The sequence below is a fragment of the Plantibacter sp. CFBP 13570 genome (assembly GCF_014841395.1).
Lineage (GTDB): Bacteria > Actinomycetota > Actinomycetes > Actinomycetales > Microbacteriaceae > Plantibacter > Plantibacter auratus.
The window spans coordinates 1-57671 of sequence record NZ_JACYTW010000012.1; the positions used below are offsets into that span (position 1 = coordinate 1).

Below are 57671 nucleotides of genomic sequence, written 5' to 3' on the forward strand. Positions count from 1 at the left end.
GGCGGGCGCGGGACTCAGTGCGAGGGGTCGGCCGGCTTGCTGCGCGTCCGGCGGACCCGCGACGGACGCTCGACGCGCGCCCGGATGTCCGGTGGAACGAGGTCGAGCAGCTGATCGCGACGCAACGGGAGGTCGAGCAGGCTGAGTTTCATCCGGCCCTTGCGCGAGTGCCGGCTCGGGTCGAGTCGCACGACGTTGGCTGCGTCGCGCACGAGCCGGACGGTCACGACCGCGCCGCTCGCGACATCGGCGAGGACCTGGCCGTCGATCTCGACGGCGGCCTGCTTGGTCGCCGTCCCGATCGAGAACTGCAGACGCTCCGCCGGCCCGAGGATGAACGAGCGGTCGATGCCCGACATCGGGGCGACCGGCGTCACGACGGTGGCGGCGACGGCGGGGGAGAGCACCGGCCCGCCTGCCGCGTAGTTGTAGGCCGTCGATCCGGTCGGGGTGGCGATCACGATCGCATCGGCTTTGAAGTACCCGTAGGCGGTGCCGTCCACGGCGAGGTCGGCCATGACCACGCCGGTTCCCGGGCGCCGGGCGATGGAGACGTCGTTGAAGGCGAGGAGATGGGCGACCTGCTCGCCGGTGGTGATCGTCACCTCGAGGCCGTGGTGCGGTTCGAGGGAGAACTCGTTGTCGCTGACCCGTTGGAGCGCCTCCGCGAGTGCGGCCGGCTCGACCTCGACGAGGAAGCCGACGTTGCCGTAGTTGACGCCGAGCACCGGTGCGGATCGGCCGGCGAGCAGCCGCATCGCCCCGAGCATCGTGCCGTCGCCGCCCATGGCCACGGCGACGTCGACCGACGACGCGAAGGCGTCCTCGTCGAGGAGTTCGACATCGTCGCCGAGCCGGTTGGCCTCCGCGCGGAGTCCGACGAGGCGCGCTCCGTGTTCGAGCTGCCATGAACGGAGGATGCGGACGGAGTCGTCGATGTTCTTCGTGGGATGCGTGATGAGGCCGATCGTCATCGACGGCCCGGTGGGGTGCTTCGTGCGAGTGGTGGTCACCCGTCGAGCATAGGCCGATCGCCTGACAGCGCGACTGGGACCCGTACGCCCACCAGGCAGCAGCGTGCCTCGCGGCCGACGCGCGCCGGGCCGCGTTTGGGATACTGGAGGGAGCCGGTCCGCCGTGATCCTCGCGGGGCGCTGAGCGTGGAGGAACGACATGAGCGATGTGACCGAGCACCCTGGCCCACCACGGCGGGCGGGGCGGCTGAAGCCGATCCTCATCGGAATCCTCTGCGCGGTGCTCGTCGTGGTCCTCGGGTTCGTCGTCTGGACCCAGATCGTCATGCAGGGCACTCGTCCCGCCGCACTCGCGGTGTGGGAGGACCCGGCGGTCTCCGTCACCGACGTCGGCGACGCCGTGGTCCTCGCCCCGACCGCGGATGCCGAGCGTCCGGCCTCCGGTACCGGTCTCGTCTTCATCCCCGGGGCGAAGGTCGACCCGTACGCCTACCTGTACAAGCTGTCCGGCGTCGTCGAGGAGGCCGGCGTGACCGTGGTCATCACGAAGCCGACGCTGAACCTGGCGTTCTTCGACCAACGGCCGCTGGAGGCGTTCACCGCAGCCGCCCCGGACGTCGACACCTGGTTCGTCGGCGGCCATTCACTCGGTGGGGTGCGCGCCTGCCAGCTCGCGGAGGATCGCGCGGTGACGGGCCTCGTCCTGTTCGGGAGTTACTGCGCGAACGACCTCTCGGGCTCGGCCCTCGAGGTGCTGAGCCTTGCGGGGAGCGACGACGGACTGAGTACCCCGGAGAAGGTCGCCGACGCGCGCGTCCGGCTGCCCGCCGACGCGACGATGATCGAGATCGACGGGGCGAACCACGCGAGCTTCGGTGACTACGGGGTGCAGCCCGGTGATGGGTCGGCGACGATCTCCACCGATGAGGCCCGCTCCGAGATCACGCGGGATCTGGTCGAGCTGCTCGGCTGAGGGTAGGCGTGGGCTTCAGCGGTCCGCAGGGACCCTGACGATCAGCCCTTCGGGACCGGCGGCCCGACGACGAGCAGGGCCGTGAAGACGGCGACGACCACGAGGCCGCCGACGACCACGAGCAGGATCGGGTGTCGGACGAGCCAGCGCGTCAGGCGGTCGAGCACGCGCTGGTCGCGCGGGTCGGCGCCCGCCTCGCGGCGCCACGCCCCGTCGAGTCGGCCGGTGCGGTCCGCCCAGAGGTCGAAGGGGATGGTCGCGTACGGGACGACGGCGCTCACGAGGCCCACGAGGATCGTGCCGATGGGCCAGCGCTGGTTGATCCCGATGAGCAGGACCGTCGCGCCGTACACGAGGAACACGAAGCCGTGCAGCGCGCCACCGATGCTCACGCCGAGGTCGGTCGTCTTCGTGACGTACTTGAGGATCATCCCGATGATGAGCAGGGTCCAGGTGATCGCCTCGGCGATCGCGATCAGGCGGAAGAGGCGGCGCGGCGACACAGGGGCTCCAAGGCTCGGGGTGCAGGTCTTCCAGCTTGCCAGGGACGGCTGAGAAGGCGCTCCCAGCCGGCGTCCGGTTCTGCCACCCTGGGTGGATCGGGAATACCCGTCGGAGTGACGGGGTTCACCGATATGTATGCAAACACATACAATCGCCGTGACAGCTCGCGGCGAGCCACACGACGTTGGAGAACCCCATGACCACACCCCTCGAGTTCGGCATCGACACCTTCGGTGACGTCACGGTCGACGCCGACGGCGCGCCACTGTCCCAGGCGCAGGTCCTGCGCAACGTCATGGAGCAGGGCGTCTACGCCGAGGCGGTCGGCCTCGACTTCATCGGCGTGGGGGAGCACCACCGTGAGGACTTCGCGGTCTCGTCACCCGAGGTCGTGCTGGCGGCGATCGCGGCCCGCACCGAGCGCATCCATCTCGGATCCGCGGTCACGGTGCTGAGCTCCGACGACCCGGTGCGGGTCTACCAGCGCTTCGCGACGCTCGACGGCATCTCCGGAGGGCGGGCCGAGGCCATCCTGGGCCGCGGATCCTTCACCGAGTCCTTCCCGCTCTTCGGGTACGAGCTGTCGCAGTACGAGGAGCTCTTCGAGGAGAAGCTCGAGCTGTTCGTCGCCCTCCTCGAGCAGGAACCGGTCACCTGGTCGGGCAAGACGCGCGCGCCGCTCCGGGAGCAGTCGGTCTACCCCCGGGTGGAGCACGGGAAGCTGAAGACGTGGGTCGGTGTCGGCGGAAGCCCCGAGTCGGTCGTGCGGACCGCTCGGTACGGCCTGCCGATGATGCTGGCCGTGATCGGCGGTGGGCCGCTGCGGTTCGCCCCCTTCGTCGACCTCTACCACCGCGCACTCGCGCAGTTCCAGCTGCCGACCCAGCCCGTCGGCATGCACTCGCCTGCCCACATCGCCGAGACCGATGAGCTCGCGCAGGAGCAGCTCTGGCCGCACTACCGGGCGATGATGGACCGGATCGGCCGCGAGCGGGGCTGGAGCCCGATGACGCGTGGGCACTTCGAGCAGGAGGCCGGCCCGGAGGGTGCCCTGTTCGTCGGTTCGCCCGAGACGGTCGCGCGGAAGGTCGCGACCGCGGTCGACGGCTTGGGGCTGTCCCGCGTGGATCTCAAGATCAGCAACGGTTCGCTGTCGCACGAGCACCTCATGGACAGCATCGGACTGTACGGCTCCGCGGTCGTCCCGCGCGTCCGCGAACTGCTGACCGAGACCTCGACCGCCTGATCCGGTTCAGCGGATCGCCGGCGAGCGGTAGGGCATCGTCAGCGTCAGGACGGTGCCGCCGGTCTCGTCGTCGGCTGCCGGGCCGACCCTGAGGGACCCGCCGAAGGCGCCGGCCCGTCGATCCAGCTGCAGCAGGCCGCCGGACGGTTCGGCGTCCTCGCGGAGACCGGAGCCGTTGTCGACGACGCGCAGCTCGACGGCGCCCGCAATCGTCCCTCGCCGCTCGGTGGCGGGCGACGAGACCCGGAGGTCCACGACGAGTCGATCGGCCGCCCCATGGGTCAGCGCGTTCGTCACGCCCTCCTCGAGCGTGCGGACGACGACCGCGCGCTCCGCGGTCGTGAAGACGTTGTCGATCGGGTCGTCGAGGAGCCGGAAGTCCGGCGAGACGTCGAGACTGGTGGTGATCGACGGGGGGAGCCGTTGCAGGATCGCCCGGATGCTCGGGGCGATCCCGACCTCGAGCAGCGGCGGCGACAGGAGCCGGCTGAGTTCCCGCACGTCGCGCTCGCGCACGGTGCGGAGTTCCTCGCCGAGCGATCGCAGGGCCCTGGCCGCCTCCGATGCGACGTCCTGGCCGCCCTGCTCGAGTGCCGTGGTGACGGAGGCGAGCTGGGCGCTGATGAGGACGAGGTGCTGCTGCAGGGTGCCGTGCAGGCCTTCCGCGACCTCCCGCTTCACCCGCAGCTCCTCGCCCTGCAGGGACTGGAGGGCGAGGTCGGCCCGGTGCCGCTGATCGGCGTGTGCGCGCTCCTCCTCGCGGGCGCGTCGCCGGGCGGCACTGAGGCTGAACCCGAACGTCGCGCAGACCGCCAGGGCGAGCGTCGTCGTCCCGGCTTCGACGAGGACCGTCTGCAGGCTCGGATCGCGGTACACGCCCAGCAGGAGCTGGAGTCCGCTTCGCAGCAGCCCCGTCAGCATCGCCACGAGGAGGACACCCGCGAGCACCTTGGGGCGCCACCATTCGTGGAGCGACGGCCCCCACCTCGACCACAGCAGGAGTGCGAGCACGAGGATCGCCGCGCTCAACGAGACGAGGTTCGCGGTGACCCGTTCGGCGAGCATGCCACGCGTCCCGCCCGGGGCGACCCAAGTGTAGATGTAGACGCTCTGGAAGGACACCGCGAGCCCGAAGACCGCGGCCATGGCGCCACTTGCCGTGATGAACGCCCGGCTGTCGCTCCAGCGCTCAGCGCGAGCGGTCCGGGCCTCCTGGGTCATGGCTCCATTCTGACCTGCCGTGCCCGCCACCGCCGACATCGACGTGCGGTCGCTCGGGAGCTTCCCCCTCGGTCGTTCCCCGGTCGATCCGGGATACTCGGAACATGCACCACCAGTCGCACTCCGATATCTCGCCCGCCGCGCTGTCCACGGTCGGTGACGCGACGACGGACGCCGCGACCACCAGGCCGCTGCGTGTCGGCGTGATCGAGGATCAACCGCTGCTCGGCGGCATGCTCGCCGAGCTGCTCGACGGGGCGCCAGGCGTGGAGTTCGTCGGGCGTGCCGGTACGGTCGCCGAGGCCCGCAGGCTGTTCCTCCCGGGAACGGTGGACGTGCTGACCATGGACATCGAGCTCCCCGACGGCAACGGGGTGAGCCTCGGCGTCTCCCTCCGCCGGGCGCAACCCGGCCTCGGTGTCGTCCTGCTGTCCGCCTACGACCTCATGGACATGCTGCTCGAGATGCCGGCCGACGTCCGCGACGGGTGGAGCTACCTGTCGAAGACCTCGTCACTCACGCGCGAGATCCTGCTCGAGGCCATCCGGGTCTCCGCTCGTGGCGAGACGATGCTCGATCCCGAACTCATCGACCGGACCCGGCCCAGAGCTGGGTCGAGTCTCGAGTCGCTCACCGATCGGCAGTACGCCGTGCTGCAGCTGCTCGCGACCGGTCGTTCGAACACGGGGATCGCGACCAGGCTCGGGATCGCGGAGAAGTCCGTCCAGAACCACCTCACGGCGATCTACGCGGCGCTCGGGATCGAGCACGACACCTCGAGCAACCCGCGGGTCTCGGCCGTCCTCGCCCTCCTCGCCGAATCCGGCCGCTTGTCCTGACAGGACGTCCGCGGTCGATGCGCGGGCTCAGCGTCCGCGGTCCGGCGCTTCGAGGTCGTCCACCGTCCGATCGGGGCGCCATCCGCGCCAGACCGGATGCCTGAACCGCCCGTCCGGTGTCCACTCGCTGAAGCGGACCTCCCCGATGAGGACCGGTTCCACCCAGTTGGCGTCGGCCGCATCGGCCGGTGGGACACCCACGAGTGTCGTCGACGCCCGACCCAGCCGTTCGAAGCGGAGCGCGGTCGCCGCCAACTCCCGGTCGCTGAAACCGCTTCCGACCCGACCCGCGTAGTGCAGCAGTCCGTCCGAGCCCGGCACCCCGAGCAGGAGTGACCCGATCCCACCCGAGCGCCCGCCCCGACCGGGACGCCAGCCGGCCACGACGACCTCCTCCATGCGTTCGTGCTTGAACTTGACCCAGGTGCTGCTGCGTCGACCCGGCCGGTAGCGGCCGTCGAGCTCCTTCGCCATCACTCCCTCCAACCGCAACCCGCGACTCACCTCGAGCGCATCGTCGAGCGAGCCGTCGATCGTCGGTGGCACCTGGACGACGGTCCCGGATTCGATCGTCCGCTCGAGCAGCTCGCGACGCTCCCGGTACGGCAGCTCCGTCCGATCCGTGTCGTCCAGCGCGAGCAGGTCGAACAGCAGCAGCCGGACCGGCGTCCGACGGCGCTCCCGTTCGACGTCCCGCTCCGCGGTGAGCTGCATCCGACGCTGCAGCAGCGAGAAGTCGGGACGGCCGTCAGGTCCCGACGCCACGATCTCGCCGTCGAGGACGACCGCACGGCCGGCGAGCGACGCCGCGAGCTCCTCGACCACCTCCGGGTACGCCGCCGTGAGGTCCTTGCCGTTCCGGCTCGACAACCGCACCCGCCCCGTCGAGCCGTCGACGCTCGCGATCGCACGGATGCCGTCCCACTTCATCTCGAACGCCCAGGAACCGTCGTCGACCAGCTCGCCGGGTACCGCGACACTCGCGAGCATGGGGGTGGGGATCCCACGAGGCCGTGCGACCGGTGGAGCCGGCGGGTCACCCGGGGCCCGCATCCGGTGGATGAGCCACGACGGCGCCTCCCGTCCCGTCCCGCCCGCGGTCCGGATGAGTGCGAACCGCATCGGCCCGCCGAGCGCGCCTCCCGCCCGGCCGTGCAGGGTCCCGATGACCTCGTCGTCGCGCCACTTCTCCAGCTCGTAGGTGCCCGCGTCCCAGATGGTCACCTCACCGGCCCCGTACTGCCCGGCGGGGATCGTGCCCTCGAAACTGCCGTACTCGATGGGGTGGTCCTCCGTGCGCACCGCCAGGTGGTTGCTGCTCGGATCCGTCGGCACCCCCTTCGGCAGGGCCCACGACACCAGCACGCCGTCGTGCTCGAGTCGGAAGTCATGGTGGAGTTTCCGGGCCTCGTGTCGCTGGATCACGAACGAGGGCGGTGCCCCGGCAGCGGCAGGCGCCGGCGGTCCGTCCGGGACGGGCTCGGGCGTCCGCTCCGCATCCCGCTTCCGCCGGTACTCCACCAGCCGGTCCTCGTGCTCCGACGGGCGGATCGTGATCGACGGACGCGGGTCGCCGAGCACCCGCAACGGGTCCTCACCGTCCGCCAGACGCTCGAGCACCGCAGGGAACTCCAGCTGCGCCAGCCCCGGATCGTCGAGCTCCTCCCACCGGCGGGGAGCCGCCACCGTCGGCCGCGACCGACCCCGCAACGAGAACGGCGCGATCGTCGTCTTCGACCCGTTGTTCTGACTCCAGTCGACGAAGACCTTCCCCGTCCGTCGCTGCTTCGACATCTCGCTCACCACGAGGCCCGGCTCGTCCGCGGCCAGCGCCCGCGCGAGCTCATGCGCCACGAGCGACACCTCCTCGGAACTCTGCCGACCGTCCAACGCCGCGTACAGGTGGATCCCCTTGCTCCCACTCGTGAGCGGAACCGGATCCAACCCCATGTCCACCAACACCGCCCGCGCCAGGCCCGCGACCCCCGCGCACTCGGAGAGGGACACCCCCTCACCCGGATCGAGGTCGAGGACGAGACGGTCGGGCGGACGGCGCTCGCCGGATCGGTCGAACCGCCACTGCGGCACGTGCAGCTCGAGCGCACCCAGCTGCGCCAGCCACGTGAGTGTCGCGAGATCGTCGACGATCGGGTACTCGTTCGTGTGATCGCTGTGCTCGATAGGGAGCCGCTGGACCCAGTCGGGAGCCGAGGAGCCCAGGTCCTTCTGGAAGAACCCCGACTCCGGCGACGCAGCCGTCCCGACGCCGTGCACCCAGCGTTTCCTGGTCACCGGCCGATCGGCCAGGTGCGGGAGGAGGTGTTCGGCGACCGCGGCGTAGTAGGCGAGGACCTCGGCCTTCGTCGTGCCGGTCTCGGGGTACAGCACCTTGTCGAGATGGGTGAGCTGGATCCGGCGTCCGTCGACGTCGACCCACTGCGTCTGCGCGCCGCCACCGCTCGTCCTCGCCATGGCGATCAGCCTGCCGCCCACGGGCGTCAAGGGCTAGCCCTTGACGATGTTCCGGGTGTCTACTGGTCACCACGACAGCGCGGGCGGATCCGCCGGCGGACGGGAGCGGTCATGCGCGCGATCTGGAAGGGTGCGGTCACCTTCGGCCTGGTGAACGTCCCGGTGAAGGTGTACAGCGCCACGGAGGACCACGACCTCTCGTTGCACCAGGTCCACGACGCCGACGGCGGGCGCATCCGGTATCAGCGCAAGTGTGAGGTCTGCGGCAAGGTCGTCACCTACGACCACATCGACAAGGCGTACCAGGACGGCGAGCAGACGGTGGTCCTCACCGCCGACGACCTGGCATCGCTCCCCGAGGAACGCAGCCGCGAGATCGAGGTCGTCGAGTTCGTGCCGAGCGACGACCTCGACCCGATCATGTTCGACCGCAGCTACTTCCTCGAACCGGACTCCTCCTCGTCCAAGGCCTACGTCCTCCTCCGGCGGACGCTCGAGGAGACCGACCGCACGGCCATCGTGCGGTTCGCCCTCCGCCAGAAGACGCGTCTCGGCGCCCTCCGGGTGCGCGAGGACGTCATCCTCCTGCAGACACTGCTCTGGGAGGACGAGGTCCGCGAGGTGCGGTTCCCGGCCCTCGAGGAACGCGTCCGCATCTCCGCCAAGGAACTCGAGATGTCGGAGGCGCTCGTCGAGTCCTTCTCGTCCCGCTTCCGCCCGGACGCGTTCGTCGACGAATACCAGGCACAGCTCCGGAAGCTCATCGACGCGAAACTCGAGCAGGGCGACGCACTCGACACCGCCGCCACCTTCGGCGAGCAGCCCGAACCCGACGACGACACGGGCGCCGAGCCGATCGACCTCATGGAGGTGCTGCAACGCAGCATCGAACGGCAGCGCGGCACGACCGGCGCGAAGACGGCGAGTGGAGCGAAACGGTCCGGCACCGCCAAGCCCGCCGCGACGAGCAGCTCGGCGAAGACCGGTACCGCGAAGACGGGCACCGCCAAGACGAGTAGCGCGAAGACCGCTACCGCCAAGACCGCGGCGTCGAAGCCGTCGACCGCGACGAAACGCAAGAAGAGCGCCTGAGCGACGACGCCCGGGCTGAGAGGGAGCACGACATGATGGAGCACCGCATCACCCCGTTCCTCTGGTACGACTCGCAAGCCGAGGAGGCGGCGACCTTCTACGTGTCACTGTTCCCCGACTCCCGGATCACCTCGGTGAGCCGCTACCCGGAGGGCGGACCCATGCCGGCGGGCCAGGCGATGGTCGTCGAGTTCGAGCTCGAAGGACTGCCCGTCAGCGCGATGAACGCCGGGCCCATCTTCTCGTTCACCGAGGCGTTCTCCTTCTCCGTCAGAGCCGACACCCAGGACGAGATCGACCGGCTCTGGGACGCCCTGATCGCCGACGGCGGTGCCCCGAGCCAATGCGGCTGGCTCAAGGACCGCTGGGGACTGTCCTGGCAGATCGTGCCCGGCATCCTCGCCGAACTGCAGAACGACCCCGACCGGGAACGCGCGGCGCGAGCCATGCAATGCATGATGGGGCAGACCAAGTTCGTCATCGCCGAACTCGTCGCCGCTGCGGACGGTCGGTAGCGGCTCCTCCACAACCGACCAACCGACGGCACACCGCCCCTCCGAGACGCCGGCGCAGTCCACCGTCAGCAGCTCCTGACAGACTTGCCGCATGTCCCACCCCAGCGCGCCCACCCCCGCCCACCCCGAACCGACCCCCACCGGATCGGTCGCCGAGGCGACGGCGGCGCTCGCCGCACTCACGGGCGTTCCGGGGGCCACGTTCCACGACGGTCAACTCGAGGCGATCCTCGCGCTCGTCGACGAACATCGTCGTGCGCTCGTCGTCCAGCGCACCGGTTGGGGCAAGTCCGCCGTCTACTTCATCGCGACCGCCCTTCTGCGCCGACGGGGCGCCGGGCCGACGCTGTTGGTCTCGCCGTTGCTCGCGCTCATGCGCGACCAGGTGGCGGCCGCCGAGCGCGCCGGCGTGCGCGCGGTGGCGATCAACTCGGCGAACGCGCACGAATGGGACGACGTCCGGGCGCGCCTGGAGGCCGACGAGGTCGACGTCCTACTCGTGTCACCCGAGCGGCTCAACAATCCACGCTTCCGCGATGAACAGCTCCCGACCCTCGTGGCCCGGACGGGCATGCTGGTGGTGGACGAGGCGCACTGCATCTCCGACTGGGGACACGACTTCCGACCCGACTACCGGCGGCTCGCCGAACTGATCGGACGCCTCCCGGCCGAGGTCCCGGTCCTGGCGACCACCGCGACGGCCAACGCACGCGTCGTCCGCGACATCGCCGAGCAGCTCACCGCACCCGGCGCCGCAGGCTCCCACGGAGCCGAGGTGCTCACCATCCGTGGCTCGCTCGCGAGGGCGTCCCTCCGGCTCGGCGTGCTCCGGCTGCCGGAGTCACGGGACCGCCTCACCTGGCTGCTCAGCCACCTCGGCGGGCTCACCGGGTCCGGCATCATCTACACGCTCACGGTGTCCGCCGCAGAGGACACCGCGCGGCTGCTGCGCGAGGCCGGTCACGAGGTCCGGGCCTATACGGGCCGGACCGATCCCGACGAACGCGAAGAGTCCGAGCGGCTCCTCAAGGAGAACCGCCTGAAGGCGCTGGTCGCGACGAGCGCGCTCGGCATGGGGTTCGACAAACCGGACCTCGGGTTCGTCGTACATCTCGGCGCTCCGTCCTCGCCGGTCGCGTACTACCAGCAGGTCGGTCGCGCCGGCCGCGCCACCGAGCACGCAGACGTCCTGCTCCTGCCCGGAGCGGAGGACGAGGAGATCTGGCAGTACTTCGCGACCGCGTCGATGCCGGACGAAGCGCGGGCCACCGCGGTCCTCGACGCACTCGACAGCCAGCCGCGGTCCACGCCCGCGCTCGAGGCGCTCGTCAACCTGCGCCGCACACCCCTCGAACTGCTCCTCAAGGTGCTCGACGTCGACGGCGCGGTCCAGCGGGTGGCCGGGGGATGGGTGTCGACCGGCCAGCCGTGGGTCTACGACCGGGAGCGGTACCGGCGGATCGCCGAGGCCAGGGTGGCGGAGCAACAGGCGATGCTGGCCTACGAGCGCGGCGACGAGTGCCGGATGCTCGTGCTGCAACGTGAGCTCGACGACGCGAGCGCGGTGCCCTGTGGCCGATGCGACCGGTGCGCCGGGCCGTGGTTCCCCACCGAACTCGACAGCGCCGCGGCCGTCTCCGCTTCGGAGGCACTCGGTCGGGTCGGCGTCGAGCTCGAACCGCGGGCGCAGTGGCCCACGGGAGCCGACCGCCTCGGCGTCACCGCGGACGGCGCAGCGGTGAAGGGGCGCATCGCGCTCGACGACCGCCTCGAACCCGGGCGCGCGCTCGCTCGGCTCACCGACCTCGGCTGGGGCGGTGTCCTCCGTGAACTCTTCGCCGCGGGCGCACCCGATGCTCCCGCCTCCCGTGCCGTCATCGACGCGAGCGTCCGCGTCCTGGCGGATTGGCCGTGGGCGCAACGACCGGCCGCCGTGGTCAGTGTGCCGTCACGGTCGCGTCCGCAGCTCGTCGACTCCGTGGCGAGGGGCATCGCGTCGCTCGGGCGACTGCCCTACCTCGCGGAGCTCGACCTCGTCGGCGACGGCCCGCGCGGTGGTCCGGGCGGCAACAGCGCCTACCGCCTGGCCGGCGTCTGGGACGCCTTCACCGTCGGATCCGAACTCCGGGCGCAGCTCGCAGCGTTGGAGGGCGCACCGGTCCTGCTCGTCGACGACCGCGCCGACAGTCGGTGGACGCTCACCGTCGCCGGTCGCGCGCTCCGCCGCGCCGGTTCCGGCCCGGTCCTCCCGTTCGCGCTCGGGATCGTCGGCTGATCGCCCGTCAGCCCTCGTGGAGGCTGGAGCGGGTGTCCTTGGCGAGGTGCCGCGGCAGCAGGATCGTGCAGACGAGTCCGACGACGGCTGCTGCAGCGCAGATCGCGAAGCTCAGGCGGAAGGCGTCCGCACTGGGTGTCGTGACAGCGCCGTCGGTGACGACCTGTGAGGCCAGGATGGCGCCGATCACCGCACTCGCGATCGTGGAACCGAGCGTCCGCATGACGGAGTTGAGTCCGTTGGAGGCCGCCGTCTCGCTGGGTGGGACGGCACCCATGATGAGCGTCGGCATGGCGGCGTAGGCGAACCCCACCCCGAAGCCGACCGCGGTGGCTGTGAGCACGGTGTGCCAGACCTCGGTCATGAGTCCGATCGCGATCGCGTAGCCGACCGCGATGATCGCGATGCCGATGAGCAGGCTCAACCGGGCGCCCTTGGCCGCGGTCAGTCGAGCGGCGACCGGCGACATCGCCCACATGATGAGACCGCTGGGCATGAGGCAGAGGCTCGCGATGAGCATGTTCTGCCCGAGACCGACTCCGGTGCCGACCGGCGCCTCGAGGATGCCCGGGAGGACGACCGTGCTGCCGAAGAAGGCGAAGCCGACCGTGATGGACGCGAGGTTCGTGAAGAGCACCGTCCGTCTGGCGGCGATCCGCAGGTCGACGAGCGGACTGGCGGACCGTATCTCGAACCATCCCCAGAGCAGGAGCACGACGACGCCGCCGATCAAGCAGCTGAGGGTCCCGACGCTCGTCCAACCCCACTCGTTGCCCTTCGAGACGGCGAGGAGGATGGGGACGAGGCCGGCGGCGAGACCGATCGCGCCGATCCAGTCGAAACCGCCTTCGCTCCGGAGGGTGCTCACCGGGACGAAACGCGCGACGAGGACGAAGCCGATGAGGCCGAGGGCACCCGCGACCCAGAACAGCACATGCCAGTCCAAGTACTGCGAGATCACCGCGGAGATCGGCAGACCGACGGCACCACCGATGCCGAGCGTGGCACTCACGAGCGCGACCGCGGGCCCGAGGCGCTTCGCGTGGAGCACGTCGCGCAGGATGCTGATGCCGAGCGGGATCACGCCCATCGCCATCCCCTGGAGGGCCCTGGCGACGATGAGCGGGACGATCGTGGACGAGAAGGCGGCGAGCACCGAACCGGCCATCATGATCCCGAGCAGGACGAGCACCATCCGTCGTTTGCCGTAGAGGTCGCCGAGCCGACCGGCGATCGGGGTCGCGACCGCGGCCGACAGGAGCGTCGCCGTCACGACCCACATGCTGTCGGAGGCGTGTACGCCGAGGATCGTCGGGAGCGACGGCACGAGTGGGGTGACGAGCGTCATCATGAACGCCGCGACGAGACCGGTGAAGGCGAGGCTCGTGACGACCGCGCGCTCCGGAAGCGGCTTGCGGAGAGCCGCCCGCTCCTCGTCGCTGAGCCAGGGACGCTCGGCCCCAGGCTGGTCCTCGTCGTGGTCGTCGGGCTGCGCTGAATCCTGCGTCACGGGTCCTGTTCCTGTGGAGAGTCGATGCGGCCGAGGCCACTCGGAGTCGAACACCGTCCGTCGGTGCGGTATTCCCGGCTCGGCCGGGCCGATGTCGTCGGCCTCGTCGTCGACTCAGCGCGGGAGGCGGGGGATCGCCGCGATGAGCTGCTTCGTGTAGGCCTCGGCGGGATCATGGAGGACCTGCGCGGTGGCGCCGGCCTCGACGACCTGCCCGTGTCGGAGCACCATCGTGCGTTCACACAGCGCTGCCACCGTGCCGAGGTCGTGCGAGACCATGACGAGCGCCAGACCGTTCGAGGCCCGCAGCTCGGCGAGGAGCTCGATGATCTGGATCCGGGTGCTCATGTCGAGGGCACTGACGGGCTCGTCGGCGAGGAGGAGCCGGGGGTTCGGGACGATCGCGCGGGCGATGGCGATCCGCTGCCGCTGGCCGCCCGAGAACTCGTGCGGGAACCGCGACGCCGCGTCGGCGGGCAGTCCCACCGCCTCGAGCGCCTCGGACGCGCGGACGGTCGCCTGCTCGGTGGTCGCCAAACGGAGGGATCGCAACGGTTCGGCCACGATGCGCCCGATGCGCTGCCGCGGATCCAGCGAGGAGTACGGATCCTGGAAGACGGCCTGCACCGATGCGCGGAACCGACGGACCAGCGTCCGGTCGCGGGGGTCCAGAGCGCCACCGTCGAACCGGACCGAGCCCGTGGTCGGCCGGTCGAGGCCGAGCAGCAGCCGGAGGAGAGTGCTCTTGCCGGCGCCGGACTGACCGACGATCCCGACGGCCTCTCCTGCGCCGACGGCCAGCGACACGTCGTCCAGGGCCTCCTGACCGCCGCGGTATCGGAAACCGACCGCGTCCAGCTCGAGGATCGGCGTCGCCGTGATCGGTGCATCGGTCATCGTGGGTCCTCCAGCGCGTCGTCGAGCGCGCGTGCGCTGGCGACCAGACGACGGGTGTCCTCGTGCTTCGGTGCCGTCAGCACCTGCGCCACCGGGCCGCGCTCGACGGCGCGACCCTCGCTCAGCACGACCACCTCGTCGACCATGGCCGACACGACGGCGAGGTCGTGACTGATGAACAGGAGCGCCATGCCGCGTTCCCGGACGAGACGGTCGATGAGCGCGAGCACCTCCGCCTGGACGGTCACGTCGAGGGCCGTCGTCGGCTCGTCCGCGATGAGGAGCTGCGGGCGACCGGCGAGCGCGATGGCGATCGCGATGCGCTGCCGCTGCCCGCCGGACAGCTCATGGGGGTAGGAGGCGGCGATGCGCGCGGTGTCGGTGAGGGACACCTCGACGAGGGCCGCTTCGACGGCCTCCTTGAGCCGTTCGCCCCGGAGTCCCAGATGGCGACGCAGGGGCTCGGCGAGCTGGGCGCCGACCCGCATGAGCGGGTCGAGTGCGGTCAGCGGCTCCTGGAAGACGAGTCCGGCCACCCGACCGCGGAGCGGCCGCAGCGCGCGGTCCGGGGCACCGATCACCTGGGTGCCGGCCAGTTCGACGCTGCCGCTCGCGCTCAGCTGGTCGCCGAGCAGCCCGATCACCGCGAGGGAGGTCAAGGACTTCCCAGACCCGGAACCGCCGATGAGGCCGAGGCGACCCCCGGCGGCGATGGTCAGGTCCAGCCCGTCGAGGAGCGGCCGGTCAGCGCCGTCGGGAGCACCGCGCCGGATGCCCCGGGTGATGGTCAGGCCGGAGATGTCGAGGAGATCGCTCATGCGCCGCGCCTCCTCGTCGGATCGCCGAGGTCCCGCAGGCCGTCCGCGATGAAGTTCACGCCCACCACGAGCATCACCACGGCGACACCCGGAGCGATCGCACCGATCGGTGCCGTCGTGACGGTGGCTTGGGCCTCCTGCAGCAGGCGTCCCCAGGAGGCGTTCGGCGGTGGCGCGCCGAGGCCGAGGTACGACAGGCTCGCTTCGGCGAGGACGGCGATGCCGAACTGCAGCGCGAGGTTCACGCTCAGGGTGGGCCAGATGTTCGGGAGCACGTGCTGGCCGATGACACCGGCCCAGCTCGTCCCGGCGGTCCTGGCTGCCACCACGTACTGCTCGCTGAGGACCCGCTTCGTGAGGATGCGGGTCAGGCGGGCCACGATGGCCGACATGGCGAGTCCGATCGCGATGATCGCGGTGCCGAGTGACGCGCCCTGTGCGGCCACGATGAGCATGGCGAGCAGGAGCACCGGGAAGGCGATCACGACGTCGAGCGCGGCGGAGATCGTGTCGTCCAGCCAGGCCGACGCGAAGGCCGCGGCGAGTCCCACGGCGATGCCGATGACCGCCCCGACCGCGACGGCCCCGGCGCCGGTCGCGAGCGCGATGCGCGCGCCGATCATGAGCTGGGTCATGAGGTCGCGACCGAGCTTGTCCGTACCGAGCCAGTGGGTGCCGCTCGGCCCCTCGAGGCGACCGCCGGAGGTGTCCGTGGGGGCGAAGGGCAACCACACGAGCGAGACGGCCGCCAGGACGGCGATGACGCCGACGAGGACGAGTCCGACGGTTAGCGTCGCGGACCGGGCGCGGCGCCGCACGGGGCGCCGGTCGGCGAGCGCGGTCTGGACGTCGACGGCGCTCATCGGAGCCCGTTCCCCGAGATCGAGGTGCGCAGACGCGGATCGATGAGCCGCTGCGCGATGTCGGCGACGAAGCCCGTCAGGAGGACGACGAGGGTCGAGACGAGGAGGATGCCCTGGATGTTCGGGTAGTCGTGCTGCTGGATCGCCGTCAGGAGCATCGACCCGAGGCCGGGCAGGCTGAAGACGCTCTCGACCACGACGGCTCCGAGGAAGGTGGTGGCGAGCTCGATGCCGAGGATCGCCACGACGGGCACCGCGGCGTTCCGGGCGCCGTGTCGGAGCAGGGCCTCGCCGAAGCCGGCTCCCTGCGCCCGTGCGGAGCGCAGATAGTCGCTCCCGACCACGTCGAGCGTGGCGGAGCGGACGTATCGGGTGATCGACGCACTCATGACGATGGCGATGGTGATGACCGGGAGGGCGAGGCTCGTGAGCGCCGCGGCAGGATCGGCCCAGTCGTCGCGCGGGAAGCCACCGGACGGGAACAGGCGGAGCGTCACCGCGAACACGCTGACGAGCAGGATGCCGACCCAGAACACCGGAACGGCGATCCCGAGCTGCGAGAGGCCGGACAACGCGATGCCGTACCAGCGGTCGGCCCGGAGGGCGGACACGACACCGGCCACGAGGGCGAGCACCACGGCGAGGAGGAACGCGAGGAGCGTCAGCGGCACGGTGACCTGGAGGCGCGACGCGATCTCGGGCCCGACCGGGAGCGAGCTCACGAACGAGGAACCGAGGTCGAGGGTGAGGACGCCGCCGAACCAGGCGGCGAACTGCTCGCCGAGCGGCCGGTCGGCTCCCACCTGCTCGCGCGCCGCGTCGATCTGCTCCTGCGTGGCGTTCACCGAGAGCAGGGCGTTCGACGGGTCGCCCGGCAGCAGCCGGAGCAGCACGAACAGCACGGTCATGGCGACGAGGAACGACACCACGAGGAACGCGGATCGGCGCAGCAGGTAAGCGAGCATGGTGGACCTCAGCGTAGCGAGGCCCGGTCCGACCGGGCGGTGCCGGTCGACCCGGGCGACGACTACTTGCGGACGATGTCCGCCACGAAGAACTGCGAGTTCAGGCCGTTGACGCCGTACCCCGAGACGTCGCTCGCGGCGACGACGATCTGCGGGTAGAGGTAGAGCCACACGCTCGCCGCGTCCTCGGCGATCTGCTCGTTGACGAGCTTCAGCTTCGCCGTCTGCTCCTCGGTGGTCGTCGCCTGCTCGGCCTCCGACACCCACTGGGTCACCTCGGGGTTGTCGTAGCCCCAGTAGAAGTCCGGGTTGCCGTACCAGACGACGTCGCGGTCGTTCACGTGCTCCTGGAGGGTCGCCTGGAAGTCGCGTTCCTTGAACACCTTCGAGTACCACTCGTCCGCGCTGATCGTGTTGATCTCGACCGTGATGCCGACCTTCGCGAGTTCGCTCTGGAGGAACTCGGCGACGGCCGGGTGCGGGTCGTAGCTCGGGGTGTCGAGGGTGAAGGTGAAGCCGTCGGCGAAGCCCGCTTCGGCGAGCTGCTGCTTGGCGAGCTCGGGGTCGTACGGGTTCACCTGCGTGAGGTCCTCGTACCAGGGGTCCGTCGGCGGGACCATCGATCCGATGAGCGTGCCGTAGTCGCCCCAGATGGACGAGAGCAGCTTCTTGGTGTCGATCGCGGAGTACACGGCCTTGCGGACGAGCGCCTGGTCGAACGGGGCGACCCGGTCGTTGAAGGCGAGCAGCTCCTTCGTCGTGGAGTCGCCGTCGGAGACGACGTAGTCCGCGTTGTCGGTGAACTGGCTCAGCTGGTCGGGGCTCTGCACGCTCGTGATGATGTCGATCTGCTTCGTGACGAGCGCATTGCTGAGCGCGGTCGCGTCGGTGAAGTAGGTGAAGACCACCTCCGCGTTCTTGGCGGGCTCACCCCAGTAGTCGTCCCAGCGCTCGAGGCTCAGGGTGCTGCCGCGCTTCCAGTCGCCGAGCGTGTACGGACCCGTGCCGTCCTCGGTGGTCTTGAGGTCCTTCGCCGCGTCGTTGACGATCCAGACGTAGCTCAGGTTGTAGATGAAGGAGATGGAGCGCTCGGAGAGGGTGATCACGACCGTCTTGTCGTCGGGGGTCGCGATGTCGGAGATCACCGCGAAGCTGCTCTTCCGCGCCGACTGCGAGTCCTCGGCGGTCACGGCTTCGATGCTCGACTTCACGTCCGCCGAGGTGAGCGGGTCGCCGGAGTGGAAGGTGACGCCGTCCTTGAGGGTGAACGTGTACGTCAGGCCGTCGTCGCTCACCGTGCTGTCGGCGGCGAGCACCGGCTCGACCTCGCCGTCGTCCGTGAGGCGGTACAGGCCCTCGTACACGTTGCCGGTGAAGGCCTCCGTGACGCCCTGGCCGCCGCCGCCGGTGTTGCTGAGGTTCTGCGGCTCGTAGAGCGAGCCGATGGCGATGGTCGCGTCGTCGCCCGTCGCCGAACTGCCACCACCACCGGCGCAGCCGGCGAGGGCGACGGCGGCGGCGACGGACAGGGCGACGAGCCCGATGGTTCTCTTCACGGATACTCCTGTGGTGTGGGTGTGATGATGCTGGTGCAGGCTGTGGGGTGCTGGGGGTCAGACGGCGTAGAGGTCGAAGCCCTCGCGGAGCCGGACGATCCGTTCCCCGGCGAGGACGTCTCCGGTGAACCGGTTCTGCGGCGGCGGCATCGGACAGTTGTACTGCACGGAGAAGCCGCAGGGCGGTACGAACGCGCGGTTGAAGTCGAGGACGACCTCGCCCGCCGTACCGAAGCCGCCGTCGTCGGTCCGCTGCACGAACAGGAACCGACCGGCGCCGTAGGTGCCCGACTCGTCGTCGCGGCCGTTCGTCGCGTCGCCGAACACGAGGAGGAGCGTGCCGCCGTCGTCGAAGGCGCTCATCGTGTACTCGACGCCGTCCCGCGTGAACACGATGTCGCCGGGGACGACGAGCTCCCGTGATCCGCCGTTGTCGCGGATGTGCTCGAAGGGCACGGTCCGCGAGCCGTCGACCGGCGTGAACCGCGCCGTCTGGACCCAGGCGGGGTCGTACGGGAACACCTCGATGCCGTCGAACGCGCGGATGGCGGGTGCGTTCGCGTCCCATCGGCGGATGCCGACCTCGTCCTGGCCGGTGTCGAGGTGGGTGCGGCGGAGCGTCGTCACCGTGACGCCGCTCGGCTGCTCGGCGGCGATGCCCGCTGCGGCCTCGTCGACGGTGGCCGGCGTCTCCTCCGGGAGCCACCGTGTCTCGACGAGGGCGAGGTTGCCGAGCGGCGCGGTCACGGCGGCTCGACGCTCGTCGCGCCAGGCATCGTGCTCGGCGATCGCGTTCGGCTGCGGGGCGGTGTGGATCGGCATGTCTCGATTCTCCGGATGACGACGGGCGGGTCCCAATCGTGTGTCCTTCGGAGTCCAGCTCGTTTCGGGCGGGAACTATTCCCGAGCCCGGCGACAACCCGGCGCGGGACGGCGAGCGACGGGGTCGCGACGTTCTGGGAGGATGTCCTCATGAACGCCACGCTCGTCCGCATGCCCGCCGATCGACTGCGGGGGTGGATGCTCGCCGCGAACGCGCAGTACCGCCTCGAACGCATCGAGGCGGGGGAGACCGAGGCAGAGGCGACGGCGAAGGCGGCGCAGTCCCTCGCCGAGACGTTCCCGGCCGGCCGGCTCCAGGTCGGACACCTCGTCTTCGAGGTGGTCCTCGACGAAGCTGCGGTCGGCGTGCTCTGGATCGGACCGCGGAGCACGAGCCACCCGGACGAGTGGTGGATCTGGGACGTGGAGATCGACGAGTCGTTCCGCGGGCGTGGGCTCGGCCGGCAGGCCATGCAGCTCGCCGAGACGGCGGCCAAGGAGCAGGGCGCGAAGACGCTCGGGCTGAACGTCTTCGGGTTCAACCGGATCGCGCGCGGCCTGTACGAATCGCTCGGCTACGAGACGATGGCCGTGCAGATGCGCAAGGCGCTCTAACGCGGGTCCAGCCCGTCGATCAGCTCGGTCATGACCCGGTCGGCGAGTGACGGAGGCTTCGGGTGCCCGTCGGCGGTGGTCCGCGAGGTCGTCGCCCGGTCGAGCGCGAGGACCTCGCCGTGGAGGTGCTCCATCTTCGCGTCGAGCCTCGAGGCCGCCTCGGCTGCGTGCTTGAGCTCGGCGAGCAGGCTGTCCGGCACGGCCTTGTCGTACTTGTAGTAGATCTTGTGTTCGAGGCTCGCCCAGAAGTCCATGGCGATCGTCCGGAACTGGATCTCGACGGGCACCTGCACGACGCCGTCGGACATGAACACCGGAACCTCGACGATCACGTGGAGGCTCTGGTACCCGTTCGGCTTCGGGTTCGCGATGTAGTCCTTGACCTTCACCACGGTGATGTCCTGCTGGCTCGTCAGGAGTTCGAACACCTTGTACGTGTCGGAGATGAAGCTGCAGGTGACGCGGATACCGGCGATGTCCGTGATGTGTTCGCGGATGTCGTCGATGTCCTGCCCGTACTGCTTGCGTTCGATCTTGCCGATGATGCTCTCCGGCGACTTCAACCGCGAGCTGATGTGCTCGATCGGGTTGTAGTCGTGGATCTGCGTGAACTCCTCCTTGAGGATGTTGAGCTTCGTGGTGATCTCGTCGATGCCGAACTTGTACAGCATCATGAACCGCGTGAACTCGTCCTTGAGGCGCTTCAGCTCCTCGAGGTTGTCCGACGACGTTGGTCCGGTCATGGGCGTGCGCTCCAGCTCTATCTCCGACGGGCCGACGGCCCGCTCGCACTCTACTGAAGCGGCCTTGGAACGCCTCTCAGCCTCCTGTGAATCAGGACCGTGCCGGGCCGTTCAATGCTGCAGGGCCGCGCGGCGACGTGACGAGGCCTGGAGCCGGCGGGCGCGCCCGGCGGTCAGCATCAGGCCGAGGACGACCCCGGCGACGGCACCCGACGTGTTCGCGAGGAGGTCGCGGGGATCGCTCACGCGTCCGGGGATCGCGAGCTGCGCGGCCTCGATGCCGACCGTCAGCGTTGCCGCGACGAGGATGGCGAGCCACCAGCGCCGCCGTCCGAGCAGGAGCAAGAAGAAGACGCCGATCGGGACGAACATGGCGATGTTCGCTCCGAACTCCAGACGCTCGTAGGTGACCCACGCCGTCGACTCCCACCGGGCGAGGATGTCGACGAGTCGGTACACGAGGGACTCGGTCCGGCCGTCGAAGGGCCGTGGGCCGAGGGTGATGGCCGCCACGAGCGCGAGGTACACCACGGTGAGGGTGCTGAGCACGGGATGGCGGCGGAACATCGGCCCAGCATGCCCGAGCCACCTTGGCGGCGCTTGAGTGTTCCCTGGACGGGGACGATGCGTCGCCGATGAGGCCGGGAGGGTCGTCAGCTGCGCGTCAGCGCCCCCGCAACCGCTCGATGTCGCGACGTTCACGCTTCGTCGGTCGACCGGCGCCGCGGTCTCGGACGGCCACGACCTGCCGTTCCGCCGGCGTCGGCAGCGGGGGAGAGCGGTCGATGAGGCACTCCGCCGCGACGTCCGCGCCGACCCGTTTCGCGATGAGGCGTCGGACCTCGACGATCCGGTCGAAGCCCGCCACGCGGAGCCGGACCTCGTCGCCGATCCTGACGGGTTGTGCCGGCTTCGCCCGATCGCCGTTGACCCGGACGTGGCCGGCTCGACAGGCTGTCGCGCCGGCCGAGCGGGTCTTCGTCAGCCGGACCGCCCAGATCCATGCGTCGACGCGTACGCTCGACGGGCTGTCCATCCTCCGATGGTAGAGCAGCCCATCGGTAGACTCGACCCGTGACTGACGGGGCGGGGCGCGGGGCTCGACGGACCGGTGAAGACCGCGTCGTCACCCTCCCCAACGCGCTCAGCGTCTTCCGGATCCTCCTCGTCCCGGTCTTCCTGGTCCTCCTCGTGCAGGGGCAGGACCTCTGGGCCCTCGCGACGCTCGCATTCTCCGGCGTCACCGACCTGCTCGACGGGTGGATCGCGCGACGGTTCGACCAGATGACGAAGCTCGGTCGACAACTCGATCCGGCCGCCGATCGCCTCTACATCCTCGCGGCGTTGATCGGTCTCGCGGCCCGCGGACTCATCCCGTGGTGGTTGCTCATCGTCGTCTTCGCCCGCGACCTGCTGCTCGTCGGGCTCGCCGTCGTCCTCCACCGGTCGGGTACGGGCGTGCTGCCCGTCATCCGCGTGGGGAAGTGGGGCACGGCACTCCTCTTCATCGGACTCCCGGTCCTCATGCTCGGTCAGGCGTTCCCCGCCGTCGCGATGATCGCGACGCCGCTCGGTTGGGTGTCGGTGATCGCCGGAGCGACGCTCTACTGGTGGGCCGGCATCCTCTACCTGCTGCAGACCGTCCGCATCTCGGGGGATGCCCGTTCGAAGCAGCGGGAACGGGCCGGATCCGGCGGATCACCCTCGACCGGGCGGCTCGACAGTGACGCCACATCGGATACGCTTGACGGAGAGGAGGTCGACGGTGGCTGAGCACGATGAGAAGTATCCCGCGACCGGGGCGTACACGCCGGGAGCCGTCGACGACGGTGCCCCGACGAGCGGCTCGGGCGATCGGGAAGTCGACACGACACTGACCTTCGGTGAAGACCTCGGAGCGGCCCTCGCGGCGATCGACTCCGACGTCACCGCTGAGGAGCACGAGGCGATCGCGGCCCTGCCGTCCGGCTCCGCGCTGTTGATCGTCCGTCGTGGTCCGAACGCCGGTGCGCGGTTCCTCCTCGACGCCGACGTCACCACCGTCGGACGTCACCCCGAGGCCGACATCTTCCTCGACGACGTCACGGTGTCGCGTCGGCACACCGAGTTCCACCGTCACGGGACCGCGTTCGAGATCCGCGACCTCAACTCCCTGAACGGCACGTACTTCGACGGCGTCCGCATCGACAAGGCGATCCTGCGCGACGCCGCCGAGGTGCAGATCGGCAAGTTCCGCCTCACCTTCTACGCGTCGCGGATCGACCTCGCCTCCCAGCTGGGAAGCTAGTGGCGGCAGCCAGCGCGAACGCGCGAAGCGACGGCGCTCCGCTGCTGAGCATCGGGCAGGTCCTCGCACGCCTCACTCCGGAGTTCCCCGAGCTGAGCAATTCGAAGCTCCGGTTCCTCGAGGAGCAGGGGCTGGTGTCCCCGGCGCGGACGAAGTCCGGCTACCGGAAGTTCTCGAGCGAGGACCTCGAACGCCTGCGATTGATCCTGTCCATGCAGCGCGACCACTACTTCCCCCTCAAGGTCATCCGCACCTACCTCGTCGAGGTCGACGCTGGGCGGTCGCCGCTGTTCCCGGGCAGCGGGCAAGCGGCCGGCGCGCCATCGATCCATCCCGGGGTCCGCAGGTTCTCCCGGAACGAACTGATCCGTGAAGCCGGCGCCACCCCGATGCTGTTCAACGACGCCGTGAGCGCGTCGCTCATCCTCCCCGCCGAGAATTACGGCGAGGACGTCGCGTCCCTTCTGCGGATCCTCGTGGAGCTGCAGCGCTCCGGCATCGAACCCCGGCACCTCCGCGGGTTCCGCGCCTCGATCGAGCGCGAGGTCGGGCTCATCGAGAGTGCGTTGAGCGCCGTTGCCAAGCGGAACGACGCCGCCAGCCGGGCACGTACCGCCGACCGGGCGCTGGAGATCGCCGCACAGCTCGAGGGCGTGCGGTCGAACCTCGTCCGCTCGGCACTCGAGCGACACCAATCCTCCTGATCGACCTCCCAGGGCGTAGACTGCCCTCATCCATCACGGCCAGGTCACAGTTCGATCACTCGTCACGACACGCCGCCCGTTTCGAACGGATGTCGCGGCGTTGACCGGGGCGGATCGGTAGCGTGGTGGGAGTGGTCAAGTCGGCTCGACGCCCCCGTCGAGACCGTACCGACCGTGCAGCGAACATCGAGGAGAAGCAGACATGAGTGAACTCAGTCGCGACGGGGCGTCACGGTACGGTGACCTCGGGCTGCTGTTCACCGACGGGCTTCCGGAACTCGAAGAGGGCCAGGGCTACCGCGGAGCGGTCGCCGCCCGTGCAGCCGGAATCAGCTACCGCCAGCTCGACTACTGGGCCCGGACGGGTCTGGTCGAGCCGACCGTGCGCGGTGCATCCGGATCCGGAACGCAGCGTCTCTACGGTTTCCGCGACATCCTCGTCCTCAAGCTCGTCAAGCGACTGCTCGACACGGGCATCTCCCTGCAGCAGATCCGTACGGCGGTCGACCAGCTCCGCGAAGCGGGCATCGTCGACCTCGCCCAGACCACGCTCATGAGCGACGGCGCGAGTGTCTACCTCTGCACCTCCAATGACGAGGTCATCGACCTCGTCAGCCGCGGACAGGGCGTCTTCGGCATCGCCGTCGGCAAGGTGCTGCGCGAGGTGGAGTCGACGCTCATCGAGTTCGACGCACAGTCGGCCGACCCCATGGACGAGCTCGCAGCACGTCGCTCCGCTCGGAGCGCCTGACCCGAGCCGAAGGCGCCGGTCCCTGAGCCTGTCGAAGGGCCGCTCCCTGAGACTGTCGAAGGGCTCACCGACGCGCGCCACACGTTCCCTCAGCACGGATCCCTGGTACTTGGTGCTCCTGCCCGTCCCTGAGCGCTCCTGCCGGTCCCTGAACCTGTCGAAGGGCGACCCGAGCGAGCGCTTGGTCCGTGAGCCGACTGAACGGTCTCGCCGCGACCTCAGCTGTCGGTGGAGGGCGCCTCGACGGCAGTGGGACTGGTGACGACAGCCGGCTCCGGGGGAGCGCCGTTGGCGTACTCGCCGACGCGGCCCGTGCGCAGCACGCGGTCGAGGAGCGAATCGAAGTTCTTCGCCATCTCCTGCGCCGTGTCGCCCGGCCACACGTGGACAGGTTTGGCGGCACCCTGAGCCTGCTGGAGGGACGTGCGCTCCAACAGCTGCGGGTTGAGGATGAGGGGACCGAACATGTCGCGCAGTTCCTTGATGCGGAACTGGTGCTCCATCGACTGCGGACGCACCCGGTTGACGATGATGCCGAGCGGCTGCAGCCGGGGGCTCAGCCCACGACGGATCTCCTCGACGGCGCGGAGCGCGCGGTCGGCTGCGGAGACCGAGAACAGGCCCGGCTCCGTGACGACGGCGACGCGGTCGCTCGCCGCCCAGGCGGTGCGGGTGAGTGCGTTGAGCGAGGGGGCGCTGTCGATCAGGACGAGGTCGTACTCCTCCTCGACGTGCGCGAGCGCCTCTTCCAGGCGCCAGATGTCGCGGATGCTGGGGTGCGGGCCGTCGAAGTTGATCGCAGACGGGCTGCCGATCATGACGTCCATCTTGCCCGGGTGGATCTTCGTCCAGCCGCTCGCCACGATCGCCTGCTCGACGATCTTCTTCTTCGGCGAGGTCAGCACATCCGTCACCGTGAGGTGCCCTGCGACGTCGACGGCCATGCCGGTCGAGACGTCGGATTGGGGGTCGAGATCCACGACCAGCGTGCGGATATCCTTCGAGAACGCGGCGGAAGCCAGGCCAAGGGTGACGGTGGTCTTGCCGACGCCCCCCTTCAGGGAGCTAACGCTGAGTACATGCACAAGGCTCAACGTTACCGTGACTAGGCTAGGGAATCTCAACGTTTGCTGAGTTGGCTGTTGTGGGAAGGGTTCCATGTTCAGGAAGATTCTTGTCGCCAATCGCGGAGAGATCGCCATCCGGGCGTTCCGTGCCGCGTACGAGCTGGGGGCGAAGACGGTTGCGGTGTTCCCCTATGAGGACCGCAACTCGATGCATCGGCTGAAGGCCGATGAGGCTTACCAGATCGGCACGGAGGGTCATCCGGTGCGCGCCTACCTCGACGTCTCGGAGATCATCCGCGTCGCGAAGGAGTCGGGCGCCGACGCGATCTACCCCGGGTACGGCTTCCTCTCCGAGAATCCGGAGCTGGCCGAGGCCGCCCGAGCAGCCGGCATCACCTTCATCGGTCCGCCGTCCTCCGTCCTGGAGATGGCCGGCAACAAGGTGACCGCCAAGGAGCACGCCATCGCGGCCGGGGTCCCGGTCCTGAAGTCCACGCCGGCCAGCCGCGACATCGAAGAGCTGCTCGCCGGTGCCGCCGACATCGGGTTCCCGATCTTCGCGAAGGCGGTCGCCGGCGGCGGCGGCCGTGGCATGCGCCGCGTCGACAACGCCGAGGACCTCCGTGGCGCTCTCGAGGCCGCCATGCGCGAGGCGGACAGCGCCTTCGGCGACCCGACGATGTTCCTCGAGCAGGCCGTCGTCCGCCCGCGGCACATCGAGGTCCAGATCCTGGCGAGCGCCGACGGCGAGACCATCCACCTCTTCGAGCGCGACTGCTCGGTGCAGCGCCGGCACCAGAAGGTCGTCGAGATCGCGCCGGCCCCGAATCTCGACGAGGACACCCGTCAGGCGATGTACCGCGACGCCATCGCGTTCGCCAAGTCGATCGGCTACGTCAACGCCGGGACGGTCGAGTTCCTGCTCGACACCGCGGGGGAGCGGGCCGGTCAGCACGTGTTCATCGAGATGAACCCGCGCATCCAGGTCGAGCACACCGTGACCGAGGAGGTCACGGACGTCGACCTCGTCCAGTCGCAGATGCGCATCGCCGCCGGCGAGTCGCTCGGCGACCTCGGCCTCACGCAGGAGTCCCTGCACCTCCGCGGCTTCGCGCTCCAGTGCCGCATCACCACCGAGGACCCCACGGCGGGCTTCCGTCCCGACACCGGGAAGATCACGACCTACCGCTCTCCGGGCGGCGGCGGCATCCGACTCGACGGCGGCACGGTCGCCTCCGGTGCACAGATCAGCCCCCACTTCGACTCGATGCTCGCGAAGCTCACCTGCCGTGGGCGCACATTCGAGGCGGCCGTCACGCGCGCCAAGCGCGCCCTCGCCGAGTTCCGCATCCGCGGCGTCTCCACGAACATCCCCTTCCTGCAGGCGGTCCTCGAAGACGCCTCGTTCGTGGCCGGCGACCTCAGCACCTCCTTCATCGACGAGCGTCCGCAGCTCCTGCGCGGGCACGTCTCGAAGGACCGCGGGACGAAGATCGTCAACTGGCTCGCCGACGTCACGGTCAACCAGCCCAACGGGTCGCGTCCGTCCGGCGCGGACCCGGTCGACAAGCTGCCCGCGATCGACATCACGACCGACGCCCCGGCCGGCTCGCGTCAGCGACTGCTCGAGCTCGGCCCGAAGGGCTTCGCTGACGCCCTCCGCGCTCAGACCGCCCTCGCCGTGACCGAGACCACCTTCCGCGACGCCCACCAGTCGCTCCTGGCCACGCGCGTCCGGACGAAGGACCTCCTCGCGGTCGCACCGTTCGTCTCCCGGCTCACCCCCGAACTGCTGTCCGTCGAGGCCTGGGGTGGCGCGACGTACGACGTGGCCCTCCGCTTCCTCGGTGAGGAGCCGTGGGAGCGACTGGCCTCGCTGCGTCAGGCGATGCCGAACATCGCGATCCAGATGCTGCTGCGCGGCCGGAACACCGTCGGCTACACGCCCTATCCCACGGAGGTGACGAACGCCTTCGTGCGGGAGGCCGCCGACACCGGGATCGACATCTTCCGGATCTTCGACGCCCTCAACGACGTGTCGCAGATGCGCCCGGCCATCGACGCGGTCCTGGAGACGGGGACGACCGTCGCGGAGGTCGCCGTCTGCTACACCGGTGACCTGCTGAACCCGGCCGAGGACCTCTACACCCTCGACTACTACCTCCGTCTCGCCGAGAAGATCGTCGAGTCCGGTGCCCACGTGCTCGCCATCAAGGACATGGCGGGGCTCCTCCGTCCGTCCGCGGCGGCCAAGCTCGTCGCGGCGTTCCGCGAGCGGTTCGACCTGCCGGTCCACGTGCACACGCACGACACCCCCGGTGGACAGCTGGCGACCCTCCTCGCGGCGAGCAACGCGGGCGCCGACGCCGTCGACGTCGCGAGCGCGCCGATGGCCGGCACGACGAGTCAGCCGTCCGCGTCCTCGCTGGTCGCCGCGCTGGCCCACACCGAGCGCGACACCGGCATCTCCCTGCAGGGGATCGCCGACCTCGAGCCCTACTGGGAGGCCGTCCGCGCGATGTACCGGCCGTTCGAGTCAGGACTCGCGGGCCCGACCGGTCGCGTGTACACGCACGAGATCCCGGGCGGTCAGCTGTCGAACCTCCGCCAGCAGGCGATCGCCCTGGGGCTCGCGGACCACTTCGAGCTCATCGAGGACATGTACGCGGCCTCCAACAAGATCCTCGGTCGGGTGCCCAAGGTGACCCCGTCGAGCAAGGTCGTCGGCGACCTCGCGCTCCACCTCGCCGCCGTCAAGGCGGATCCGGCCGACTTCGAGGCCAACCCCGACAAGTACGACGTCCCGGACTCCGTCGTGGGGTTCATGGCGGGCGAACTCGGGGAGCTCCCGGGCGGATGGCCTGAGCCGTTCCGCTCGAAGGTCCTCGCCGGTCGTTCCGTCGACATCGGGATCACGCCGATCTCCGCTGAAGACCAGGCCTCGCTCGACGGCGAGTCCGCCGAGCGCCGGTCGACCCTCAACCGGCTGTTGTTCCCGGCGCCGACCAAGCAGTTCGAGCAGCAGCGCGACCTGTACGGCGACCTCTCCGTCGTCGACACCGCCGACTACCTGTACGGCCTCGAGCCGGGCATGGAGCACGTCGTCGAGATCGACAAGGGCGTCCGGCTGTTCGTCGGGCTCGAAGCGATCGGCGCGGCCGACGAGAAGGGCATGCGCACCGTCATGGCGACCCTCAACGGGCAGTTGCGTCCGGTGTTCGTCCGCGACCGCAGCATCGAGGTCGACTCCCGCGCTGCAGAGAAGGCCGACACCTCCGTCCCCGGCCAGGTGGCCGCGCCGTTCTCCGGCGTCGTGACCGTGAAGGTCGCCGTCGGCGACCGCGTCGAGGCGGGCCAGCCGGTCGCCTCGATCGAGGCCATGAAGATGGAGGCGGCGATCACGACCGCCGTCGCCGGCGTCGTCGAGCGCCTCGCCATCCCGGCGACCCAGCAGGTCGAGGCGGGCGACCTGCTCGTCGTCGTGAAGCCGAGCGCCTGACCCTCCCGAGACCGGCCGCGTCCCTCCTCGAGGCGACGCGGCCGGTCTCCGCGTCCACCACACCTGTCCCGCCCGGAAGGATCCAACCCGTGACGACACGACCCATCAGACACTTCGGCGACCCGGTCCTGAAGGCTCCGACGGCCGAGGTCGTCACGATCGACGACGACATCCGCAGCCTCGTCCGCGATCTCGTGGACAGCGTGGAGCTCCCCGGTCGTGCCGGCGTCGCCGCGACGCAGATCGGCGTCGGGCTCCGCGTGTTCAGCTACAACGTCGACGGCGTCATCGGGTATCTCATCAACCCGAAGCTCGTCGAGGTGCGCGGTGAACTCGAGGAGATCGGCGAGGGCTGCCTGTCGGTGCCCGGGCTCTGGTTCCCGACGCCGCGCCATCCCTACGCGCGTGCCGTCGGCATCGACCTCGACGGGCAGGAGCTCGTCGTCGAGGGTGAAGGACTCCTCGCCCAAGCCCTGCAGCACGAGACCGACCACCTCGACGGCATGCTCTACCTCGACCGACTGTCGAAGGAGCACCGCCGCGAGGCGATGAAGCAGGTCCGCGAGAGCGACTGGTTCTAGACGCCAGTCGACGGGCCCGGCGGTCGTCGATCGACCGCCGAGCCCGTCGAGGCGCTACTTCAGGGACATCCCCTGGGTCTCGGGCGAACCCGCTCCGAGGTACATGCCCTCGATCGTCTCTGCGAAGTCCTTGAGGATCACGTTCCGCTTGATGCTGAGCTTCGGCGTGAGGTGACCGCTCGCCTCGGTGAGCTCGTCGTCGAGGATGACGAACTTGCGGATCGACTCCGCGCGGGACACCTTGGTGTTGGCCTCGTCGATGGCGCGCTGGACGGCGGCGAGCACTGCGGGGTTCCGAGCAGCCTCGGCGGCGCTCATCGACGCGTCCTGGCCGTTGTTGGCGAGCCATGACGGCAGCATCTCGGTGTCGAGCGTGATGAGGGCGCTGATGAACGGCTTCTGATCGCCGACGACGACGACCTGCCCGACGACCGGGGTCGCGCGGATCGGGTCCTCGAGCGCCGCCGGGGCGACGTTCTTGCCGCCCGCGGTGACGATGATCTCCTTCTTCCGCCCGGTGATCGTGAGGAAGCCGTCAGAGTCGAAGGAGCCGATGTCGCCGGTGCGGAACCAGCCGTCGTCGAAGGCCTCCGCCGTCGCCTCGGGGTTCTGCCAGTACTCCTTGAAGACATTGATCCCGCGCACCTCGACCTCGCCGTCGTCGGCGATGCGGAGGGAGACGCCGGGGAGCGCCGGTCCGACCGTCCCGATCTTCGACTTCTGGGCGAGGTTGACCGTCGCGGGCGCGGTTGTCTCGGTGAGGCCGTAGCCCTCGAGGATCACGATGCCGAGCGCGTGGAAGAAGTGACCGAGTCGCGGACCGAGGGGAGCGCTCCCGGAGACCGCGTACCGCACCCGGCCGCCCATGGCCGTGCGGATCTTCGACAGCACGAGGCGGTCGAGGACCCGGAACTTCACCTTCAGGCCGAACGGCACGGAACCGCTCTCGAGGGCCTTCGAGTAGGCGATCCCGGTCTCGGCGGCTGCACGGAAGATCTTGCCCTTGCCGCCGGCCTCCGCCTTCTGCTCGGAGGAGTTGTAGACCTTCTCGAAGACCCGGGGGACCGCGAGGAGGAACGTCGGCTTGAAGGTGCCGAGCGAGGGGAGCAGCTGCTTCGTGTCGGGCTGGTGGCCCGTCTTCACGCCGGAGTGCACGCACAGCACGGCGATGAAGCGCGCGAAGATGTGCGCCGTCGTGATGAAGAGGAGGGTGGAGGCACCGGGAGCGGACACGACGTCCTTGAGCGCGACGGCCGAGTTCCGTGACAGCTCGACGAAGTTCGAGTGGGTGAGGACGCACCCCTTCGGCCGACCGGTCGAGCCGGAGGTGTAGATGAGGGTCGCCATGTCGGAACCCACCGCCAGGTTGCGGCGGCGTTCGATCTCCTCGTCGGGGACGTCGACGCCGCCGGCCGCGATCTTGTCGAGGTCACCGAGGTCGATCTGCCAGACCCGTGCCACATCGGGGAGGTCACCGTGCACCTCGTCGAAGCGGGCGAACTGGTCGGGTGTCTCGACCAGCACGCTCGTCGCTCCGGAGTCGCTGAGGATCCACTGCACCTGGCTCGGCGAGCTGGTCTCGTAGATCGGGACGAGGAGTGCTCCGGCGAACCAGACGGCGAAGTCGATGAGGGTCCACTCGTACCGGGTCTTGCACATGAGCCCGATCTTGTCGCCGGGTTCGATCCCCGCGGCGACGAGGCCCTTCGCCAGGGCGACGACCTGCGCGTGGAACTCGGCGGTGGTCACGTCCACCCACTCCGACCCGCGGGGAACGGCGAACAGCGCGGCGTCGGGCGCAGCAGCCAGGCGCTTCACGAGCAGATCGGTCGCATTGGCGGATGGGTCTGCTGCGACGACTGCAGGGACGTCGAACTGTTCCACGGCAACTCCTTCGGTACCAGGTCGGCAAGATGTTGCTCCATCCTAGAGCACGTGTCTTTGCGCGGTTTCTGTGGCGCGCACACGCTCAGTAGACTCGACTGCGGCGCGCGGGCGACCGACTCGACTGACGGTCGGTCACACGCCGCTGCCGGTATCGGCGACATCAGGACAGGGAGACGGCACCGTTATGGCAAACGCGATCGGCATCGACATCGGCGGGACGAAGATCGCGGGCGGGGTCGTCGACGACGACGGCCGGATCCTCGCGGCCGGGCGCACGCCGACGCAGGCCTCCGATCCCGACGCCATCATCGACGACGTCGTCGCCATGGTCCGATCCTTGGACGACGGCAGCATCTCGAGCGTGGGCGTCGCAGCGCCGGGGTTCTTCGACGCCACGCGCTCGACCGTCTACTACTCGCCGAACATCGCCTGGCGGAACGAGCCCCTGCAGGCCCGGCTGGCCGCGCGGTTGCCCGACAAGGTCGTGACGATCGAGAACGACGCGAACGCCGCGGGTTGGGCCGAGTTCCGGTTCGGTGCGGGGCGCGAGGAACGCAGCATGGTCATGGTGACGATCGGCACGGGTGTCGGCGGAGCGATCGTCCTCGACGACCGGCTCCTCACCGGTGGCTTCGGCAGCGGTGCGGAACTGGGACACATGCGCCTCATCCCGGACGGTCTGCCCTGCGGCTGCGGCGCGCGTGGCTGCGTCGAGCAGTACTGCTCGGGGAACGCGTTGCTCCGACTCGCGAACGAGGCAGCGGACGCCGGTGGCGACGGTGCCGCCCTCGCCCGAGCCCGTGCCGCGGCCGGCGGGCTGCTGAACGGACACCACGTCTCCGCCCTGCTCGAGTCCGGCGATCCCGGCGCCCTCCGGTGCCTCAATGAGCTCGCCGATCTGCTGGGGCAGGCCCTCGCGAGCATGTCGGCCATCCTCGACCCCAACATCTTCGTGATCGGCGGCGGCGTCGCCCAGGCCGGCGACCTCCTCCTGGACCCCGTTCGTGAGGCGTTCCTGACGCACCTCCCGGCGCGCGGGTTCCACCCGGAGCCGTCCTTCAGCATCGCGCAGCTCGTGAACGACGCCGGTGTCATCGGCGCCGGCGATCTCGCCAGGAGCGCCCTCGTCCTCGGCTGACGACGACGGCAAGACGGAGGAGCACGATGTTCTACTGGTTCATGAAGTACCTGGTCGCCGGACCGATCCTCAAGTCGATCTTCCGGCCGTGGGTGATCGGCGCCGAGAACATCCCGGAGCACGGCGGCGCGATCATCGCCAGCAACCACCTGTCCTTCATCGACTCGGTGATCCTCCCGTTGTGCGTCGATCGGCGGATCTCCTTCCTGGCCAAGAGCGAGTACTTCCGCGGCAAGGGATTCGGTGGCTGGGCCACGAAGACCTTCATGCTCGGCACGGGGCAGCTCCCGATCGACCGGTCGGGCGGCAAGGCCTCCGAGGCCTCGCTCAACACCGGGCTCGCGGTCCTCGGTGGCGGTCACCTGCTGGGGATCTATCCGGAGGGCACCCGCAGTCCCGACGGGACGATGTACCGCGGCCGCACCGGCGTCGCGCGGATGGTGCTCGAGGCCGGGGTCCCCATCGTCCCCGTCGCGATGATCGACACCGAGAAGGTCATGCCCATCGGCACGAAGCTGCCCCGGATCCGCCGGATCGGGATCGTCATCGGCAAGCCGCTCGACTTCTCGCGGTTCGAGGGCATGGAGGGCGACCGCTTCATCCTCCGCAGCGTCACGGACGAGTTGATGGTCGAACTCCGCAAGCTCTCGGGCCAGGACTATCGCGACGTCTACGCCACGAGCGTCAAGGAGCGCGCCGCGTCGGCGTGACGCTAAGCTGAAAAACCGGGCCGCGATCGCGGTCCGTTCCCCCTTCCGGGCGGGCTCCGGAGCGCGTCCGGTCGAAGAGAAACAGGAAATCCGTGTCCCACGCTACAGAACCAGTCGTCATGGCCGAACCCTCGGTGATCGCCGGACTGGACTATTGGCGTGAGCTGCCGATCAAGCAGCAGCCGTCATGGCCGGACCAGGCCGCGGTGGCGCGTGCCTCCGCCGAACTCGCGACCCTCCCTCCGCTGGTCTTCGCCGGCGAGGTCGACATCCTGCGCGACCGGTTGGCCAGGGCGGCGAGCGGCAATGCGTTCCTGCTCCAGGGCGGCGACTGCGCCGAGACCTTCGCCGGTGCGACGGCCGAGCAGATCCGCAACCGCGTGAAGACGGTCCTGCAGATGGCCGTCGTGCTCACGTACGGTGCGTCGATGCCGGTCGTCAAGATGGGCCGGATGGCCGGGCAGTTCGCCAAGCCGCGCTCCAACGACTCCGAGACGCGGGGCGACGTCACCCTGCCCGCCTACCGCGGCGACATCGTCAACGGCTACGACTTCACCCCGGAGTCGCGCACGGCCGACCCCGCCCGGCTCGTCAAGGGGTACCACACCTCCGCATCGACGCTGAACCTCATCCGGGCCTTCACCCAGGGCGGGTTCGCCGACCTCCGCGAGGTCCACAGCTGGAACAAGGGGTTCGCCGCCAACCCGGTGAACCACCGGTACGAGGGACTGGCCCGCGACATCGATCGTGCGATCAAGTTCATGGAGGCGGCCGGAGCCGACTTCGACCAGCTGCGCGGTGTCGAGTTCTACTCGAGCCACGAGGCGCTGCTGATGGACTACGAGCGACCGATGACGCGGATCGACTCGCGGACCGGGACGCCGTACAACACCTCGGCCCACTTCGTGTGGATCGGTGAGCGGACCCGTGAGCTCGACGGCGCGCACGTCGACTTCCTGTCGCGCGTGCGCAACCCGATCGGCGTGAAGCTCGGCCCCACCACCTCGGCCGACGACATGCTGCGTCTCATCGACAAGCTCGACCCCGAGCGCGAGCCCGGGCGCCTGACGTTCATCACGCGGATGGGTGCAGGCAAGATCAGGGACGCCCTGCCGCCGTTGCTCGAGGCGATCAAGGGTGCCGACGCGACGCCGCTCTGGGTCACCGATCCGATGCACGGCAACGGACTCACGACGCCCACCGGCTACAAGACGCGTCGCTTCGACGACGTCGTGGACGAGGTCAAGGGGTTCTTCGAAGCCCACCGTGCCGCAGGGACGCACCCCGGTGGCATCCACGTCGAGCTCACCGGCGACGACGTCACCGAGTGCCTGGGCGGCTCCGAGCAGATCGACGAGGCGACCCTGGCGACGCGGTACGAGTCGCTGTGCGATCCGCGCCTCAACCACATGCAGTCGCTCGAGCTCGCCTTCCTCGTGGCGGAGGAGCTCGCCGCCGCGAAGTAGGTCTCACACGACGAAGCGCCCGTGCCGGGTCCGGCATGGGCGCTTCGTCGTTTGGCAGCTGCGAGGGTGGATCGCGCTTCGCCGTGGCTACAGACCGAAGTCGGTGATGTTGACGGTCGAGCCCTTCTTGACGGACTTGCCCGCCGGGGGATCGGTCTTCTTCACCTTGAAGATGTCGCGGAAGGCCTCTGCCACGGCGATGTCGCCGACGGTGAATCCGGCGTCCTGTAGTGCTTTGATGGCTTGATTGATCGTCTGGCCGGTGGTGTCGGGGACGGCGACCAACTCGACGCCCTTGGACACGATCAACGTCACGTCGTCGCCCGGGATGAACGCCGTCTCGTTCCCGTCCGCATCGGTCTTGGCCTGGATGCCGATGACCTGCCCCGCGGGGATCGTGTCGTCGAACGCCTCGTCGGAGGTGCCCACGCCGAGCCCGACGGATTCGAGGGCGTCGCGCGCCTGGTCCGGCGTCATCCCTGAGACCGAGGGCACCTGTCCGGCCGACACGAGCAACGTCACCGTGGAGCCTTGAAAGGACGGCCCGCCCTGGCTGTAGTCGGCTCCCGAGGTCGCGTCGGTCGCCGCGAGCACGATGTCCTTCGCGATGCTCGGGTCGAACTGCTGGTTCACGGTGCCGACGGCGACGCCGAGCGCGTCCAACTGCTGTTCGGCGTCGGACTGTGCGAGCCCGGCGAGGACCGGGATGTCCACCGGCTGCGGTCCCTGGGAGACGAGGACCGTGACGGAGCTGCCCTTGTCGATCTTCGACCCGGACGGCGGATCGCTGCCGGCGACCGTGCCGGCCGGGACGGTGAGGCTGAACGTCGCGCCTTCGACGGGCACGAAGCCCAGCTCCACGAGTTTGGCGGACGCCTGGTCGAAACTCCCGTCGGCGACGTTCGGGACCTCGACGAGCGAGCCGGGGCCCTGGCCGAAGTACCATCCGGTCCCACCGGCGAGCGCGGCGAGCATGAGGACGATCGTGAACAGCGCGACGCCCACGCGGCTGCGCTTGCGCGCCTTCGTGGCGAGCTTGCCCGGACCGTCCGTCGCGTCGGCGCGCACCGGGACCTGCTGCGGTTTGGTGTTGCGGCCGATGACCTGGGTGACGTCGTCGGCGTGCTCGCTCGAGTAGGAGGCCGGCATGACGATCGTGGGTTGCGCCCCGGTGGCGACCGAGGTGAACCCGAGACTGGACTCGATGGACCGCAGGCGCTCGAGCATCTCGCCGGCGTTCGACGGACGATCGTCCGGTTCGCGCTCGGTGGCCCAGAAGACGAGGTCGTCGAGTTCCTTCGGGACGGCGGGGTTCTTGGCGCTCGGTGCGGGGACCGATTCGTTGGCGTGCTGGTAGGCGATCTGCATCGGCTGCTCGCCCTTGTAGGGCTGCTCGCCGGTGAGCATCTCGTAGAGCATGATCCCGAGCGCGTAGATGTCGCTCCGCGCGTCGGCCTGTCCACGGGTGACGAGTTCGGGGGAGAGGTAGGCGATCGTGCCGAGGAGCGCTTGGCCGGTGGCCGTGTTCGCGCTCGCGGCTCTCGCGAGGCCGAAGTCGCCGATCTTGATTCGTCCGTCGTCAGCGAGGAGGACGTTCTCCGGCTTGACGTCGCGGTGGACGATGCCGGCGCGGTGCGCGGCGGCGAGTCCGGACAGTACGGCGTCGAGGATGTCGGCGGCCTGCCGAGGGGTCAGCGTGCCGTTGTCGCGGATGAGGTCGCGGAGGGTGATCCCCGGCAGGTGCTCCATGACGAGGTACGCCATGTCGGAGTCCTGGCCCTGGTCGAACACGCTGACGACGTGCGGGTTCGCGAGCCGCGCGGCGGAGCGCGCCTCCTGGATGAAGCGGTTCTTGAACGTCGTGTCGTCCGAGAGGTGGCCGTGCATGACCTTGATCGCGACGCGCCGTTCCAGCCGGAGGTCCGTGGCGAGGTAGACCGTCGCCATGCCGCCACGGGCGATGCGTGAGCGCACCTGATATCTCCCGTCGAGGAGACGGCCGATCATCGGATCGGTCTGCTGGTTGCTACTCACCAGTCGAGTGTATGGAACGTCGAGCGCGAAGAGCTGTCAACACCCCGGGAGGGCGGCGAGGCGCCTGGATCGTTACCCGAACGCGATCCGACGGCGACGAGCGGAGCGCGGTCGTGGCAGACTGCTGTGCGTGACTGAGCAGAATTCCGAACTCGTGTGGTTCACCCTTCCCGATCTGGCGACCGAACTCGGGCTGCCGATCCGACGCATCCGTCAGTACCTCGAGGAGCGCGACCTCCTCGCCGTCCGGCGTGACGGCGTGCTGCAGGTGCCGTCGTCGTTCATCGCGGACGGCGGGCCGGTGCACAACCTGCGCGGCACGCTGACGCTGCTGTCCGACAACGGCTTCGACGACGAGGCCGCGATGGTCTGGATGCTCGAGGACGACGACGCGATCGGGACCTCGCCGATCGAAGCCCTCCGCGAGGGACGACGGTCCGAGGTTCGCCGGGTGGCTCAGGCGCTCGCCTGATCCCACGCCGTCCGAGCCGGACTGCTCAGGTCTCGCGGCGTGCGACCGCGACCGCGAGACCGCGCAGGTGGGCCCGTGCGTCGTCGTTGATCGGAGCCTCGCCCAATGCGGAGAGCGCCCGTGCGACGTGGTCCTGGATGAGCTTCTCCACCTGGTCGACGGCTCCACTGTCTCGGATGGTCGCCTGGAGCAGACCGATCTGGTCGTCGTCGAGTTCGGGATCCCCGAGCAGTTCGTCGAGGATGGTGCGCGCGCCCGGCTGGAGGGCCTCCCGCGTGAGCGCGATGAGGATGGTGCGCTTCCCCTCGCGGAGGTCGTCGCCACTCGGCTTGCCGGTCACGGCGGGATCGCCGTAGACGCCGAGGAGGTCGTCGCGCAGCTGGAAGGCGATGCCGAGGGGGAGGCCGTACCCGCGGAGCGACGCGAGCTGCTGCTCGTTCCCGCCACCGAGGAGTGCTCCGAGCGCGAGCGGCGACTCGATGCTGTACTTGGCCGATTTGAAGATCAGGACGCGCTCGGCGCGGCGACGCTGTTCGTCGTCGGCGGCGTCGCGCCAGGCGCGCTCCTCGAGGATGTCGAGGTACTGGCCGGCCGTGACCTCGGTCCGCATGCGGTTGAACTCGGCCCGCGCTGCGCGAGCGGCGGTGCGGTCGTCCAGCTGGTCGAGTCCGTCGTCGAGGAGTTCGTCGCTCCAGCCGAGGAGCAGGTCACCGAGGAGCGTGGCGGCTCCGGTACCGAAGGTGGTCGGGTCGCCGTCCCATCGGCTGCGACGGTGCAACTCCGCGAAGGAGACGTGAGCCGACGGTGCACCCCGGCGGGTGTCGGAGTTGTCGATGATGTCGTCGTGGACGAGCGCTGCGGCATGGAACAGCTCGAGTGCTCCGCAGGTCGCGATGACGGTCTCGAGGCCGCCCTGACCACTGGCGTGCCTCCCGGTGGAGACGGCCTGCCAGCCCCGGAAACAGAACTGTGCTCGGAACCGCTTCCCACCGCTGAGAAATTCCCGGGAGAAGTCGAGGAACGGGGAGAGCTCCGGGCCGATCTGCGCGACAATGGAGCTTCGCGAGGAGAGAAAGTCGGAGAGCCCGCGGCCCACCAGGGTGGCGAGTTCATTGCTTTCGATCACGCACCTAGCCTAGTCATGCTTCGGTGGCTAGACTCGATCAACAACGTCGCGTCGTGTGACCTTGAGGGGAATCAGATGCCACTTTCAGAGCAGGAGCAACGGCTCCTCGATGAGATGGAACGCCACCTCTACCGCAGCGATGCCGATTTCGTCTCCAAGGTCAGCGCTGGCGCGGGCAAACCGAGTTACCGCGGAATCGCGCTCGGCTCCCTCATCGCGGTGGTCGGGGCGATCGGCCTCGTGCTCGGAGTCGTGATCCAGCAGCCCATCGTCGGTCTGCTCGGGTTCGCGATCATGCTCACGGGCGTGCTCGTGGCGACCAAGCCGACCCGGGCTCCACTCGAACAGCCGCGTCCTCGTCAGGCTGCTCCGGCCGGCCAGAAGTCCTCGCGTCTGATGGACCGCTTCAACGACCGCTGGGACAAGCGTCAGTCGGGCGACGAGCGGTAACGATGCCAGGTCTCCCGGTCGCTCCGCGGCCGGCCACTTGACTCCACTTCCCTCCCTCGCGGCGCCGCCGCACCACGACTCCAAACGGGGCCGATCTTCGGATCGGCCCCGTTTCGTCGTTCCAGGCCCTCCCTGATCGTCCCGGGTATGGCAAAACCCCTCCATTTCCCTCCACCCCGCAGAGTCTTGACTTTGCGGGGTTTTTTCATGGACAAATGGTCCGATGTGGAGGAATGTGCTGCAGTAGTGGGGCAAAGTGGAGTAAAGTGGAGCCCAACCAAGATGTTGGCCAGAACGATTGGGGGCGGGGGCGTATGTTCCTCGGTAGTCACGCCCCCAAACTCGACGAAAAAGGCCGCATCATCCTGCCGGCGAAGTTCCGCGATGAGCTCTCCGGCGGGGTCGTCATGACCCGAGGCCAGGAGCACTGCATCTACGTCTTCAGCACGCGGGAGTTCGAGGCGCTCCACGAGAAGATCCGCCAGGCTCCGGTCACCAGCAAGCAGGCCCGCGACTACCTGCGCGTGTTCCTCTCCGGAGCGAGTGCCGAGACCCCCGACAAGCAGCACCGCGTGACCATTCCGTCCAACCTCCGCCAGTACGCCGGGCTCAGCCGCGACCTCGTGGTCATCGGCGCCGGCAGCCGCGCGGAGATCTGGGACGCCGAGGCATGGGAGTCCTACCTCGCCGAACAGGAGAGCGTCTTCTCCGAGACCGCCGAGGAGGTGATCCCCGGACTCTTCTAGTGCCCTGCCCCCTGACTCCCAGCCGTCCCGCCCTGACACACTTCCCCGGTGCCAGGTCGGAGCCCGCCCTGACACACTTCCCCGGTGCCAGGTCGGAACGGATGGGGATCAGGGGTCAGGGACCGTCCGGATTACGCATATGGCCATCAACGACATCCACACCCCGGTCCTCCTCGAGCGATGCATCGAGTTGCTCGCCCCCGCCGTGTCCCACGAGGGTGCGGTCCTCATCGACGCCACGCTCGGCATGGCGGGCCACGCCGAAGCGATGCTCGAGCGGTTCCCGCAGTTGACCCTCATCGGGCTCGACCGCGACCTCGATGCACTCGACATCGCTCAGGAGCGGCTCGAGCGCTTCGGGTCGCGAGCCCGGTTCGTCAAAGCCGTCTACGACGACATCGACGAGGCGGCCGAGGAGCTCGGGTTCCCACAGGTGGACGGGATCCTGTTCGACCTCGGTGTCTCCTCACTGCAACTCGATCGGACCGAACGCGGCTTCTCGTACTCGCAGGACGCGCCCCTCGACATGCGAATGGACGCCTCGAGCGAGCTGACGGCGGAGACGATCCTCGCCACCTACGACGAGGTCGCGCTTCGGAAGATCTTCTGGGAGTACGGCGACGAGAAGTTGGCGCAGCGCTACGCACGCCGCATCGTCGAGGAACGCCAGCAGCGACCGCTGACGAGTTCCGGTCAGCTCGTCGAGCTCATCGATCGGGCCACGCCGGCGGCCGCACGCCGCACCGGCCACCCGGCCAAGCGGGTCTTCCAGGCGCTGCGCATCGAGGTCAACGCTGAGCTGTCTGTCCTCGAGTCCGCCGTGCCCCGCGCGCTCGACCTGCTTCGGGTCGGAGGACGGATCGTGTTCCTGTCCTACCAGTCGCTCGAGGACCGGATCGTCAAGCGCGAGCTTCAGGCGCGGGCGAAGTCGACCACGCCGGCGGGGCTGCCCGTCGAGCTCCCGGAGCACAGCGCGGAGCTGAAGCTCCTCGTCAAGGGCGCCGAACTCGCCACCGAGGCCGAGATCGACGAGAACCCCAGAGCGAAACCCGTGCGACTCCGCGCGGCCGAACGGCTGAGGAGGCCAGCATGAGCGGAGCGACCGCAGCACTCGATCTCGCACCCGAACGGCTCGGACGTGCTCGGCCGCAGCCGACCCGGACGGCCCCCGAACGGCAGCACATCCGTGCGGTCACGACCGGGGCGCGCTCGAAGCTCCGACCACGGCCGATGTACGCGGTCATCGTCGTCGGTGCGGTCGTCGCCATCGTCGTCGGTCAGTTGCTCCTCAGCGTCGGGTTGAGCCAGGGCGCGTACCAGATCCAGCAGCTCGAGGGGAAGCAGGTCGAACTCGGCCGCACCTCGGCCGCGCTGGCCGAGGACCTCGACCGCCTGGCCTCCCCGCAGTACCTCGCCGTGAACGCGCAGGCGCTCGGCATGGTGGGCAACTCGCTCCCGACCTACCTCCGGCTCTCCGACGGTGCTGTGCTGGGGACGCCCACGCCGGCGTCGGCGAGCACGAGTCCGATCTTCAATGCCGCCCTCGTGCCGAACGCACAGGCCGCGACGCTCCCGCTCGTCGGCGGACAGAACGCCGCCGCCGCAGACGGCGCGTCGAGCCAGGAAGCGGTCACCCCGCCCGTACCGTTGCAGGACGGGCTGCCGTCGCCGACCACACGATGACCGGACGGCTCACGGTGGAGGACGACGCCCTGCTCGGAGGTGCGACGTCGGGAGAGGACGCGGTGCGGGCATCATGGTGAGACACACGAAGACCACGCGCCGACGCCTCGCGTTCACCATCGTCGCGGTCTCCATCGTGATGACGCTCTTCGTCCTCCGTCTGGTCGACATCCAGGTGGTCCGCGCGAGTGCCTTGAGCGCCGAATCCCTCGAGAAGACCGAGACGGGCGACACGATCCTCGCCACCCGCGGCAGCATCCTCGCCTCCGACGGTTCGGTGCTCGCCGAAGCCGTCATGCGCTACAGCATGGCGGCATCCCCGAAGGACGCCGGCCCGTTCGAGCGCGACGTCGACGGCAGCGAGCAGACGATCACCCTCGAGCAGGCGACGAACGAGATCGGCGCGATCATCGGGAAGCCCGGTCCGGAGGTCCTCGCGCTCATCACGGACGCCCTCGCCGCGGACAAGGACTCGCTCTACGCCCTCATCGCCAAGAAGCTCACGCTCGACCAGCTCCGAGCGCTCAAGGCACTGGAGATCCCGTGGACGACCTTCAAGGAGGAGCCGTACCGGGTGTACCCGAACGGTGCTGTCGCCGGCAACATCGTCGGCTTCGTGGGCGAGGAGGGCGAGGCCCAGGCGGGCGTCGAACTCATGGAGAACTCCTGCCTCGCCGGCAAGAACGGTCGCACGACGTACGAGAAGGGCAGCGGCGGTCTCCCGCTCCCCGGCACCACGGTGACGAAGCCGGCGAAGGACGGCGGCGACGTCGTGCTCACGCTCGACAAGGACATCCAGTGGTTCTCGCAGCAGTCGCTCGCCGCGCAGGCCGAAGCGGTCGGTGCGAGCTGGGGCGTCGTCACGGTGATGGAGGTCAAGACCGGCAAGCTCCTCGCCGTCGCCGAGTACCCGGCCGTCGATCCCGGCAACGTCAGCGCGACACCGTCCGAAGACCGAGGCTCACGGGCCTTCGCCGCGCCGTTCGAACCGGGATCGACGTACAAGTCGCTCACCGCCGCGGCGCTCATCGACCAGGGTGTCGCGAACCCGAACTCCCAAGTGGTCGCTCCGTTCCGGTACAAGCCCTCGAACGGTGCCGACATCAACGACAGCGAGTTCCACGCGGATCTGAACCTCACCCTGTCGGGTGTCATGGTCGAATCGTCCAACACGGGGATCTCGCAGTTCGGCGAGAAGATGAGCGCCGACACCCGCTACGCCTACTTCCAGAAGTTCGGTCAGCTGCAGAAGACCGAGGTCGGCTTCCCGAGCGAGTCCGGTGGCCTCATGGCGGACCCAGCGGACTGGGACAACCAGACGGATTACGCGACCATGTTCGGTCAGGGCTTCTCGACGACCGCGATCCAGGGCGCCAGTCTGTACCAGACGATCGCGAACGGCGGTGTCCGCATGCCCGTCCAGCTGGTCGAGGGTTGCCGGAACGCCGACGGCACCATGACCGACGTCCCCGACGCGACCGGAACCCAGGTCGTCTCCGCCGACGCGGCGAAGCAGGTCAGCGACATGCTCGAGATGGTCGACCAGGAGAGCTGGGTGGCCAAGAACGTCGACGTCCCCGGCTACCGGGTGGCGATGAAGACCGGCACCGCACAGCAGCCCGACGGCGATGGAGGCTACAGCTCGAGCTACCTCGTCTCGATGGCCGGTTTCGCTCCTGCAGAGGCACCGCAGTTCGTCGTTTCGGTGAACCTGGCCGACCCGGTTAAGATGAATTCATCGGCTGCAGTCGCTCCCATCTTCCGGGATGTGACCACCCAGGTGCTGAAGAGCAGGGGAGTGCAGCCGTCCACGGAGCCGGCACCGAACCTGCCGCTCAGTTTTTGAACGACCTCATGAAGGATGGGCTCAGCGTGAACAATCAGGGCCCGATCAGCCTCAGGCCGGAACATCCGCAACGGCGGGCGCTCTCGCAGCTGGTGACCGAATTCGACCTCGACCTGCACGGATCAGCCGACGGCGTGGAGATCAGCGGTGTCAGCCTGAGCTCCGGTGCCGTCGAGCCCGGTGACCTCTACATCGGCATGCCGGGTGTCCGCGCCCATGGCGCCGCATACGCCGAGCAGGCGAAGGAACGCGGCGCCGTCGCGGTGCTGACGGACGACGCCGGACGAGACCTGGCCGCAGCGGCCGGCTTGCCGATCATCGTCGTGCCGGAGCCGCGTGCCGCCCTAGGCCACCTCGCCGCCTGGGTCTACCGCACCGCCGAAGAGCCGCCGACGCTGTTCGGTGTGACCGGCACCAACGGCAAGACGAGCGTGGTCTACCTCCTGAGCGGCATGCTCGCGCAACTCGGGATCGTCTCCGGGCTGAGTTCCACTGCGGAGCGGCGCATCGGCGAGCTCGCGGTGACGAGCTCCCTCACCACGCCGGAGGCCAGTGAGCTGCACGCGTTGCTCGCACGCATGCGCGAGTCCGAGGTGCGCGCGGTCGCCATCGAGGTCTCCGCCCAGGCGCTGACCAGGCACCGCGTCGACGGCATCGTCTTCGACGTCGTCGGCTTCACCAACCTCAGTCACGATCACTTCGACGACTACGGCGACTTCGACGAGTACTTCGCGGCCAAGCGGGAGCTGTTCGAACCCGATCGCGCACGACGTGGTGTCGTCACGATCGATTCCGAGTGGGGCGGCCGACTCGTCGAGCAGAGCCGGATCCCGGTGACGACCCTGACGACCCGCCCGGAGGTCGACGCCGACTGGCGCATGACGATCCTCGAGGAGACCGCCGGCTCCACGACGTTCCGACTCGACGGCCCCGGCGACCGGGTGCTGGTGACGAGCGTGCCCCTGCTCGGCTGGTTCATGGCGGCGAACGCCGCGCTCGCGATCGTGATGCTCGTCGAGTCCGGCGTGGAGTTCGACATGATCGCCCAGGCCCTCGAACGAGACGGTGGGATCGACGCCTACATCCCCGGGCGGGCCGAGCGGATCAGTGGCGACCGCGGCCCGGTCGTGTACATCGACTACGGGCACAGTCCCGACGCGTTCCTCAACACCCTCGCAGCCATCCGCGCCGTCACGCCGGGCCGCGTGATCATGGTGTTCGGCGCCGACGGAGACCGCGACACGACGAAGCGTCGCGACATGGGTGCGATCGCTGCACGGGGTGCCGACGTCGTGGTGGTCACCGACTTCCACCCACGGAGCGAGGACCCGGCGTCGATCCGACGCGTGCTCCTTGAGGCCGCCCGCGAAGCCGCGCCGGACGGCGAGCTGCACGAGGTCGCCGATCCGGCGACCGCCTTCCGCACGGCGCTGGCGCTTGCCGGTCAGGGCGACACCATCCTGTACGCCGGACCCGGGCATGAGGACTACCACGAGGTCGCCGGTGTGAAGCTCCCGTACTCGGCGCGCGACGACTCGCGTGAGGCGCTGCGAGAGGCAGGGTGGCTCTGATGATCGACCTGACCCTCACCGAGATCGCTGCTGCGACCGACGGCCGACTGATCCCCGGTTCGGCGGACCCCGGCCTCGTCGTGTCCGGCGTCGCCGACACCGACTCCCGACTCATCACGCCCGGCGACATCTTCGTCGCGAAGCCCGGCGAGGAGACCGACGGACACCTGTTCGCGGATGCGGCGGTCGCGAACGGCGCCGCCCTGCTCATCGTCGAACGGGAACTGGCCGTCGCCGTGCCGCAGATCGTCGTCGAGCACTCCGTGACCGCGCTCGGCGCCCTCGCCACCGAGGTCATCTCGAGGGTGCGCGCGCTCGGACGACTCCGGATCGTCGGCATCACCGGATCCAACGGCAAGACCACGACCAAGAACCTCCTGGCCGCGGTCCTCGAGCGGGTCGGCGAGACGGTCAGCCCGAAGGCCTCCTTCAACAACGAGGTCGGTGCACCGATCACCATGCTGCGCGTGACGAACGAGACGCGGTTCCTCGTCGCGGAGATGGGTGCCAGCGGCATCGGCGAGATCGCCCGACTCATCCGCATGGCGAAGCCCGACATCGGCGTGGTCCTGAAGGTCGGACTCGCCCACGCGGGGGAGTTCGGTGGGATCGAAGCGACCGTCACGGCGAAGACCGAGATGGTGTCCGAGCTGCTCCCGGAGGACGTCGCCGTCCTCAACCTCGACGATCCACGGGTGGCGGGCATGGCCGACGCCACCCGGGCACGCGTGCTCTGGTTCGGCCTCGACGATCGCGCCGCCGTTCGCGCGACCGACATCGTCGCGACGGCGTCCGGAACCGCGTTCACGCTGCACCTGCCCGACGGTTCCTCTGCGCCCGTCCGCTTCAAGGTGCTCGGCGAGCACCACGTCATGAACGCCCTCGCCGCGGCCGCAGCCGCCCACGAACTCGGTGGGGAGATCGACCTGATCGTCGACGCCCTCGAGAGCGTGAGCCGGGCGGAGCGCTGGCGGATGGAGCCCCTCGGTGGACGCGACGACGTGTCCATCATCAACGACGCCTACAACGCCAGCCCCGACTCGATGTCGGCCGCCATCCGGACCCTCGCCCAGATCGGTGCTGAACGCGGCCGGACCATCGCGGTCCTCGGCGCCATGAGCGAACTGGGCGACTGGGCGGGCGAGGAACACGACCGGATCGGGCTCCAGGTCGTCCGGCTCGGCATCGGCCGCCTCGTCGTGGTCGGCCCCGAGGCCCGCCGCATGCACATCACCGCGATCAACGAAGGGTCGTGGGACGGGGAGTCGGTGTACTTCGCGACCGCGGACGAGGCGTTCGCGTACTTGAGCGCGGAGATCGCCCCGGGCGACACCGTGCTCGTCAAATCGTCGAACGCGGCCGGACTCCGGTTGCTGGGCGATCGACTGGGGGAGTTGTACGCATGAGAGTCCTGTTGGCCGCGGGAGCGATCTCGCTGGCGTTCTCCCTCTTCCTGACCCCGCTCTTCATCAGAGCGTTCCGCAAGCTGGCCTGGGGCCAGTTCATCCGCGACGACGGACCGCAGAGCCACCACACGAAGCGCGGGACCGCGACGATGGGCGGCGTCATCATCATCGTCGGCACCCTCGTCGGTTTCTTCGCGAGCTATCTGATCTTCCAGGAACAGGTCGGCGTCTCGGCGCTCCTCGTCCTGCTGATGATGGTCGGTCTCGGCATCGTCGGGTTCATCGACGACTTCCTGAAGGTGCGGAAGAAGCAGAGTCTCGGCCTCGGCGGGTGGGCGAAGGTCGCCGGACAGCTCATCGTCGCGACGGTCTTCGCCGTCCTCGCGATCAACTTCCCGAACACCGAGGGGTTCACCCCGGCGTCGACCAACATCTCGATCATCCGCGACATCCCGATCAACTTCATGGCGATCGGCATCCCGGTGATCGGCATCCTGCTCTACATCCTCTGGACCTCGGTGATCGTGGCTGCGACGTCGAACGGTGTGAACGTCACCGACGGGCTCGACGGGCTGGCCACCGGCGCCTCGATCCTCGCGATCGGCTCGTACATCATCATCGGGTTCTGGCAGTTCAACCAGTCGTGCTTCAGCTCCTCGCTCGCCTCCGACGTGGCGTACAAGTGCTACGACGTCCGGGACCCGCTCGATCTCGCCGTGGTCGCGGCGGCGATCGTGGGCGCGCTCATCGGGTTCCTCTGGTGGAACACCTCGCCGGCGCAGATCTTCATGGGTGACAGCGGTTCGTTGGCGCTCGGTGGAGCGCTCGCGGCTCTGGCCATCCTCAGCAAGACCGAGCTCCTCCTGGTGCTCGTCGGTGGGCTGTTCGTGATCGAGGCCGGTTCGGTGATCGTGCAGCGCGCCTACTTCAAGGTCACCCACGGCAAGCGCATCTTCCTCATGAGCCCCATCCACCACCACTTCGAACTCAAGGGTTGGGCCGAGGTCACCGTCGTCGTCCGATTCTGGATCATCGGTGGTCTGCTCGTCGCCGCGGGTGTGGGTTCCTTCTACCTCGAGTGGTTGAGCCGTTGAGCGCCGAGCGCCTCGACGGACTCCGGAGCTGGCACGCCGACTGGCGGGGACTCCGGGTCGCCGTCCTGGGGCTCGGGATGACCGGGTTCTCCGTCGCCGACACGCTCACCGAGCTCGGCTCGGAGGTACTGGTCCTGGCAGGCGAGGCCGCGGACGAACGCGCCGAACTCGTCGGCGTCATCGGTGCGCGGCTCATCCAGCGGGACCTGTCGACCGTTCCGTCCGAGCTCGTCGAGTTCGCTCCGGAACTCGTCGTCGTCTCACCCGGATTCCACCCCGACCACTCCGTCGTCACCTGGGCACAGGCGACCGGGGTCGCCGTCTGGGGCGACATCGAGCTCGCCTGGCGGGTCCGCGACAAGGTCGGCACCCCGGCCGAGTGGATCTGCGTCACGGGCACGAACGGCAAGACCACGACCGTTCAGCTGACGGCGTCGATGCTCGTCGAGGCGGGCTTCCGCGCGGCGCCCTGCGGCAACATCGGCGTCCCGGTCCTGGACGCCGTCCGTGATCCGCAGGGCTTCGACTTCTTCGTCGTCGAGCTCTCGAGTTACCAGTTGCACACCCTCGGCCTGCAGGGCGGTCGGAGCATCGTCTCACCGCTCGCCAGCGTCTGCCTGAACCTCGCCGACGACCACCTCGACTGGCACGGCTCCGCCGAGGCGTACCGGGCGGCGAAGGCCGTGGTGTACGAGAACACGAAGGTCGCGTGCGTCTACAACCGCGCTGACGCGGCGACGATGTCGATGGTCGAGGAGGCCGAGGTCGTCGACGGTGCCCGCGCCGTCGGGTTCGGCCTCGACGTCCCCGGACCGAGCGACTTCGGCGTCGTGGACGGCATCCTGGTCGACCGCGCGTTCCTCGACGACCGTCGGACGAGCGCCCTCGAGATCACGACGGTCGAAGCGCTCGCCCAGCGCGGGCTCGCCGCCCCGCACATCGTCGCCAACATCCTGGCGGCAGCGGCACTCGCCCGGGCCGCCGGCATCACGGTCGAGGCCGTGCGCGACACCCTGCTGTCGTTCGGTCTGGACGCGCACCGGATCCAGCTCATCGCCCGGAGGCTCGAGGTGGACTGGATCGACGACTCGAAGGCCACCAACCCGCACGCCGCCGACGCATCGCTCGCCGCCTACCGCTCGGTGGTGTGGATCGTCGGAGGCCTGTTGAAGGGCGTCTCGATCGATCGTCTGGTGGAGCGGCACGCCGACCACCTGCGCGCGGCCGTCGTGATCGGCGCCGACCGCTCGGAGGTCCTCGCGGCATTCGCGCGACACGCGCCGACGTTGACCGTCATCGAGGTCGACGCAGCGGAGACTGAACACGTCATGCCGGAGGCCGTTCGCCGGGCCGCCGAGGTCGCGCAGGCAGGGGACACCGTGCTCCTCGCTCCTGCAGCCGCCTCGATGGACCAGTTCACGGACTACGGGCACCGTGGTCGCCTGTTCCAGGCCGCCGTCGAAGCAGAGCTGGGAGGTGAGGCGGATGATCGATCCGCCTCGCGCTGACCCGCGCCGCGTGCGGTCGTCGTCGTCCCGGATGATGGGGACCGCCTCAGGTAGTGGGACACCCGACGCGCCGACGTCGCCGAGAGGCATGTCGAGTGCGCGGATCTCGCTGGGCAAGGTGCTGCGTCCGGAGTCGAAGAACTACTTCCTCCTGCTGGGTGTCACCCTCTTCCTCGTCGGGCTCGGGCTCGTCATGGTGCTGTCCTCGTCCTCCGTCGAGTCCTACGAAGCCGGCGACGGGTATTTCGGGCTGTTCTGGCGCCAGGCGACGTTCGCGATGATCGGTGTCCCGCTCATGCTGATCGTGAGCCGCTTCCCGGCACGGTTCTGGAAGAAGTGGGCGTGGGTGTTCCTCCTCGTCGCGATGGGCCTGCAACTGCTCGTCTTCACACCGCTCGGCTACGAGATCGGCGGCAACCGCAACTGGATCGAGATCGGCGGCTTCACCGCGCAGCCCTCGGAAGCGGTCAAGCTCGCGCTGGTCGTGTGGCTCGGGCTCGTGCTGACGATCAAGCAACCGCGTCTCCTCGAGTGGAAGCACGCCCTGATCCCGGTCATCCCCTTCGCCGGTCTCTCCATCGGCCTCGTCCTGCTCGGTGGCGACCTCGGTACCGTCGTGATCATGGCCCTCATCGTGTTCTCGGCGCTGTACTTCGCCGGAGTGCGACTGCGCTACATCGCGATCCCGGTGGTCGCTGGGGCTGTGCTGTTCCTCATCATGGCCGTCACGAGCGCCAACCGCATGCAGCGCATCATGGCGTTCTTCGGCGACGGCAAGGGCGACTACGAGAACGCCGACTGGCAGTCGACCCACGGCACGTGGGCGCTGGCGAACGGCGGCCTCTGGGGCGTCGGTCTCGGCAACTCGCGCGCGAAGTACGGGTGGCTGCCGGCGATCTCGAACGACTTCATCTTCGCGGCGATCGGCGAGGAGCTGGGCCTCATCGGCGCCGTCCTCGTCCTCGGGCTGTTCGTCTTCCTCGCCGTCATGTTCATCCGGGTGATCCGTACCAGCGACGACTCCTTCGTCCGGATCACCACCGGCGCCATCATGGCCTGGATCATCGGCCAGGCACTCGTGAACATCGGCGTCGTCCTCGGAGTCCTCCCGGTGCTCGGCGTGCCGTTACCACTCCTGTCCTCGGGCGGCACGGCGCTGCTCACCACCCTCGTCGCGATCGGGATCGTCCTGTCGTTCGCCCGGGAGCGGGGGCGCCCCGCGTCCCAGCAGTCCCGTCGGTCACCCGCTCGACGTCCCCAATCCTCCGGAGTCACCCGATGACCACCTACCTTCTCGCCGGCGGCGGCACCGCCGGCCATGTCAATCCGCTGTTGGCGGTGGCCGACGGACTCCGCGCCAGAGACCCTGAAGCGACGATCCTCGTCGTCGGCACGGCGGAGGGCCTTGAGGCTCGACTCGTCCCGGAACGCGGTTACGAGTTGCTCACGATCCCCAAACTGCCCTTCCCCCGCCGTCCGAACATCGACGCACTCCGCTTCCCCGGTCGCCTCCGCCGGGCGGTCGCAGCCGTCGTCGCGATGATCCGAAAGCACCGCGTGGACGTCGTGATCGGTTTCGGTGGCTACGCGGCCGCGCCGGCGTACACGGCGGCCAGGCGCGCCGGCGTCCCGCTGGTCATCCACGAAGCGAACGCGCGTCCAGGCCTCGCGAACCGACTCGGTGCGAGGTACACGCCCTACGTCGGTGTCGCATTCCACCACACGCCCATCCGCAATGCACGTTTCGTCGGCATGCCGCTGCGTCGCGAGATCGAGGAGTTGGACCGCGAGACGCTCCGGCCGGCGGCCCTCGCCGAGTTCGGCCTCGTGTCGGACCGACCGCTGCTGCTCGTCACCGGCGGTTCGCTCGGCGCGAGACGGATCAACGCGACGATGAGTCAGAGCGCCGAGGACGTCGTCGCGGCCGGCTGGCAGGTGCTCCACATCACGGGTGCGAAGAGCGAGATCTCGGATCCGGGTGTCGACCACTACCACCTGCTCGAGTACTGCTCCCGGATGGAGCTCGCCATCGCCGCAGCCGACTTCGCGGTGTCGCGTGCGGGCAGCGCCACGGTCAGCGAGCTGTGTGCGGTCGGACTGCCGGCCGTCTACGTGCCCTATCCGGTCGGCAACGGTGAGCAGCGCTTCAACGCCGCCGACGTCGTGCGGGCCGGGGGAGCGGTTATGGTAGATGACGCGCAGTTCGTGCCGGCCTGGGTGCATGAGCACCTCGTCCCGTTGCTGAGCGATCGGCACCGGGTCGACGACCTGGCCGCCCAATCCAAGAGCGTCGGTGTCTCCGACGGCACGGCTCGCGTCATCGCCCTCATCGATGAGGCGCTCCAACCATCGGTGCAGCGCGTGCGCGGCCGGTGATCCAGTCTTCCCAGAAAGCGTGACACCGTGATCAAGCCAGACCCCACCGTCGAGATCCCCGCCGACCTCGGCGTCGTGCACTTCGTCGGCATCGGCGGCAGCGGGATGAGCGGCGTCGCACGGTTGTTCGTGAGCGCCGGATCACGCGTGACCGGCTCGGACGTGCGCGAGTCGAAGAACATCGACGCCCTCCGCGAACTCGGGGTCCCGGTCGCCATCGGCCACGATGCGCAGAACGTCGGTGATGCGGACACCCTCGTCGTGACCGGAGCGCTGTGGGCGGACAACCCCGAGTACCTGCTCGCGAAGGAACGGGGTCTGACGATCCTGCACCGGTCGCAGGCGCTCGCGTGGCTGACCTCCGGTACGCGACTCATCTCCGTCGCGGGGGCACACGGGAAGACGACGTCGACCGGCATGATCATCACGGCGCTCCTGGAGCTCGGTGCCGACCCCAGCTTCGTCAACGGTGGCGTGATCGAGTCCCTCGGGCTGAGCTCGGCCCGCGGCGCCGGAGAACTGTTCGTCGTCGAGGCGGACGAGTCCGACGGTTCGTTCCTGCTCTACGACACGGCCGTCGCGCTCATCACGAACATCGACCCCGACCACTTGGACCACTACGGCTCGCTCGAAGCGTTCGAGCAGGCGTTCGTGACCTTCGCCCAGCAGGCACGCGAACTCGTCGTCATCTCCTCGGACGACGCCGGCGCGGTCCGGATCACCCCGGCGCTCCGCGCGGCCGCCGACGGCAAACGCGTGCTGACCTTCGGAGAGGCCGCCGACGCGGACGTCCGACTGCACGACGTCGGCTCCACCGGCCCGGTCTCGTTCCAGCTCAGCTACGAGGGCACCAGCTACGCGGCGACACTCCGCGTGCCCGGGCGCCACAACGCCATCAACGCGGCCGGCGCCTTCGCGGTCCTCGTCGGTGTCGGGTTCGACCCGGCGGACGCGCTCCGAGGTATCACCGCCTTCGGCGGGACGCAGCGTCGATTCGAACTGCACGGTGTCGTCGACGGTGTGAGCGTCTACGACGATTACGCGCACCACCCCACCGAGGTCGCCGCCGCCCTCGCCGCAGCGCGCACGGTGGTCGGCGACGGACGCATCATCGCGGTCCACCAGCCGCATCTGTACAGCCGGACCCGCCTGTTCGCCCAGGAGTTCGCCGACGCCCTCGAACGGTACGCCGACCACACGGTCGTGCTCGAGGTCTACGGCGCGCGCGAGGACCCCGAGCCCGGTGTGACCGGTGCGACCGTGTCGACCCGGTTCTCCGACGCGGACCGCGTCGCATACATCGACGACTGGCAGCGCGCCGCGGACTACACGGCGACGGTCGTGCGACCCGGCGACTTCGTCATCACGCTCGGATGTGGCGACGTCTATCGGATCGTGCCGCAGCTCCTCGAGGCCATCGCCGGTCGCGAGTCCGTCTGATGGGCGTCCGGTGAAACGCCCGGACGGCTTCGACCCCGCGGCCAGCCCGCGCCCCGAGCGTCAGACGCGACCGTCGGCGTCCGCGCCGGTGGACCGCGCCGGCGCGCCTGCTGAGCCCATCGCCGAGCAGGAGACGGACGTCATCGAACTGGACGCCGCGCGGCTCCGGCCGAAGCGGTCGGGTGCCGGCGCACCGTCCCAGCCGTCGGGCTCGAAGTCGAAGGCGAAGTCGAAGTCGGCCTCATCGACGCCGGCACCATCGTCGAAGGTCGACGCGAAACCGGCGGCGGCGTCCTCCGCCTCGGCGACGGCGACCCTGGAGCGCCCGGACGAACCGGAGGATGAGGCGTTCCTCACCCCGCGTGAGGCCGCCAAGCTGCGACGTCGTCACGAACGCCAGGAGATCCGTCGGTTCACGGCCCGCAAGCGCGGCCGCCACCGTCCGTGGGTGATCGCGGCCGCGATCCTCGGCGTCCTGATCGTCGTCTCGCTCGCCGGAGCCTATTCGCCGCTGCTGGCCGTCCGGTCCATCGAGGTCGTCGGTGCGAGCCGGGTGAACCAGGCCGAGATCACCGAGGCGCTCAGCGACCAGCTGGGTCGCCCACTCGCACTGGTCGACGCGGGAGCCGTCAAGGCGGTGCTCGTCGGATACCCGCTCATCGCGAGTTACTCCCTCGAATCCCAGCCCCCGAGCACACTCGTCGTGCGGATCGTCGAACGCGAACCGGTGGGTGTGCTGCAGTCCGGATCGGTGTACACCCTGGTCGATGCAGCCGGGGTCACGATCGAGCGCAGCGACCAGCCGATCGCCGGGTATCCGACGCTCATGGTCACCGGCGGCCCGACCTCCAAGGGCTTCGTCGCCGCGGCCGCGGTGATTCGGGCGCTCCCGACGGATCTCCGCGCCCGCGTGGCGTCGGTCTCGGCGTCGACCGCGGACGACGTCACCCTCACGCTCGTGGACTCGCCCGCCGAGGTCGTGTGGGGGAGTGCGGAGGACTCGGTCCTGAAAGCGCGGATCCTCGCGACCACGATGGCGGCCACCGACCCGTCCCAGGTGAACCAGTACGACGTGTCGTCGCCGTCCGCCGCGATCGTCCGCTGAGGAAGCGCACCGGGATATTCCCGTCGATGTGCCGACACGCCCGGAAGCGTCCCGACACGGTCGGGGCTGGGCCCTAACGTCGTGCTCAGGACAGAAAATGCATACGCAGCATAACTTTAAACCTTAACTAGAGGTTGAGAGTTCTCACGGAGGCCTGAAGTGACTACAAACCAGAACTACCTCGCCGTCATCAAGGTCGTCGGTATCGGCGGCGGCGGTGTCAACGCGGTCAACCGCATGATCGAGCTCGGCCTCCGAGGCGTGGAATTCATCGCCATCAACACGGACGCGCAAGCGCTGCTGATGAGCGATGCCGACGTCAAGCTCGACGTCGGCCGCGAGATCACCCGCGGCCTCGGCGCCGGTGCCGACCCCGAGGTCGGACGCCGTGCGGCGGAGGATCACGCCGAGGAGATCGAAGAGGCCATCGCCGGCGCCGACATGGTGTTCGTCACCGCCGGTGAGGGTGGCGGTACCGGAACCGGTGGCGCACCCGTCGTGGCGCGGATCGCGAAGTCGATCGGTGCGCTGACCATCGGTGTCGTCACGAAGCCGTTCGGCTTCGAGGGTCGTCGCCGTCAGGCCCAGGCCGAGCTCGGCGTCGCCCGCCTGAAGGAGGAGGTCGACACGCTCATCGTCGTGCCGAACGACCGCCTGCTGGAGATCAGCGACCGCGGGATCAGCATGCTCGAGGCGTTCGCGACCGCCGACCAGGTGCTGCTCGCCGGTGTCCAGGGGATCACCGACCTCATCACCACCCCCGGCCTCATCAACCTGGACTTCGCCGACGTCAAGTCGGTCATGCAGGGGGCCGGCTCCGCCCTCATGGGTATCGGTTCCTCGCGTGGCGCTGATCGTGCCATCAAGGCGGCTGAACTCGCCGTCGCCTCCCCGCTGCTCGAAGCGAGCATCGAGGGCGCCCACGGTGTCCTGCTGTCCATCCAGGGTGGCTCGAACCTCGGCATCTTCGAGATCAACGACGCCGCCAAGCTCGTCCAGGAGGCCGTGCACCCCGAGGCGAACATCATCTTCGGTGCGGTCGTCGACGACACCCTCGGCGACGAGGTGCGCGTGACGGTCATCGCCGCCGGATTCGACGGTGGCGAGCCCCTCACCAGGACGGCTGCTTCACCGGCCGACGCGGTCATCTCCGGCGGCGTCATGAGCACCTCGGACGAGGCGCCCAGCGCTCCGATCAGCACCTCGGCCAACACGGCCTCCGAGTCGTCCGAGCACCGCTCGGCGCCTGCTGCGGCACCGGTCGCCTCGGGTGGCGACTGGGGCTCCAGGCAGAACGCGTCCTCGCCCTTCTCCGGTGCGACGCACCGTCAACCCGATGCGGTCGTCGAGACCGCCGTCGTCGACCCCTCGTTCGACGACGAGGGCGAGCTGGACATCCCCGACTTCCTGAAGTAGTGGGCGGCGACACGATCACCCCGGCCGGATCGGGCTCTTCGGAGCCCGATCCGGCTCTGCTCGATCGCCTCGCCGCGATCCGCGGCCGCGTCGCAGACGCTGCCCGTGCGGCCGGTCGCACCCACGAGCCGACGCTCATCGTCGTGACGAAGTTCCATCCGGTCGCACTCGTGCAGCAGCTCGCGGCCGCGGGGGTCACCGACGTGGGGGAGAACCGACACCCGGAGGCCCGCGACAAGGCCGAGGCGGCCGCCGGACTCGGGTTGCGGTGGCACTTCATCGGCCAGTTGCAGACGAACAAGGCCAAGCAGGTGCGTCGATACGTCGACGCCGTGCACTCGGTGGACCGGCCCGAACTCCTGCGCGCGCTGTCGTCACCGGACCGCCTCCTCGAGGTGTTCCTCCAGGTGAACCTGACCGACGACCCGGGTCGCGGCGGTGTGGTCGGCGACGAGGCGCTGGAAAGGCTCGCCACGGAGACGCTCGAAGCCGAAGGCGTCCTCCTGCGAGGCGTGATGGCCGTCGCCCCGCTCGACGAGCCGCCGGCCGCCGCGTTCGCGCGGGTCGTCACGGCGTCCGCGCGGGTGCGATCCCTCGCTCCGCAGGCCGACGGCCTGTCGATCGGGATGAGCCACGACTACGTCGAGGCGATCGAAGCGGGCGCGACACACCTACGCATCGGCACGGCAATCACCGGGAATCGTCCGGTGTGACGTTAATCTCGAAGGTGCAAGGACCGCAGATCACGGAGGAAACGATGTCGAACCCACTGAAGAAGACCATGGTGTACCTCGGGCTCGCCGACGATGATCTCGAGTACGAGCAGCAGCACGCTGCCCAGGCCGAGCCCACGCAGCAGGCCGAGCCTCGCCGGGCAGAACGTCCCGAGCGCGCAGAGCGTGTCGAGCGCGTCGAGAAGGCCGCTCCCGTGACCCCGCTGCGCAAGCCGGTCCCGGTCCGTCAGCCGGTCGCCCCGAGCTCCGACCTCAACGAGATCCTCACGGTGCACCCCAAGCAGTACCGCGATGCTCAGATCATCGCCGAGAGCTTCCGCGACGGTGTCCCGGTCATCATCAACCTCTCCCAGATGAGCGACGGCGACGCCCGACGCCTCATCGACTTCGCCAGTGGCCTCTCGCAGGGCCTCTACGGGAAGATCGAGCGAGTGACGAGCAAGGTCTTCCTGCTCTCGCCCGAGCACGTCGCCGTTTCCGGCGACAACGGGCAGGGCGCACCGGAAGCGACCGAGGCGACCTTCTTCGCTCAGTCATAATCGAGGGGTGGCTTCTCTCATCTCCGTGATCGGCACGATCCTCTATCTCGCGCTGCTCCTGTACTTCTTCGTCCTTTGGGCGCGGTTCATCCTCGACCTGGCTCGGGTACTCCGCCCGCAGTGGCGACCGTCGGGCGTCGGCCTGGTCCTCGCCGAGCTCAGTTTCACGGTCACCGACCCGCCGATCCGGTTCTTCCGACGTGTCCTGCCGCGCGTCGCGGTCGGTCCCGTCGCGCTCGACTTCGGTTGGACGCTGACGATGCTGTGTTGCATCATCGCGATGACGCTCGTCCAGCTCCTGTAGCCGCCGACGTCGGAGCCCGCGCAGGGTTCGCGACGATTGTGCGGCTACGATAGAACGCCCGTCACCTGACGGGAAGCTCCGACGCTGACAACATGTCTCACCCACTGGGTCAGACTTTGCTAGCGTGGGGGCGTTGTACACAGATTTTCGATTCGACAGTGAAGGTGGTTCGCTATGGCGCTCACTCCCGAAGACGTGGTCCAGAAGCGGTTTCAGCAGACCAAGTTCCGCGAAGGCTACGACCAGGACGAGGTGGACGACTTCCTCGACGAGGTCGTCGTCGAACTGCGTCGCCTCATCCAGGAGAAGGACGAGGTCCAACAGAAGCTGACCGCGGCCGAGGCCAAGGTCGCCGAGCTGCAGAAGGGCGGCTCCTCCGCTCCCGCCGCGCTCGCAAAGGCTGAGCCCGCTCCCGCACCGGCTCCGGTCGTCGCACCCGCAGCGGCTCCCGCCGCCGAGTCGACCGACAACACGGCCGAGAGCTCCAACAACCTCCTGCAGCTGGCCCGCCGCCTGCACGACGAGCACGTCGCAGAGGGCGCTCAGCGTCGCGACGCACTCATCGCCGAAGGTCACGCGACCGCGGCACGCGTCGTCGCCGAGGCCGAGGCCAAGCAGCGCGCACAGATGCAGATCCTCGAGCAGGAGCGCTCCGTGCTGGAGCACAAGATCGACGAGCTGCGCAACTTCGAGCGTGAGTACCGCTCGCAGCTCCGCGGCTACATCGAGGGTCAGCTGAAGGACCTCGACGCCTCGTCGTCGAGCTCCGCACCCGATGCGAAGTCCGGCGTCACCGCCGACAGCGCAGCGGTCTAGCGCAGACACCCGGTT

Annotated in this window: 54 protein-coding genes (1 of these 54 running past the window's edge); 36 read left to right on the forward strand and 18 right to left on the reverse strand. The window is 69.2% G+C overall.

The genetic code is table 11. The annotated features are described in order from the left end of the window. Positions 1 to 14: 14 nt before the first annotated feature. Positions 15 to 1013: an NAD(+)/NADH kinase gene (locus IFT89_RS06335; RefSeq protein ID WP_236555474.1), complete on the reverse strand. Its 999-nt coding sequence runs from the start codon at positions 1011 to 1013 to the stop codon at positions 15 to 17. A 160-nt stretch (positions 1014 to 1173) separates the two neighbouring features. Between IFT89_RS06335 and IFT89_RS06340 the strand changes: the two genes are divergently transcribed. Beyond that, positions 1174 to 1947 (forward strand): alpha/beta hydrolase, encoded by a 774-nt coding sequence (locus tag IFT89_RS06340; RefSeq protein ID WP_202938537.1) that lies wholly within the window; start codon positions 1174 to 1176, stop codon positions 1945 to 1947. A 41-nt stretch (positions 1948 to 1988) separates the two neighbouring features. Here IFT89_RS06340 and IFT89_RS06345 read toward each other — a convergent pair whose 3' ends face one another. Next, positions 1989 to 2450: a DUF3817 domain-containing protein gene (locus tag IFT89_RS06345; RefSeq protein WP_079706044.1), complete on the reverse strand. Its 462-nt coding sequence runs from the start codon at positions 2448 to 2450 to the stop codon at positions 1989 to 1991. Between the two features lie 197 nt (positions 2451 to 2647). Between IFT89_RS06345 and IFT89_RS06350 the strand changes: the two genes are divergently transcribed. Next, complete coding sequence (locus IFT89_RS06350) at positions 2648 to 3697, forward strand: LLM class flavin-dependent oxidoreductase (RefSeq protein ID WP_202938538.1); 1050 nt, start codon at positions 2648 to 2650, stop codon at positions 3695 to 3697. A 6-nt stretch (positions 3698 to 3703) separates the two neighbouring features. On the opposite strand, the gene IFT89_RS06355 is transcribed toward IFT89_RS06350, so the two are convergent. Continuing rightward, on the reverse strand, positions 3704 to 4918 hold the full coding sequence (locus IFT89_RS06355) for a sensor histidine kinase (RefSeq protein ID WP_202938539.1): 1215 nt from the start codon (positions 4916 to 4918) through the stop codon (positions 3704 to 3706). Positions 4919 to 5022: 104 nt separating this feature from the next. Between IFT89_RS06355 and IFT89_RS06360 the strand changes: the two genes are divergently transcribed. Next, positions 5023 to 5757, forward strand: a complete 735-nt coding sequence (locus IFT89_RS06360) for a response regulator transcription factor (protein ID WP_192017889.1) — start codon at positions 5023 to 5025, stop codon at positions 5755 to 5757. A gap of 27 nt (positions 5758 to 5784) precedes the next feature. On the opposite strand, the gene IFT89_RS06365 is transcribed toward IFT89_RS06360, so the two are convergent. Beyond that, positions 5785 to 8229, reverse strand: coding sequence for an ATP-dependent DNA ligase (locus IFT89_RS06365; protein ID WP_202938540.1), 2445 nt, complete (start codon positions 8227 to 8229; stop codon positions 5785 to 5787). Positions 8230 to 8340: 111 nt separating this feature from the next. On the opposite strand from IFT89_RS06365, the gene ku reads away from it, so the two are divergent. The 3 genes from ku (at position 8341) to IFT89_RS06380 (ending at position 12111) form a co-directional block, all read left to right on the forward strand. Beyond that, entirely contained in the window at positions 8341 to 9321 is a 981-nt protein-coding gene (ku, locus tag IFT89_RS06370) for a non-homologous end joining protein Ku (RefSeq protein WP_192017891.1), read from the forward strand. 32 nt (positions 9322 to 9353) lie between these two features. Further along, a complete protein-coding gene (locus IFT89_RS06375; protein WP_370582633.1) occupies positions 9354 to 9836 on the forward strand; it encodes a VOC family protein in 483 nt (160 codons plus the stop codon). A gap of 91 nt (positions 9837 to 9927) precedes the next feature. Further along, positions 9928 to 12111 carry a RecQ family ATP-dependent DNA helicase gene (locus tag IFT89_RS06380; protein WP_137241600.1) on the forward strand — a complete coding sequence of 728 codons (2184 nt, stop codon included), beginning with the start codon at positions 9928 to 9930 and terminating at the stop codon, positions 12109 to 12111. A gap of 7 nt (positions 12112 to 12118) precedes the next feature. Here the strand turns inward: IFT89_RS06380 and IFT89_RS06385 are convergent, their stop codons facing one another. The 7 genes from IFT89_RS06385 to IFT89_RS06415 all read right to left on the reverse strand — a co-directional run bounded on the left by IFT89_RS06385 (position 12119) and on the right by IFT89_RS06415 (position 19542). Then, positions 12119 to 13621 carry an MFS transporter gene (locus IFT89_RS06385; RefSeq protein WP_240043840.1) on the reverse strand — a complete coding sequence of 501 codons (1503 nt, stop codon included), beginning with the start codon at positions 13619 to 13621 and terminating at the stop codon, positions 12119 to 12121. A gap of 114 nt (positions 13622 to 13735) precedes the next feature. Continuing rightward, positions 13736 to 14518, reverse strand: coding sequence for an ABC transporter ATP-binding protein (locus IFT89_RS06390; protein WP_192017893.1), 783 nt, complete (start codon positions 14516 to 14518; stop codon positions 13736 to 13738). Beyond that, positions 14515 to 15336, reverse strand: coding sequence for an ATP-binding cassette domain-containing protein (locus IFT89_RS06395; RefSeq protein WP_137241602.1), 822 nt, complete (start codon positions 15334 to 15336; stop codon positions 14515 to 14517). The genes IFT89_RS06390 and IFT89_RS06395 overlap by 4 nt, the downstream gene beginning before the upstream one ends. Next, positions 15333 to 16199, reverse strand: coding sequence for an ABC transporter permease (locus IFT89_RS06400; RefSeq protein ID WP_202938541.1), 867 nt, complete (start codon positions 16197 to 16199; stop codon positions 15333 to 15335). Before IFT89_RS06400 ends, IFT89_RS06395 begins: the two co-directional genes overlap by 4 nt. Continuing rightward, complete coding sequence (locus IFT89_RS06405; RefSeq protein WP_079706032.1) at positions 16196 to 17164, reverse strand: ABC transporter permease; 969 nt, start codon at positions 17162 to 17164, stop codon at positions 16196 to 16198. The genes IFT89_RS06400 and IFT89_RS06405 overlap by 4 nt, the downstream gene beginning before the upstream one ends. 62 nt (positions 17165 to 17226) lie before the next feature. Beyond that, complete coding sequence (locus IFT89_RS06410; RefSeq protein WP_193555812.1) at positions 17227 to 18720, reverse strand: ABC transporter substrate-binding protein; 1494 nt, start codon at positions 18718 to 18720, stop codon at positions 17227 to 17229. A gap of 57 nt (positions 18721 to 18777) precedes the next feature. Continuing rightward, entirely contained in the window at positions 18778 to 19542 is a 765-nt protein-coding gene (locus IFT89_RS06415; protein WP_202938542.1) for a DUF1684 domain-containing protein, read from the reverse strand. A 150-nt stretch (positions 19543 to 19692) separates the two neighbouring features. Between IFT89_RS06415 and IFT89_RS06420 the strand changes: the two genes are divergently transcribed. Next, the gene (locus tag IFT89_RS06420) at positions 19693 to 20157 is read left to right on the forward strand and encodes a GNAT family N-acetyltransferase (protein ID WP_085510980.1); all 465 of its coding nucleotides are present in this window, start codon (positions 19693 to 19695) and stop codon (positions 20155 to 20157) included. Here IFT89_RS06420 and IFT89_RS06425 read toward each other — a convergent pair. The 3 genes from IFT89_RS06425 to IFT89_RS06435 form a co-directional block, all read right to left on the reverse strand. Then, positions 20154 to 20900 (reverse strand): GTP pyrophosphokinase, encoded by a 747-nt coding sequence (locus IFT89_RS06425; protein WP_082916274.1) that lies wholly within the window; start codon positions 20898 to 20900, stop codon positions 20154 to 20156. The two genes, IFT89_RS06420 and IFT89_RS06425, sit on opposite strands and share 4 nt — an antisense overlap. A 111-nt stretch (positions 20901 to 21011) precedes the next feature. Then, positions 21012 to 21467, reverse strand: coding sequence for a VanZ family protein (locus IFT89_RS06430; RefSeq protein ID WP_192017897.1), 456 nt, complete (start codon positions 21465 to 21467; stop codon positions 21012 to 21014). 97 nt (positions 21468 to 21564) lie between these two features. After that, entirely contained in the window at positions 21565 to 21936 is a 372-nt protein-coding gene (locus IFT89_RS06435; protein ID WP_137241606.1) for an RNA-binding S4 domain-containing protein, read from the reverse strand. A gap of 38 nt (positions 21937 to 21974) precedes the next feature. Between IFT89_RS06435 and IFT89_RS06440 the strand changes: the two genes are divergently transcribed. From IFT89_RS06440 to IFT89_RS06455, 4 genes are all read left to right on the forward strand, one after another. Beyond that, positions 21975 to 22673: a CDP-alcohol phosphatidyltransferase family protein gene (locus tag IFT89_RS06440; protein ID WP_192017898.1), complete on the forward strand. Its 699-nt coding sequence runs from the start codon at positions 21975 to 21977 to the stop codon at positions 22671 to 22673. Positions 22674 to 22773: 100 nt separating this feature from the next. Further along, the gene (locus tag IFT89_RS06445; protein ID WP_162530320.1) at positions 22774 to 23187 is read left to right on the forward strand and encodes an FHA domain-containing protein; all 414 of its coding nucleotides are present in this window, start codon (positions 22774 to 22776) and stop codon (positions 23185 to 23187) included. Beyond that, positions 23187 to 23891 carry a transcriptional regulator FtsR gene (gene ftsR, locus IFT89_RS06450; RefSeq protein ID WP_202938543.1) on the forward strand — a complete coding sequence of 235 codons (705 nt, stop codon included), beginning with the start codon at positions 23187 to 23189 and terminating at the stop codon, positions 23889 to 23891. Before IFT89_RS06445 ends, ftsR begins: the two co-directional genes overlap by 1 nt. 202 nt (positions 23892 to 24093) lie before the next feature. Further along, a complete protein-coding gene (locus IFT89_RS06455) occupies positions 24094 to 24642 on the forward strand; it encodes a MerR family transcriptional regulator (RefSeq protein ID WP_064297014.1) in 549 nt (182 codons plus the stop codon). Positions 24643 to 24860: 218 nt separating this feature from the next. On the opposite strand, the gene IFT89_RS06460 is transcribed toward IFT89_RS06455, so the two are convergent. Beyond that, positions 24861 to 25727 carry a ParA family protein gene (locus IFT89_RS06460; protein ID WP_202938544.1) on the reverse strand — a complete coding sequence of 289 codons (867 nt, stop codon included), beginning with the start codon at positions 25725 to 25727 and terminating at the stop codon, positions 24861 to 24863. Between the two features lie 73 nt (positions 25728 to 25800). Between IFT89_RS06460 and IFT89_RS06465 the strand changes: the two genes are divergently transcribed. Next, positions 25801 to 29208, forward strand: a complete 3408-nt coding sequence (locus IFT89_RS06465) for a pyruvate carboxylase (protein WP_137241610.1) — start codon at positions 25801 to 25803, stop codon at positions 29206 to 29208. A gap of 89 nt (positions 29209 to 29297) precedes the next feature. Further along, entirely contained in the window at positions 29298 to 29789 is a 492-nt protein-coding gene (locus IFT89_RS06470) for a peptide deformylase (protein WP_064297012.1), read from the forward strand. A gap of 54 nt (positions 29790 to 29843) precedes the next feature. Here IFT89_RS06470 and IFT89_RS06475 read toward each other — a convergent pair whose 3' ends face one another. Further along, positions 29844 to 31673 (reverse strand): AMP-dependent synthetase/ligase, encoded by a 1830-nt coding sequence (locus IFT89_RS06475; protein WP_137241611.1) that lies wholly within the window; start codon positions 31671 to 31673, stop codon positions 29844 to 29846. 187 nt (positions 31674 to 31860) lie between these two features. Here IFT89_RS06475 and IFT89_RS06480 point away from each other — a divergent pair, with 187 nt between their 5' ends. The 3 genes from IFT89_RS06480 (at position 31861) to IFT89_RS06490 (ending at position 34990) form a co-directional block, all read left to right on the forward strand. Then, the gene (locus IFT89_RS06480) at positions 31861 to 32814 is read left to right on the forward strand and encodes an ROK family glucokinase (protein ID WP_064297010.1); all 954 of its coding nucleotides are present in this window, start codon (positions 31861 to 31863) and stop codon (positions 32812 to 32814) included. 26 nt (positions 32815 to 32840) lie between these two features. Beyond that, complete coding sequence (locus IFT89_RS06485) at positions 32841 to 33524, forward strand: lysophospholipid acyltransferase family protein (protein WP_064297009.1); 684 nt, start codon at positions 32841 to 32843, stop codon at positions 33522 to 33524. Positions 33525 to 33643: 119 nt separating this feature from the next. Next, a complete protein-coding gene (locus IFT89_RS06490; protein ID WP_056005400.1) occupies positions 33644 to 34990 on the forward strand; it encodes a class II 3-deoxy-7-phosphoheptulonate synthase in 1347 nt (448 codons plus the stop codon). Positions 34991 to 35077: 87 nt separating this feature from the next. Here the strand turns inward: IFT89_RS06490 and pknB are convergent, their stop codons facing one another. Next, complete coding sequence (pknB, locus tag IFT89_RS06495) at positions 35078 to 37024, reverse strand: Stk1 family PASTA domain-containing Ser/Thr kinase (protein ID WP_085510970.1); 1947 nt, start codon at positions 37022 to 37024, stop codon at positions 35078 to 35080. Positions 37025 to 37154: 130 nt separating this feature from the next. Here pknB and IFT89_RS06500 point away from each other — a divergent pair, with 130 nt between their 5' ends. After that, positions 37155 to 37496 carry an Rv2175c family DNA-binding protein gene (locus IFT89_RS06500; RefSeq protein WP_086473210.1) on the forward strand — a complete coding sequence of 114 codons (342 nt, stop codon included), beginning with the start codon at positions 37155 to 37157 and terminating at the stop codon, positions 37494 to 37496. A gap of 25 nt (positions 37497 to 37521) precedes the next feature. Here IFT89_RS06500 and IFT89_RS06505 read toward each other — a convergent pair whose 3' ends face one another. Further along, positions 37522 to 38622: a polyprenyl synthetase family protein gene (locus tag IFT89_RS06505; RefSeq protein ID WP_137241614.1), complete on the reverse strand. Its 1101-nt coding sequence runs from the start codon at positions 38620 to 38622 to the stop codon at positions 37522 to 37524. 75 nt (positions 38623 to 38697) lie between these two features. Between IFT89_RS06505 and IFT89_RS06510 the strand changes: the two genes are divergently transcribed. The 19 genes from IFT89_RS06510 to lspA form a co-directional block, all read left to right on the forward strand. Beyond that, complete coding sequence (locus IFT89_RS06510) at positions 38698 to 39072, forward strand: DUF3040 domain-containing protein (protein ID WP_064297004.1); 375 nt, start codon at positions 38698 to 38700, stop codon at positions 39070 to 39072. 314 nt (positions 39073 to 39386) lie between these two features. After that, a complete protein-coding gene (gene mraZ / locus IFT89_RS06515) occupies positions 39387 to 39818 on the forward strand; it encodes a division/cell wall cluster transcriptional repressor MraZ (protein ID WP_064297003.1) in 432 nt (143 codons plus the stop codon). Positions 39819 to 39957: 139 nt separating this feature from the next. Further along, a complete protein-coding gene (rsmH, locus tag IFT89_RS06520) occupies positions 39958 to 40911 on the forward strand; it encodes a 16S rRNA (cytosine(1402)-N(4))-methyltransferase RsmH (protein WP_137241615.1) in 954 nt (317 codons plus the stop codon). Next, positions 40908 to 41501 (forward strand): hypothetical protein, encoded by a 594-nt coding sequence (locus tag IFT89_RS06525; protein WP_064297001.1) that lies wholly within the window; start codon positions 40908 to 40910, stop codon positions 41499 to 41501. The genes rsmH and IFT89_RS06525 overlap by 4 nt, the downstream gene beginning before the upstream one ends. Before the next feature lie 73 nt (positions 41502 to 41574). After that, positions 41575 to 43347, forward strand: a complete 1773-nt coding sequence (locus IFT89_RS06530; RefSeq protein WP_137241616.1) for a peptidoglycan D,D-transpeptidase FtsI family protein — start codon at positions 41575 to 41577, stop codon at positions 43345 to 43347. Positions 43348 to 43373: 26 nt separating this feature from the next. Next, complete coding sequence (locus tag IFT89_RS06535) at positions 43374 to 44918, forward strand: Mur ligase family protein (RefSeq protein ID WP_307783461.1); 1545 nt, start codon at positions 43374 to 43376, stop codon at positions 44916 to 44918. Then, positions 44918 to 46324, forward strand: coding sequence for a UDP-N-acetylmuramoyl-tripeptide--D-alanyl-D-alanine ligase (locus tag IFT89_RS06540; RefSeq protein ID WP_192017903.1), 1407 nt, complete (start codon positions 44918 to 44920; stop codon positions 46322 to 46324). The genes IFT89_RS06535 and IFT89_RS06540 overlap by 1 nt, the downstream gene beginning before the upstream one ends. Next, on the forward strand, positions 46321 to 47418 hold the full coding sequence (gene mraY, locus IFT89_RS06545; RefSeq protein ID WP_086473215.1) for a phospho-N-acetylmuramoyl-pentapeptide-transferase: 1098 nt from the start codon (positions 46321 to 46323) through the stop codon (positions 47416 to 47418). The genes IFT89_RS06540 and mraY overlap by 4 nt, the downstream gene beginning before the upstream one ends. Then, positions 47415 to 48926 carry a UDP-N-acetylmuramoyl-L-alanine--D-glutamate ligase gene (murD, locus tag IFT89_RS06550; protein ID WP_137241619.1) on the forward strand — a complete coding sequence of 504 codons (1512 nt, stop codon included), beginning with the start codon at positions 47415 to 47417 and terminating at the stop codon, positions 48924 to 48926. Before mraY ends, murD begins: the two co-directional genes overlap by 4 nt. A gap of 88 nt (positions 48927 to 49014) precedes the next feature. Continuing rightward, entirely contained in the window at positions 49015 to 50208 is a 1194-nt protein-coding gene (gene ftsW, locus IFT89_RS06555; protein WP_228498104.1) for a putative lipid II flippase FtsW, read from the forward strand. After that, positions 50205 to 51302: a UDP-N-acetylglucosamine--N-acetylmuramyl-(pentapeptide) pyrophosphoryl-undecaprenol N-acetylglucosamine transferase gene (locus tag IFT89_RS06560; protein WP_202938546.1), complete on the forward strand. Its 1098-nt coding sequence runs from the start codon at positions 50205 to 50207 to the stop codon at positions 51300 to 51302. Before ftsW ends, IFT89_RS06560 begins: the two co-directional genes overlap by 4 nt. A 27-nt stretch (positions 51303 to 51329) precedes the next feature. Further along, positions 51330 to 52742: a UDP-N-acetylmuramate--L-alanine ligase gene (murC, locus tag IFT89_RS06565; protein WP_194644653.1), complete on the forward strand. Its 1413-nt coding sequence runs from the start codon at positions 51330 to 51332 to the stop codon at positions 52740 to 52742. Between the two features lie 10 nt (positions 52743 to 52752). Further along, positions 52753 to 53847, forward strand: a complete 1095-nt coding sequence (locus IFT89_RS20730; RefSeq protein WP_202938547.1) for an FtsQ-type POTRA domain-containing protein — start codon at positions 52753 to 52755, stop codon at positions 53845 to 53847. Between the two features lie 159 nt (positions 53848 to 54006). After that, positions 54007 to 55263 carry a cell division protein FtsZ gene (ftsZ, locus tag IFT89_RS06575; protein WP_137241624.1) on the forward strand — a complete coding sequence of 419 codons (1257 nt, stop codon included), beginning with the start codon at positions 54007 to 54009 and terminating at the stop codon, positions 55261 to 55263. Beyond that, positions 55263 to 55976: a YggS family pyridoxal phosphate-dependent enzyme gene (locus IFT89_RS06580; RefSeq protein WP_307783462.1), complete on the forward strand. Its 714-nt coding sequence runs from the start codon at positions 55263 to 55265 to the stop codon at positions 55974 to 55976. The genes ftsZ and IFT89_RS06580 overlap by 1 nt, the downstream gene beginning before the upstream one ends. 44 nt (positions 55977 to 56020) lie before the next feature. Further along, on the forward strand, positions 56021 to 56536 hold the full coding sequence (locus tag IFT89_RS06585) for a cell division protein SepF (RefSeq protein WP_064296992.1): 516 nt from the start codon (positions 56021 to 56023) through the stop codon (positions 56534 to 56536). A 7-nt stretch (positions 56537 to 56543) separates the two neighbouring features. After that, positions 56544 to 56840, forward strand: a complete 297-nt coding sequence (locus tag IFT89_RS06590; RefSeq protein ID WP_064296991.1) for a YggT family protein — start codon at positions 56544 to 56546, stop codon at positions 56838 to 56840. 174 nt (positions 56841 to 57014) lie between these two features. After that, positions 57015 to 57656 (forward strand): DivIVA domain-containing protein, encoded by a 642-nt coding sequence (locus tag IFT89_RS06595; RefSeq protein WP_079706011.1) that lies wholly within the window; start codon positions 57015 to 57017, stop codon positions 57654 to 57656. After that, on the forward strand, positions 57616 to 57671 hold the start of the coding sequence (lspA, locus tag IFT89_RS06600; RefSeq protein ID WP_079706010.1) for a signal peptidase II. It continues 625 nt past the right edge of the window; the window shows 56 of its 681 coding nt (coding positions 1-56); its start codon is at positions 57616 to 57618; the stop codon falls past the right edge of the window. Before IFT89_RS06595 ends, lspA begins: the two co-directional genes overlap by 41 nt.

Coding starts and splice junctions, on each gene's coding strand:
- IFT89_RS06340 (WP_202938537.1), top strand. CDS start 1,174: ATGAGCGATGTGACCGAGCACCCTGGCCCACCACGGCGGGCGGGGCGG.
- IFT89_RS06350 (WP_202938538.1), top strand. CDS start 2,648: ATGACCACACCCCTCGAGTTCGGCATCGACACCTTCGGTGACGTCACG.
- IFT89_RS06355 (WP_202938539.1), bottom strand. CDS start 4,918: ATGACCCAGGAGGCCCGGACCGCTCGCGCTGAGCGCTGGAGCGACAGC.
- IFT89_RS06360 (WP_192017889.1), top strand. CDS start 5,023: ATGCACCACCAGTCGCACTCCGATATCTCGCCCGCCGCGCTGTCCACG.
- IFT89_RS06365 (WP_202938540.1), bottom strand. CDS start 8,229: ATGGCGAGGACGAGCGGTGGCGGCGCGCAGACGCAGTGGGTCGACGTC.
- ku (WP_192017891.1), top strand. CDS start 8,341: ATGCGCGCGATCTGGAAGGGTGCGGTCACCTTCGGCCTGGTGAACGTC.
- IFT89_RS06375 (WP_370582633.1), top strand. CDS start 9,354: ATGATGGAGCACCGCATCACCCCGTTCCTCTGGTACGACTCGCAAGCC.
- IFT89_RS06380 (WP_137241600.1), top strand. CDS start 9,928: ATGTCCCACCCCAGCGCGCCCACCCCCGCCCACCCCGAACCGACCCCC.
- IFT89_RS06390 (WP_192017893.1), bottom strand. CDS start 14,518: ATGACCGATGCACCGATCACGGCGACGCCGATCCTCGAGCTGGACGCG.
- IFT89_RS06395 (WP_137241602.1), bottom strand. CDS start 15,336: ATGAGCGATCTCCTCGACATCTCCGGCCTGACCATCACCCGGGGCATC.
- IFT89_RS06400 (WP_202938541.1), bottom strand. CDS start 16,199: ATGAGCGCCGTCGACGTCCAGACCGCGCTCGCCGACCGGCGCCCCGTG.
- IFT89_RS06405 (WP_079706032.1), bottom strand. CDS start 17,164: ATGCTCGCTTACCTGCTGCGCCGATCCGCGTTCCTCGTGGTGTCGTTC.
- IFT89_RS06415 (WP_202938542.1), bottom strand. CDS start 19,542: ATGCCGATCCACACCGCCCCGCAGCCGAACGCGATCGCCGAGCACGAT.
- IFT89_RS06420 (WP_085510980.1), top strand. CDS start 19,693: ATGAACGCCACGCTCGTCCGCATGCCCGCCGATCGACTGCGGGGGTGG.
- IFT89_RS06425 (WP_082916274.1), bottom strand. CDS start 20,900: ATGACCGGACCAACGTCGTCGGACAACCTCGAGGAGCTGAAGCGCCTC.
- IFT89_RS06430 (WP_192017897.1), bottom strand. CDS start 21,467: ATGTTCCGCCGCCATCCCGTGCTCAGCACCCTCACCGTGGTGTACCTC.
- IFT89_RS06435 (WP_137241606.1), bottom strand. CDS start 21,936: ATGGACAGCCCGTCGAGCGTACGCGTCGACGCATGGATCTGGGCGGTC.
- IFT89_RS06455 (WP_064297014.1), top strand. CDS start 24,094: ATGAGTGAACTCAGTCGCGACGGGGCGTCACGGTACGGTGACCTCGGG.
- IFT89_RS06465 (WP_137241610.1), top strand. CDS start 25,801: ATGTTCAGGAAGATTCTTGTCGCCAATCGCGGAGAGATCGCCATCCGG.
- IFT89_RS06480 (WP_064297010.1), top strand. CDS start 31,861: ATGGCAAACGCGATCGGCATCGACATCGGCGGGACGAAGATCGCGGGC.
- IFT89_RS06485 (WP_064297009.1), top strand. CDS start 32,841: ATGTTCTACTGGTTCATGAAGTACCTGGTCGCCGGACCGATCCTCAAG.
- IFT89_RS06490 (WP_056005400.1), top strand. CDS start 33,644: ATGGCCGAACCCTCGGTGATCGCCGGACTGGACTATTGGCGTGAGCTG.
- IFT89_RS06510 (WP_064297004.1), top strand. CDS start 38,698: ATGCCACTTTCAGAGCAGGAGCAACGGCTCCTCGATGAGATGGAACGC.
- mraZ (WP_064297003.1), top strand. CDS start 39,387: ATGTTCCTCGGTAGTCACGCCCCCAAACTCGACGAAAAAGGCCGCATC.
- rsmH (WP_137241615.1), top strand. CDS start 39,958: ATGGCCATCAACGACATCCACACCCCGGTCCTCCTCGAGCGATGCATC.
- IFT89_RS06525 (WP_064297001.1), top strand. CDS start 40,908: ATGAGCGGAGCGACCGCAGCACTCGATCTCGCACCCGAACGGCTCGGA.
- IFT89_RS06530 (WP_137241616.1), top strand. CDS start 41,575: ATGGTGAGACACACGAAGACCACGCGCCGACGCCTCGCGTTCACCATC.
- IFT89_RS06540 (WP_192017903.1), top strand. CDS start 44,918: ATGATCGACCTGACCCTCACCGAGATCGCTGCTGCGACCGACGGCCGA.
- mraY (WP_086473215.1), top strand. CDS start 46,321: ATGAGAGTCCTGTTGGCCGCGGGAGCGATCTCGCTGGCGTTCTCCCTC.
- ftsW (WP_228498104.1), top strand. CDS start 49,015: ATGTCGAGTGCGCGGATCTCGCTGGGCAAGGTGCTGCGTCCGGAGTCG.
- IFT89_RS06560 (WP_202938546.1), top strand. CDS start 50,205: ATGACCACCTACCTTCTCGCCGGCGGCGGCACCGCCGGCCATGTCAAT.
- IFT89_RS06585 (WP_064296992.1), top strand. CDS start 56,021: ATGTCGAACCCACTGAAGAAGACCATGGTGTACCTCGGGCTCGCCGAC.
- IFT89_RS06595 (WP_079706011.1), top strand. CDS start 57,015: ATGGCGCTCACTCCCGAAGACGTGGTCCAGAAGCGGTTTCAGCAGACC.